The organism is Rhizobium sp. 05L419 (assembly GCF_056397845.1).
Genome location: NZ_JBFTOF010000023.1, coordinates 1 through 57,671 on the forward strand (window position 1 = coordinate 1; position 57,671 = coordinate 57,671).

A 57,671-nucleotide genomic window follows, 5' to 3' on the forward strand; every position below is an offset into this window, starting at 1 on the left:
AGTGAGGTTCAGGCATGGGAGCGTCGTCGAACCGATAGCGGTGCCCAAATCCGATGGATGTTCTCAATCGAGCAAGCGCGCGAAAAGATGGCTAAGTCTTATCCGACACCAGTACTCAACGAGTCAGAATCTCGGTGACGGGACACTAGCGAAAACCATGCAGGCGACCCCGGACAGGATATGGTATCGTCGCGCTATCGCCACAGCCCTTCGGACAAGTCGGGCGCTCCGCAACTTTAAATGGAGCGAATTGATGTAGCAGCTCGCAGACCACAATCTATCAGATTGTTTCTGTGATCATATCCCCGAAACGCGATTGAGACACGCTCGATCGTGATAGGTGTCGGATTTGAATCAATCCCGGCTATCAACTGGACGCCTAGCAAAGGACAGATGCCATGGGAGAGCAGATACGCCCGCTGAAACCGGGGGAATACGCGCCCGCCTTCGCGCTTCCGTCGGCAAATCAAGAAGGAACGGTTTCTCTCGCCAGTCTCCACGGTCACCCGTTTTTGATCGCCTTCTTCCGCGGGCTGCACTGCCCGTTCTGTCGGCGTCAGGTGGGACAGCTCGGTAGTCTGCAGCCCGCACTGCGCGCGGCCGGGGTGGAAACTCTGGCCGTGATCAACACGCCGGTGGAGCGCGCCCGCAGGTATTTCGGTCACCGGCCGACGCCGGCCGTGCTCCTATGCGACCAGGATTGCTCAACGCACCGGGCCTTCGGCGTGCCCCGCGCCGAGTTCCTGCGCGAGGATAGTCCCGAGCAGCCCGAATGGCCGTATCGGGCAAGCATGGCGCAATTTGAGGCAGCTCGCATCAACCCTACCGGCGAATTGCCGGAAGCGCTGCATCCAATGGCGGCCAATCCCGTTCTCAACGCCCAGGACGGCTTCGAGCTTGAAGAGGCCGATCATGCGATCTTCGCAAGCCATCCCACACAGCTCGTCGGGCACTTCCTCGTCGACGCGGACGGCATCGTTCGATGGGTGCGAATCGAAGCGCGTGAGGGGCCGAACGCCCTCTCCAGCTTTCCAACCCCGGCGGAGATGCTCGCCGCGGCCGGCAACCTCCGACACTGAAGCGTCTTGCATAGCAGGCAGCTGACATTCTTCGGGCGTGCGTTTTCACGGGCTCGGGCAAAACTCCCGCCCGACGCGATGGTGTCTCAGCCACGCCGCGCCGCTTCGATCGCCCCGACCTCGATCTTTCTCATGGTCATCATCGCATCAAAAGCACGCTTTGCTTGGTCGCCGCCCGCCGCGAGCGCTTCGGTAAGGACGCGCGGTGTGATCTGCCAGGACACGCCCCACTTGTCTTTGCACCAACCACACTCACTTTCCCGGCCGCCGTTGTCGACAATCGCGTTCCAGTAGCGATCGGTTTCTTCCTGATCGTCAGTTGAAATCTGAAATGAAAAGGCTTCGTTGTGTTTGAACAAGGAACCGCCGTTCAGGCCGATACAGGGTATCCCCGCAACCTGGAACTCGACAACCAGCACATCTCCCTGCTGGCCGGCAGGATAGTTTCCAGGTGCCCGAATAACCGCCCCCATTGCACTGTCGGGGAAAGTCTCGACGTAGAAGCGGGCGGCAGCCTCAGCGTCATTGTCGTACCATAGGCAGATCGTGTTCTTTGCCATTGCTTGGTCCTTTTTCTGTTGGTTTCCCATTTCCACCTGAAACAAGAGGCAAATCGTCGTTCTCCAGCCATAAATCACCGGGTGGGTATCACCCTCGGATTGATCGGCGCCGTCGAACCGCCACGGCAGCGGTGCATCGTTCACCCTTCTCGCGCCCTTGCCCGCGCATCCTGCCCCACGCGTTTGCGACCCGCTTGCCAAGAGCCCAGCACTCCAAGCCTTGCAGCTTGCAAGGCTTGGGTCGTCGTCAGACAGTTCCACTTGCAGAGCGGCAAATCCGAGCCAGCCAGCTTTGCTACTTGTGGATGGGGTCGATCCAGCGGACGTCTTCGGGCTGTTCGACGGGTTCGATGTCGAGATTGACGACCACCGGCTCCTGACCCGAACGCACCAGCACGCACTCCAGTGTTTCATCCCTGCTGGCGTTGATTTCCTGATGCGGCACATAGGGCGGGACGTAGATGAAATCTCCAGGTCCCGCTTCTGCCGTGTATTCCAGGTGGTCGCCCCATCGCATGCGCGCCTTGCCCTTCACCACGTAGATGATGCTTTCCAGATCGCCATGGTGATGCGCGCCGGTCTTGGCATTGGCATGAATTGTGACGGTGCCCGCCCAGATCTTCTCCGCACCGGCACGCGCATTGTTGATCGCCGTGGCGCGGCTCATGCCGGGCGTTTGCGCGGTGTTGGGGTCGAGCGAATTGCCGGGAATGACCTTCACGCCATGCTCCCGCCAGTCAGTTGGCTCCGGGTGGTCGTCGTGGCTGTGATCGCGGGTCAAGGGTCGCCTCCGTCTCGAATACAAGTGCCGGGCCTTGCCGATGCAGCGCAGTCGGCGGGCCGATTGCAGCAAGTCCCAACCGCTCACCCGCCTTGCATGCGGCCAAGGGTGTCGAGTTTGACGCGAAGCCTGCGCTTCACCTCGTCGTCCTGCTGTTCCATGGCCGACAGCATGTCGCGAAGCGTCCCGCGCAGACCATGGATCTGATCGACAAGATCCATGATGAGATCGACGCCGGCCTCGTTGACGCCCATCTCCTGCGTCAGGTCGAGGATCAGCCGTCCGCGCGCCACGTCGGCGTCACGAAACTCGCGGTTGCCGTCATGCGCCTCCGGAAGCAGCCACCCTTGTTCTACCCAGACATCAAGCACCGTCACGTCGATCTTCAGGAAGCGGCGCAATTCAAGATCATTCATGGCTACTCTCCCATGCTCTTTCTCGGATCCTGCGGATTGGCTGGCGTCCAGCTCGCCATGAAGTCGGCGAGCTTTTGATCGGGCGCGTCAGGCAAGACGATCTTCAGCGTCACATAGATATCGCCCGCACCGCCGCCACGTTTCGGCACGCCCTTGCCTTTCAACCGCAGGACCTTGCCGGTGTTGGAATTCGGCGGCAATGTCAGGTTCACAGGCCCGGAAGGCATCGGTGCGCGCACTTTGCCGCCAAGCACCGCCTCGGAAAGCGAAATTGGAAGATCAAAGCGGATGTCGTCACCATCGCGGACGTAGAAGCGATGGGGCCGGACCCGGATCTCGACCAGTGCGTCGCCCGGCGGACCGCCACCGATGCCGGGTTCGCCCTTGCCCTTCAGCCGCAAGCTCTGGCCGTCGCGTGTCCCGGCTGGAATCTGCAGGTCAAGCGCCGGTCCATCGGGTAGTTTTATCTGGGTCTTGGCGCCATTAACGGCATCAAGGAAATCGACTTCCAGCGAGTAGTGACGATCCTGACCGCTGGAGCGAGACTGACCGGTGGAGCGAGACTGACCGGCACGAGTTCTGCCGGAAAAGAAGCTGGAGAAAATGTCGTCGTGATCGCCGAAATCGGCGAAGCCGGCACTGTTGTGATAGGGGTCGCCGGCGCCGGATTGCGATGCATAGTCCCTGTAGTAACTGCGCGGTGCCTGCTCGGCGCCAGTCATGTCGATCTCGCCGCGGTCGAAGCGCTTGCGCTTTTCCTCATCGCTGAGGATCTCGTAGGCGGTGGAAACCTCCTTGAACTGCTCCTCTGCCTTCTTGTCGCCCGGGTTGAGATCGGGATGCAGCTTCTTGGCGAGCTTGCGGAAGGCGCTTTGAATGTCTTTCTGCGTGGCGTCCTTTTTTACGCCTAAAAGCTCGTAAGGATCGCGGCTCATACATGTCTCCGGTTCAGCCAGCTGACAACGCCCGGCTTGTCGCGACGTATATAGGTTGCCGACTGGTGTCCGGCGAGGGGCATGATTGCAGAAGCGCTCGGCTATCCGGAAGACTTCTTTTACGCGGACGATCGCGGAGAACTGAATACCAGGGCCGTCCGTTTTAGACGCCCAACGAAGGCGAGTGCCAGGGAACGTGATGCGGCGAGCGATTTCTGCTGGATCACCTGGGTTGCAGCTCAATGAATGGGTGCCGAAGCGTTTTTCGCGTCCGGCCAACGTTCTGCGCTGGAGCGCCGGTCTCTAGTCTCTGCTCCAGGCCAAAAATGGCCGATAGTGCCGCTGGGCAATAAGGAGAGTTCGATCCGGTTGGATGATATAAATCTCCTCGACCTCTCTCCCCCTCTGATCCGTGAACGTATGGGGGAACGAAGAGCCGATCGGCGACCTCGTCAGCTTCGTGCGAGGCTGGCCCCCGTAGGTAATGCTGCCGGGGATGGGCGCATATCCCTCCGACGAATAGGATCCCGTAACGACTGCGCAGCTTGAAAGAAGCACTGCCGTCACGGCCGCCGCTACTATTTTCTGAATCATCTTCTGGCCTTCCGTCTCGTCAGTCAGATTCCGCGCGGGGTCGCGGTCGCTCAAAGTGTACTCGACTACTTGAGGGCATCGCGTTGATGTCCCGCTCAACAACGCAAGGTAGAACGACGCCAGAACCTCTGCTAGGCACCCGACTGCCACACTGCCCTTTCGGCGACATACAGCATGTGCATTGAGCTTGGGTCGGTCGGCAGCAGGTCAGGGTGAGCAAATTCGCCACCATGGACTTTTTCCATCCCCAACCGCTGCATGACGGATTCGGACCGCTTGTTCGCCAATGCGGTGAATGCGTAGACGCGCGGCGCATCCAGTCTGCCGAATGCATAGTCGAGGGCGGCGCGTGCGGCTTCGGTCGCATAACCGTTACCCCATTGGTCGCGAGAAAACCGCCAGCCCACCTCCAATGCCGGGCCGAAAGGGAAATCGGTCCCGAGGCGGTGCAGGCCGACCGCGCCGAGCAACGCGCCGTCTCCGATACGTTCGGCGGCCCAGAAAAACGGCTCGCCGGCTTCGGAAAGCCGCATCATTTGTTCGACGAAGTCGCTTGTCTCAGAGGCGGTCTTCATGCCGCCGAGGAACTGCATCACCTCCGGATCAGCGTGGATAACGCCCAACAGGGGCTTATCCGCCTCTCGCCAGGCCCTGAGCTTCAACCGGTCTGTCGTAATCATACACTCTCTCCAAGCAGATCGGCTCGCCCTCGCTACCATATTAGCGTTCTGGCTGTGATTGAGTATCGACCTAGCCAAGCCTACCTCGATGCGCCAACGCGCTTCAACTGCAGCGATAACAGATGATCGGTTCAAATTGGAGTCCCTGGTCGCATCCAGAAGCGGAAGACTGCGGTGCTGCAGCTCTTATGCAACTTTGAGGTGAGGGCAAATTCTATTTCATCAGGCTGGTCGCTGAATACCGAGACGTCTTAATTCCCGATAGACAGTTGAGCGACCAAGGCCAAGCTGCTTCGCGGCTTCGGTCGGGGATGTTTTAGCTTCGATGAGTTTGATCGCCGCGTCTATCTTTTTCATGTCGAGGGGCTGGCGGCCTGGGCGCTTGCCCTTGGCTCTCGCCGCGACGATGCCATCCTTGGTCCGTTCCGAAATCAGCCGACGCTCGAAATGAGCAATGGCGCCGAACACATGAAAAATCAACCCACCGGAGAGCCTGCGAGCCAGAGGTGACACTTGCTGGTGGTACCTATATCGACCTTTCCCCAACTGAGGCCTATGTCGATGGCACGATGGTTTCTGCGAAGGGATGGACGGCGCTCGCCGCATTCATCAGAGAATGCCTTAAGGTATTGGGCACTCAGATCAGTCATAGCGACGACGTAGCCAAAGCCGCTTGAAGCGTTCAGCGGCTCGGCAGAGCCGGTGCACTATCATCGATCGCAGCTAGGCGAGCCCCACGTCGAAGCGGGCCGAACGTTGAAGTCGCTCATTGCCGAAACTGCCGCCGCGTCGAAGATCGATGAAACGATCGATGACGCGGTTTCGGGCTTGCGGAATGAGCACACCCTTAGGCCGGCTTCGCCCCGAGGGGGCAGTTGTCATTGATCCCGTCCTCAATCTCCTGAATTTCGCTTTCGGCAACGAAAGGGCCGCAAGGGGCATCCGATTGCGATTGTTGATATCCGTTCGAAAGTCAATGATAAGGCTTGCCTATAGTGCTCACACACCTGCGATCTTGCGCAGGTCGTCAATTGCGCCCGGCGCGGCGGCAAGAACGGGCGAACCCTTCGTCAATCGTTCGCCTTCTGTCGGGAAGGGATGGCACCAGCCGCCCGCCTCCTTGACCAGGCAATAACCGGCAAGGCAGTCCCAGGCGTGCATGTAGGGCTCGTAGTAGCCGACAAGGCGACCGGCTGCGACGTAGGCAAGCATGAGCGCGCCGGAGCCGTTTCGAATGAAATTGCCACCGGCGCTGAGAAGATCCTCGACCATCTTGGCGACAAAGGCCGGTGTGACGTAGTTGTTCGCGCCAATGCCGGTGACGGCATTTCTGATATTGCGAGCCGGATCGAGCTTCAGCACCCTGCCGTTCAGCGTAGCGCCCATGCCGAGTGCCGCGGCATAAAGCTCGTCATGGCAAGGTGCCGAGATAACGCCGACGACCGGTTCATTGCCATGAAGGAGGCCGATCGAGACGCACCAGTTCGGCATGCCGTTGACGAAGGGGCTTGTGCCGTCGATCGGGTCGATTACCCAGGTGAAGCCTGAGGTTCCGCTCGCCAGCCCATACTCCTCGCCCAAAATGCCATCGGTCGGATAGGCTTCGCGGAACCGGGCACGGATCAGGTTTTCGACGTCGCGATCTGCGATCGATACAACGTCCTGTGGGTCCCTCTTGGTCTCGATAACAAGCGTTTCACGACGCTTGAAATAGTCAAGGGCGAGTTCTCCCGCTTCGCGCGCAACCGCCTCGGCAAGCGCCAAGCGCGTTTCAAGTCCTGATATGACATGCGATGTCATTGTAACATTTCCTTTGTAAAACAGTTCATTGCGCTCATCCGCTGATAATTGCGATACCACGATCCTTAAAGCCGATCGAGACTTCGGTCAGAGGCTCGAGCGCCACCTCCACAGCCGGATCGACGACGAACAGAGTTCCATTGCTGGTCTTGACTTCATACTCGACGTGATCGCCAAGATAGGCTGCATGGGTGATCTGGCCGTTGAAGGAACTGCCGACCAAGCGTGGCGAAAGGGTGATGGCGTTGGGGCGGATCGCAAGCTGCGCCGGTCCCGTCTTCACGTTGCGGCTCACGACGCGGTGCTGCAGACCCTCGATGCTGATCGTTGCATTGTTCCCGTCGACACCAACGACATCGCAGGCCATGACATTTGCCTCGCCCATGAAGTCGGCGATGAAGGCGGAGGTCGGCGTTTCGTATAGTTCACGAGGCGCACCTTGCTGTGCGATGTGCCCGTCTTTCATGATGATGATCCGGTCCGAGACTGCAAGAGCCTCTTCCTGATCGTGGGTTACGTAGACGGCCGTAAACCCCAGTCTCTGCTGCAGTTCGCGGATTTCCGTGCGCACGCGCCGGCGAAGCCGCGCGTCGAGATTGGAGAGCGGCTCGTCAAGAAGGAGAACCTGCGGCTCCAGGACAAGCGCGCGGGCAACGGCGACACGCTGTTGCTGGCCACCCGACAATTCGGCAGGCAGACGCTTGCCCATTCCTGCAAGCCCCACCAATTGCAGACCTTCTTCTGCGCGCTCGCGCGCTTCCTGACGCCTGATGCCGGAGGATTCGAGCCCATAGGCGACGTTGTCCAGCGCCGTCATGTGCGGAAAAAGCGCATAGCTCTGAAACACCATCGACACGTCACGCTCGTTGGCGGGCAGCATCGTCACGTCCTTGCCGCCGATGAGGATCCGGCCAGACGACGGATGTTCCAGCCCGGCCAGCATCCGCAACGTGGTGGTCTTGCCGCAGCCGGAGGGCCCGAGCAGGGTGACAAGCGTACCCGGCTCGATCGTCAGGGAAAGGTCGGGTATCGCAGTGAATGCGCCGAAGGTCTTGCGAACATTCTCGAAGACGACGGAACCTTGAGATTTCAGGCTCATGCAGTTTTCTCCTGACCGATGGGTGCGGACGTTCTTTGCGTTATGTTGCCCACGCGGTTCTCCCTGCGCAGTCTGCGTTCTCCGACGAGAAGCTGGAAGCCTGAAATCACAGTGATCATCACGACGATCAGCACCGAGGAATAGGCGATGGCTACGCCATACTCGCCGTTCTCGACAAGACCGACGATGTAGGCAGTGGACATGTTGTACTCGGCGCTGACCAGGAAGATGACTGCGCTGATCGAGGTGATGGCGCGCACGAAGGAGTAAACCAATGCGGCAGTTATGGCCGGGCGCAGCAGCGGCAGGATCACTTTGCGGATCGTCCGGAAAGTGCCAGCGCGAAGTGTCAGCGAGGCTTCGTCCAGGCTCTTGTCCAACTGGCTCATGGCTGCAACGCCGCCACGCACGCCAACCGGCATGTTGCGGAAGACGAAGCACGCCACGAGGATGAGGGCCGTGCCCGTCATTTCCAGCGGCGGCAGGTTGAAGGCCATGATGTAGCTGATGCCGATGACAGTGCCCGGGATAGCGAAGCTCATCATCAGTGCGAATTCGAAGAGGTTTCGGCCAACGAACTTCTGGCGAACGATCAGATAGGCAGTGAGCAAGCCGACGGCCGCCGTCAGTGGTGCCGAGATCAGGGAGATCTCCATCGTCGTCCAGAACGAGTTCCACGCAACGCCCGTCCAGGCAATCCCGCCGTCATCGCGCCATCCAATCGAGAAGGCTTTGATATAGTGCTCGAATGTCAGCGTGTTGTCCAAGCCCCAGGTGCGCACGAAGCCACCGAAGAGGATCATAACGTAGACGACGACAGTAAAGATCATCCACGGGACGACGAGGGCATGCACGGCGATCGACAGACCGCGGGGTAGGGCAATGTGAACGCCGGCGTCACCCTTGCCGGTGACCGTGGCGAAGCTCTTGCCCGACAGCCAGAAGCGTTGCGCGATGAAGGCCGACATGGTGAAGAACAGTAAGATCATCGCCAGCACCGCGGCGCGCGACGGATCGTTCTGAGATCCGACGACTGCGAAGAAAATCTCTGTGGAGAGAACGCCGTGGCTGCCCCCGAGAACCATGGGGTTGCCGAAGTCCGCCATGCTTTCGATGAAGCCGATCAGAAAGGCGTTTGCCAGGCCCGGCTTCATCAAAGGCAGCGATACACGCCAAAACGTCCTCCAGCGGTCAGCACGCAACGTTTGCGAGGCTTCCTCCATGGACGGACTGACACCTTCAACGACGCCGATCAGGACGAGAAAGGAGATCGGCGTGAAGGACAGGACTTGCGCGATCCAGATGCCGGTCAAGCCATAGAGCCAGCGTCCGGGCTCCATGCCAAAGATAGAAGCGGCAGTTTGCGTGATCACACCGGCCCGGCCGAATAGCAGCGTCAAGGCCAAGCCGACCACGAACGGCGGCGTAATAATCGGCAGGATGGTGAGCAGTCGCAGCCCCTTCTTGAACGGAAAGCGCGTGCGCGTGGCGACGAGTGCAAAGCACAGACCGAGCAGCGTCGCGCCGCCGGCCGTCATGATCGCCAGAAAGAGTGTGCGCCAGGCGACGCCGCAGCGATCCCCACCCGTCAGGCAGCTCAGGCTCCAGATGGAGGGGTCCTGGATGTTGCCGATGAAACCATCCGGATTGAACGAACCGTCGAAGGCCTGGAAAGCCCCGATGAACATGCTGCCGACCGGGTAGAACACGAAGATCGCAACCAGAAAAACCAGCATCGTGATCGCGCTCACCACGAAGACATCGCCCTTCATGGCGCCGCGTTCTGCAAGGCCAAAGGACAAGAGGAGAACGAAAACGATGCCCGTGACGATCGCTCCTGCCCCCATGGAAGGCTGGCCGTCGGCAAGCGGGCCGAACAATGTGTCGCTGATCGTCCAGCTCCAACCGGAGAAATTGATCGCCAACCCCTGGAGCGTCAAAAAGAAGACGCCAAGTCCGCCGGCCCATGCAAGCAAAGCCCCGCGACGTGATGGAGCGGAGACGAAGCGTGCAATCCCTGCCATCAAGAGAAACGCCGCCGCAATAGCAAGCCACGGGCGGCCGTAGCGCATGATCTCGAGCACGCCGGGTGCCGTGGATGGCTCACTCCCAAAGCCCGAGACCCAGCCGAGCCCGAAGAAACCGCCCTCTAACCGGTACCATGGCAGAAGCACCAAAGCGGCCACGCCAAAGAACAGGGTGATATCCAGCCTACGATTGCTATTGGTCATGATTGGATCTGCATCCCAATGAGTTGTCTCGGACTAAATGCGGCCGGAAGTTAACCCCGGCCGCGCCGGTTATGGTCTCAGTTCGCCTTCGCGCCGATTTCCTTGTCCCAGCGGCCAAGTAACGCTTTGCGAACAGTCGGATCGCCGAATTTCTTGAAGTCGTAGTCGATCAGCTTGATGTCTTCGAACTTCGGGGCTTCCTTGGGGATTTCGGCCGACTTGTTCGAAGGGAGCTGGAAGGATTTGGCATCCTTCATGTGCGATTGCGCCTCAGCGCTCAGCGCCCAATCATACCACTTCTTGGCATTGTCCAGGTTTTTCGCACCTTTGACGATCGACATTGAACCAATTTCGTAGCCGGTGCCCTCACACGGTGCGACGGCCTTGATTGGGAAGCCCTCGACCGTCTGCGCGACGGCGTCATGCATGAACACAATGCCGATCGTGGATTCGCCGCGGGCGGCCGCCTTGACTGGCGCGGAGCCCGACTTGGTGTATTGCGAAACGTTGGCGTTGAGCTTCGACAAATAGTCGAAGGCCTGGTCCTCGCCCATGATCTGTACGAGCGTCGCAAGCGTGTTGTAGGACGTTCCGGACGAATTCGGGTTGGCGATCTGGATCTCGCCCTTGTAGGACGCATCGAGGAGATCGGCCCAGCACTTCGGTTCCTTGAGGCCCTTCTTCTGGAGGATTTCCGTATTGTAGCCCCAACCGAGCGCGCCGGCATAGACGCCGACTGTCCGAAAGCCAGAGCTTTCAGCCTGCTTCTTTGCCCAGTCCTGCAGTTGGTCGAAAAGTGGTGATTTGTACTCCTGCGTCAACCCTTCCGTGGCGGCCTGCAGGTGAGGGTCGCCGGTGCCGGCCCACCAGATGTCTGTCTTCGGGTTGCGGGCTTCGGCGCGAATCTTCGCGTAGGTCTCGCCGGCGGACAGCCGGACCATGTTCACCTTGATGTCGGACTGCTTCTCGAAAAGCTCCTTCATCAGATCGCAAACCACGGGGTCAGCCGAACAAATGAGATTGAGGTCGCCGGCCGCATGCGCTGAATAGGCAGCAAAGGACACACCCGCGGCAAGCACTGCCGCGGCCAATTTAATCGATCGCATATTTTCCTCCTGGTGATAGCGGCGCCTCCACGCCGATCGCTTTGCAAGCGTGTGCAAACGGTGCACATCAGCGAAGCCGATGTCAACATCATTTTCACAAAAACTTCACAAAGAAGGCACTCAGTGCCATTGCACACAAGTGCAATATCGTGCAAAACTACGTGCAATGGGAGGGCGTTGATGTCGTCGAAACTATTTGTCAGTGCGCAGGAAGTCGCCGAAAGGGCCGGAGTTTCCCGCTCGGCGGTCTCGCGAACCTTTACGCCCGGGGCCAGCGTCTCGGCCGACACGCGCAGGCGCGTCCTCGAGGCTGCCGAAGCGCTCGGCTATCATGTGAACCAGCTCGCCCGAGGCCTCATGCGCAATGAGAGCGGTATTGTGTGCCTCATTGTTTCCGATGTTGCAACGCCTTACCGATCCGCCCTGTTGCGCGAGCTGACACTGCAGCTTCAGAACGCTGGCAAGGTCGCGATGCTGATCAATACCGATCGCTCCGATGGCAGTGTCGACAGGGCATTGCGTCAGGCAATTCGCTATCGCGCCGATGCGTCGGTTATTCTGTCCGGTCTTCCTGACAAGTCCATCACGCAGCTTTGCCTTCGCAATGGCCAGCGCCTTGTGCTGATCAATCGCGATGACGATCAGCCGGGGCCGCTCAAGATCAATCTGGATGACTACGAGTCGGGCGGCCGGATCGCCACCGCATTCGTTCGCGCGGGGTGCCGCACGCTTGCCTTTGCCAACTCCGAGGCGGGAACTCCGAGCCTGATGGGGCGCGAGCGTGGCTTCCTTGCTGCAGCCGCAAAGCTCGGTCTGGACGTGATCGTCGAGCGCTACGGATGGACGGGGTATGAGGCTGGAAAGGTGCTGGCGCAGCGTATGTTAACCCGCACCGAACGGCCGGATGCCGTCTTCTGCGCGACGGATCTTCTTGCCTGCGGCTTCATGGACGCCGCGCGCCATCAGTTCGGCATTTCGGTCCCGGATCAGCTGTGCATCGCGGGCTTCGACGACATCGAGCAGGCGTCGTGGTCTTCCTACAATCTGACGACGTTTGCACAACCGGTGTCGACGATTGCGACCCATGCCGTCGAATGGCTTTGCAGGGCCGACGAGGACGCCGGCGAGGAGCATTCCGTTCGCCTGACGGCGGAGCTGCTCTGGCGCGGTTCGATCCGAGGCGGCTAGCCACCCTGTCATCGGCGCGATCATTCCCAACATGCCTTGAGTGCCGGCTCTGCGATCTGGCGACAGCAGCTTGCCATTCGTGATCGTGTGCGCTAAACTTGAGTAATAAGCGAAGGTATAGTGCTTTTCCAGCCCATGACATTTCAACCGCGCTGCAGAACAAGATCGAAGGCTTTTCCGTTGTCGGAGGGCTTCATCGCCGATCCTGGAACGGTATCGTTGCCGATGTGTGGGACGCGGAATGCGCGCCCTCTGCCGGCGGCTACTATGTCGCGAACGATCGGCGCCTTTTCATCCTGCTCGACCTTCAAGGCCCTCGCTGCCGCAGCAATGGCTCTGGCGCAGGATGCGACGGAACTGTGCCTGTCATTTTCCAGGGCGGGGCGCCGGTAATTCGACAGCCGGCGCGGCCGACGCAACCGGCACAGATCGGCCCTGGACCGGACGGCTGTCACCTGGCGACAGGACCGCGACTTATCGACTTCCTGCCCTATAGGCTCCCGCGCGCCGTGACAGCCGGGGGTGCTGGAGCAATGCTCGTCGTTGCGGGGCACGTCATGCAGCCTGACCGGCAACCCGATAGCAAGCCCTGAAGTGCTGGGCGTCAGTGCAGGCGGTGGAGCAGGCTTGACCATCGCATTGTTCCTGTTTGCTTTTCCTTCATCGGCAGTGATCGTGATCGCCATGTCTCTTGGAGCGCTGGCCGCCTTGCTCGCTATGATGATTATTTCGGCACGTGCCCATTTTGCGCCCGAACGCATGCTTCTCGCAGGCATTTCGATCGGTGCATTTTCGATGGCTGTTGTGACTATGGTGCTCGCGCAAGGCGATATGCGCGGATACATCCTGCTCAACTGGCTTTCGGGTTCGACGAACAGGGCAGGTGCGTTCGAGGCATGGATTGCCGTTGTCTCGCTCGTCGCATGTGCAGCACCTTTCGTGCTGCTCGGTCGCTGGCTCGAGATCCTGCCTCTCGAGAAGGTGTCCGCCGGATCGGGCTTCCAGTGGCAAGAAGCCGACTGTTGCTCGCAACGATAGCCGCGGTCATGACTGCCATTGCATCGTGCCTCGTCGGTCCTGACCCTGACGGGGTTGATCGCGCCGCATCTGGCGAGGCTGCTCGGCTTCCGCCAGCAACGCCATCAGATGTTCGCCTGCATGATGATCGGCGCGTCGATTCTGATGGCGGCGGATTGGCTGTCCCGGATCGTAATCTATCCCTATCAGGTGCCAGTCGGCCTCTTCGCGACGCTCATCGGCGAGCCGTATCTCGCCTGGGTTCTGACACGGAAAAACGCCGCTGCGTGACAGGCCAGGCATACTCTGCTGAGCGGCAGCGGTTTGCCTTTATTGCGGCAACCGCCTCGAGATCTGCCGATGTCAATTCGGCTAGCTCGAGGAGGCCTTGCGTTGGCTGCGGCCGAGAATCCCGGCACGGATCTGATGGGCTCTCGTTGCATCAGGTGGCGCCTGGACGGGTAGCGGCGGAGGGGAAGGGAGCTCGGACGCGCTGTTCTTCAACTTCGAGACGGCGAGCTGCGCTGCGCTCCGGTCTTCGTCGGAAACCGGAGCGCTTGGATTGCCGTCAATGCCATGCCGAAATGCATTGGGCTGTGCGCAGGCGAAAAGATATCGTTTGGAATGCGTGTAGGCAGATGTCGCACGGCGCAGTGAAGTGACCGGCGTATCCGGCTTCAGGAGCCGGCGAATATCGTTCCAGACCCCGATCGCGAAGGGTTTGATCGGATCGCCGGAGGTCTGTGGCAAAAGGCCGATCGGTCGCACCAGCAACGCCGCGATGGCCTTCGCCTTCTCGATGTCGGCAGCGCCAGCGGCAATGGCGCCTTTGCTTTCGGCCCCGGATTTGATCATCGCATCGCTCTCCTTGATGCCTACGGATAATCAGGAAAACATGCAATTTTCATGACAGGTCGGGGACTGTCGGCGGCGAACGGCGCTTTTGTGCTGTTTCTCTCCATTGATTGGGATCATCTATGGATCTTCATCAAATCTTGACGATCTGCGGACGATAGTGATGCCGCGCGTCACAGGTATTGCGTTCGCGCACCCTTCGGGTTGGCAGCGTGGCGACAACCGCCCCCCAGTGTGGGCCTCATCGGCCGTAAACCTGTTTTTTTCTCCGGGATCGGGTGTTCGGGCTTCGATAGTCCGACGTAAGGCGGTATGACCCACCTTCAGTTTCGACTCGAAGGACCACAGCCATGGAAACCGTAACCATCGACAATCGCGCTGACTTCGCTCAATGGGCGGTCGAGCGCGCGCGTGAAATTGTCTCCCAGGAAGGAACCGCGCTGGCGATGGCGGCACGCGACATGGACGAGAAGGCGATAGGCGAGGCCGGCAATGCGCTGGGGCAAGCGATTGCCGACGCGATGATTGAGGTATTTGACGGGCTGATGGCAGGCGTCGGGAGCGAGTGACCGACAGGGCGCCTGGCGTTTCCAAAACGGCGTCCCGAACTCAGGCAAGCGATCTGGCCTGCCGGACATCATTTTGATGCCCGGCCGGTACTCGCATGGCCTTACCTCTAAACAAACGCGTGGTTGCTTTCGGTCGCCGAGTTCGCAAACGTGTTTGAATCGCCCTCATCCGGCAAAAGCATGTCGTTGTGCGCTCTGCCCGCCCGGATCATCGGCAGACAATTCTCGAGTTTGGCGACTCGGCAATCGAAGATCACCGGCCGGTTGACACTGATCATTTCAAGGATCGCGCCGTCGAGTTCGACGGGCTTTTCACAACGAATGCCATGCGCCCCATATGCTTCAGCAAGCTTCACAAAATCTGGCACCGTATCGCCATAATCCAATACACGGTTGGCATGTAAAATCTGCTGCAGCTGCCGAACCATCCCCATGTGCTCGTTGTTGAGAATGAAAATCTTGATTGGCGCGTTGTGTTGTATGGCTGCCGACATCTCCTTCATCGTCATCTGTACGGAGGCGTCACCCGCAATATCGATGACCAGGCTGTGTGGATTGGCAATCTGGACGCCAAGGGCAGCGGGCAATCCATATCCCATGGTTCCTGACCCACCCGAAGTCATCCATCGATTTGGCTCCTCGATGCCGAAATGCTGAGCTGCCCACATCTGATGTTGACCGACCTCGGTGGTGATATACGTGTCTCGATCCTTGGTGAGTTCATAGAGACGCTGCAGTGCGTACTGCGGCATGATGATCTCGTCGCTGATGGCGTACGAGAACGATTTCCGCGCTCGCCACTGGTCGATGCTTGTCCACCACTCTTCGAGCCTAGTCTTGTCGGGCAACCGCGGCTGAGCAGCCCACAGACGGATAAGGTCGGCGAGCACGCAGCCTGCATCTCCTCGGATGGCGAGATCGACGCGGACGTTCTTGTTGAGAGAGGAAGCATCAATGTCGATGTGTATTTTTCGCGAATTCGGAGAGAAGAGATCAACACGCGCGGTCACCCGGTCATCGAACCGTGCACCGATGCAGAGCATGACGTCACAATCATGCATGGCCATATTCGCTTCGTAGGATCCGTGGAGTCCAGCCATTTTCAACCAGTTCGGGCCGGAAGCCGGGTATGCACCCAGTCCCATGAGCGTCGACGTTATCGGAAAGTCCGTGAGGTGGACCAGTTCCCGAAGCAGTTTTGACGCCTCCGGGCCGGAATTGATTATGCCACCGCCTGTGTAGATGATCGGTCTGCGGGCCGATGCCATCAGTGCTATGGCCGCTTCGATTTGCTTTGCATCGCCTTGATACGGCGGCCGACCATTCTCGCCGGGGCCGGCGTCCTTCGGAGCGATGTAACTTCCTATTGCAACGAGGACGTCTTTGGGAATGTCGATCAAAACAGGTCCCGGACGTCCCGATTTGGATATCCGAAACGCGTCATGGATGGTGGTCGCAAGCTGATTGACGTCGGTTACGAGCCAATTGTGTTTCGTGCATGATCTCGTAATTCCAACCGTATCGCATTCCTGGAACGCATCGGATCCGATCAAGCTTGTCGATACCTGGCCAGAAAAACAGACCAGTGGGATTGAATCCATCAAAGCATCCTGAAGTGCCGTGACCGAATTGGTGACACCGGGTCCGGAGGTGACCAGCATCACCCCGACCTTGCCCGTCGAGCGGGCATATCCTTCGGCGGCGTGACCGGCACCCTGTTCGTGCCGAACCAGAATATGTTTGATATCGTCCTGCTGGAAGATCTCGTCGTAGATCGGCAGGACAGCTGCGCCGGGAATTCCAAAAATATGCTCGACGCCGTTGTCCTTGAGTGCCTGCATAAGGATTTGAGCCCCTGTTATCTGCGGGCACGGGTTTTCAATGGAAGAAGTCATGGTTCTATCCGTCTTCAGTGTGATTGGTGGACGAGAATCAGACGGGGGGTGCGCGCCCCAGGATTCAGGGCATAAAAAAAGGCCCCGTCTGGAGCCTGCTTACCGCGCATGGGAGCTTTCGCCGGATGGCTACACCATCCTGCCCATGCGCCATATCACTACCACGGAGACCATAGAGAAATTCATATTGTCGCTGATACGCCCAAATGCAAATGTCGTCAATGCCAGAGACGGCCAACAGCATTTCGCCGGTTGCATAGCTTGGATTGGGGTGGCCAGCGCTTTCGGACCCGTTATCGCCGCGCTCCACGACACGTGCGAAGCATCTGCGCATCGGTAGGGACAAGCCGAATCGATGCCTGCGATAAAGGGAAGCATCGTGGGGCGGGATTGGCACAAAGTGTCGGCGACACCATGGTACAATGGACACGCGTCGACTATTCCTCAAATCTCTACGTCACCCTGAAACTGGGCCTTCGGACAGATAGCAAAGTCGAGGGAAAACCGGGACCCCACGGGAGATTGAGATGGAGGATCACGCTGTGCGGCTGGCGCTGGAGCGCCATTGGGAAGCTTCGGACGCGGGCGACTTCAAGGCCGAACATGAAATCTATCGCGATGATGCAATCCTAGACTATCCACAATCGGGCGAGCGGATTTGTGGCCGCAAAAACATTCAAGAGAGCCGGTTCCTTCAGCCAAACAAGAAACGCTTCACCCTCCGGCGAATTGTCGGCAGCAGTGACCTTTGGGTCAGTGAATTCGTCCTCACCTACGACGGCAAGCCATCATACGTCGTGAGCATCATGGAATTGCGCGAAGGTCTCGTGGCCAACGAAACGCAGTATTTCTCGGATCGGTTTGACCCCGCGCCCTCGCGCGCGCACCTTGTTCAGCGAGTGAGCGAAAACACGTCATTTTAAATGCCTGCCCGGGCACGCTGCGGCTGGGGACAAGGACCGTCTTGGGAACGCACTGCGTCGTGGTCCTCGGCGGAGCATCTGGGATAGACCTGCAGCGAGGCTCGGCAAGACCATCCGGCCGGAACTGCTACCGCGATGAAACCACCGATCTCAACTCGCAATAGTGTTCCGTCAATCTTGCCAGGTCGAATGCCCTATTGAGCCCGCTTGGATTTGGAAGCACCCAAACTGAAGCACCTGCAAACTGGTCCGTTTGCCTCCCCCATTCGACGTGCGCGCGACGACTGATCGCGGCAAACGCCGCCTTTCCCAGAAAGGCCAAATTGGCTGGTGCATACTTTTCTATCTTGCTTTCCAATTCGGGGGCTGCGCTAACGTAATCGTGCTTCCTAAGCTCATTGGCACCTTTCGTGGGACGTGAGACCGCCGATGTCAGGCCCAAACCATATCTCAGTATCTCGCGTTCTTCATCCGCCCGCAGCAGGCGGGGCGTCAAACCGGCGAGATGCAACACCCGCCAAAAGCGGTTGCTTCGGTTCGAGAAGTTATGGCCGTCTCGAACAGCGGACAGGGCCGGATTCAACCCGCAGAAAACCACGGAAAGGCATGGCGCAAGGATTTCCGACAGCCCGCCCGCCGGCGCCGCAGTGTCTACTGGACCATGCATGTCGTCTCCGGCTGTCGTACTTTCTTGCATATCGAACTCCGCTACGGGAACGAGGCGAGGGGCAACGCGGTGAGTTTGACTGCTTTCCACGTCTGCCATTCGGCTTTCGATCGGCCCGGATCTGCCCTTGGTACTGTTCTACGACAGTCGCCTGGCAAGCGGAACAATGCCGTAGATCATCGCCGTCACCATCGGCGGCACGACGATCGCGGTGGCTCCCGCCTGTCCCAAACCCTCTGTAACTCGAAAAAGAAGTAAGTTCAGCAAGTTAACAAGAATATACCCTCCTGCAATCGCTATGATCAAAAATCGGGCTTCGAGAAAAAATGGTGACGAGCAAAAGCCTCTCATCACGACCTCCATTTGATGGGACGATTCAATGCCTTTCGATATAAACGAGCCGTATCGTTGCGTCAACGTGGCGATAGCTGCGAACCTTCAAGGCGCGCAGACGAGGGGTCCGTCCAATCAGGATGCGTCGCGGCTCGAGCCCGCGATTTGCGCCATGACGGACTCCATCGCATCCTCTTGATGTAGCTCATCGATCAGGAGCCGAAACCAGCTATATCCAACCCAGAGCGAGACCTTGTCATCGACGTCTTCGGCGCGGACCTCTCCGCGGCTCGCAGCGGTCGTCAGCATTCGCCTTACGTCGGCGGTCCGCTCGGGAAGAAACCTGTCGCGCAATGCTCCCAGTGCCTCTTTCGTGCCTTGCGCCTCGGCAATCAAGCCTCGCAATGCGGCTCCAGCAGGATGGGATCGCCAAAATCGCCACAGGCTGGTTGTGTATTGCACCAGATCCTCGACCACGTTCCCTGTATCGGGAAGCGGCACGAATGTCGTTCGCTCGGTCGTATAGATCGCGATGAACAGGTCTGCTTTCGTGGGGTACCATCGGTAGATCGTCGTTTTACCCGCTCCGGCTCGGCGAGCGACCTCATCGACAGAAAATCCGGCGTAGCCCTTTTCCCCGATGAGTTCCTTTGCCGCCGCAAGCACGGCAGCCTCGGCTTCCGGGTTACGGCGCGAACCAATGGACGTTCGTTTTTTCACGGGGAGGGGCTTCGGCTTCGTGCTCATGCATCAGGCCTAGCTCAACTTCATGTCTCCGATCAACAAAGAAACGATAGGACTGGGCACAGGCCGTGTTGCGCTGACGCTTCAGCAGGCGTCCGCCAACGCGGCTTTCGAAGATCGCGGGAGGCACGTTGGAACCGCCGACACAGGCGCCGGGTTACCGAAAAAGTCGAGGCGTTTACTAAAGGTCCTGTTGCAGCCAGGCGAGAAATTCGGCGATGGCTTTCTCATTGCGCGTGTAGAAGACCCATTGGCCCACGCGCCGCGTGGCGACGAGTCCGACGCGGTGAAGGGTCCCGAGATGGGAGGAGACGGTAGATTGCGACAGGCCGCACCGATCGAACTGGCTGGCACTGACGCCCATCTCAAGGGGGTGTTCCTGCGCCGGGAAATGCTCTTCCGGCGCTTTCAGCCAAGCCAGGATTTCTAGCCGCACGGGGTGCGACAAGGCCTTCAAAATCTGAATTCTATCCATGGTGAACGAGGAATCCGCCGTGAGGAACCGGCAGTCCGCTCGCTTCCCTGACCTTCGCCCGCAGGAGAATTTGTTTCGCTGCATCGTCGAGAACCGCCTTGGCGCCTGCGCGGGGATGCCCCACGACGATTTCATGCGGGTCGCAGATTGGTACCTTTTCCATTTCGTTTCCTAAGGTTTTGCGATAACGAACGGGCTGATCTCCGGCGATTGTGCCCGGCATATTCCGGCGGCAGTTGCTGCATCCGATTGCGTTACGTTGTCAGAGGATGCGACGGTGACCGGGTCATCATCGCAACCACAAGCAGCCCAACAATTGCGGCCAGAAACGCAACCCAAAAGCCATCAATGTATGCTTGGACATTCGCCTCTCGTTGCACCATGCCCGCCAGGATGCCGATGCCCCGTTTCACAGCGTCCGCTGGCAAGCCGCCTTCGCGCGATCCCGAGCCCAATGCGGCCAACATGGAATTTGAGACCGGCGTCGCGCCAGTGACATGCAATCCGATGAGATAGGAATGCAACTGTTCGCGCTGCCGTATCCATGTCGCCATCGTCGTCCCGACGATCTCCGAACACATCAGCCGAAGGACCTGGACGTAAGCAGTGAGGGCTATGGCGCGAGCCGGGTTTATGTTGCTGAACAAGGTTGCGACAGCGGCCAGGAAGGTAATTTCCTCGCCGAATGTCTGCAGGAGGACGGTCAGCCTGAACTCCGGCACCGACCACAGACTGGTTAACCGCGTCCCAAGCCATGCGGACAAGGCAAAGCAGGTGAACCCTATGATCAGGGCGACCCGCAGTCCGACCGTTCGCACGAGCATGACTGCGGTGACCGTCGCGCAGACGAGCAGCAGGACGGCATAGGATGCGGAGAAGTCACCGATTTGCTCCGGACGCAGATGTGCAACCGAAATCAGGAAATTCGGCTCTAGAAACGAGCTTCCGAGGCTAGCGACCATGAAACACGAGATGGCCGCAAAACCCAACGCGATGTTTCTCGAAAACAGTGTCGAAAGGTGCGCCCAGGGTTCTTTGACGAGTGACTCGTGCCACAGAAAGACGCACGCAAGAAATGCAGCCGCCCCAAGCATCGACACGACGAAGCCAGACCGAAACCAATCCAGCCGGTTGCCCTGGTCCAAGGCGAAGTAGAGGGTCATCAACGCCGCACCGAAGATCGCCATCCCGCCCCAGTCAGCGCGCTTGAGGAGTTCCCGATCGATGTCCATCGGTTTCGCGCCGAACCAAAAGAGCAGGCCGATCACGGGGGCGACGATGGCGCCCTGCCAGTACAGCCATTGCCACCCTATCGTCTGAGCGTAGCTGCCGGCAGTGTATAGGCCCAAATTCTGGGTGAAAGGGATTCTCACGACGTAAAATGCAAGCGCCAAGATCCAGTACTTTCGGTCGAGATTCCGAAATGCTGTCATCAGCGTGGCACCGACAAAAATTCCCAACATGACTGCCCTGACGGCGTGGAGCGCGACCAAGGTATCGAAGCTCTGGGTAAATGGGATGATGAGGGATGTGGCAGAATAGACAATAGTCGGGCCGATCATCACCCTTTTGACGCCTAAAACCGCAATCAGCCACGCGACGGATGGAGCGACGAGAATCTGGGGCGCCGTAGCGAAGGTGCCAAGCCACGAACCCTCATCAAAACTCAACCCGAAAACGCCACGCAGGTCGGCTAGCCCGACGCTTACCGTGCGCACGTCGAAAGCGGCCAGGATCGACGCCATCACCACGGCGATGGCGACAAGACCCTGCCGGGAAAGGTCGACTCGAGACGAAACACTCCTAGCCATGACGAATCTCTCCATCTCGCGTGGCAATGCGCGTTACGACCGACATGCCGGGACGAAGGCGGTCGAAATTCGGTTGGTTCGGGTCGAGTTCGATGCGGACGCTCAGGCGTTGGGCGACCTTGGTAAAGTTCCCGGTTGCGTTGTCAGCGGGAAGGAGCGCGAAGGTCGACCCACTCGCTGGGGCGATCTTGGCAACCGTTCCTCGAAGAATTTCACCGGGCAACATGTCAACGGAAATGTCGACAGGTTGTCCTTCCCGCACCCATGCCAGCTGATTTTCCTTGTAATTCGCCAGGACGTACACTCGCGGCAGCGGTACGATCGAGATCATGCCGGTCCCGGCAGCCACATACGTGCCGAGCTGAACATTCCGTCTTGCGACGACTCCGTCCACCGGCGCACGTACATCCGTATAACTGAGCTCGAGCTCGTGCGCGGCGACTTCTGCAGTGGCGGTGTCAACGTTCGCGCTCAGGGCGTCCCGCTGCTTTGCAAGTACATCAAGCTGCGCCCGCTGGGCAGCGACCGTCGCTTCACTCATTTTCGAATTGGCTAACGCCCGCTCGTGAGCCGCCGTTGCCTTTTCGAGGTTCTGGATCGGGCTCGCGCGCCCGTCGCTTGCCAGTCTGCGCTGGCGCCCCAGTTCCTTGTTCGTCTCGACCTCGTCGGCCGCAGACGCCTGCTGTTGGGCGACCGCCACATCGATCTGGGCAAGCTGGAACGTGCGCTGGCTGTCATTGTTCCGCAGCTGGGCACGCGTTGATTCCAGCTTCGCCTTCGAGCCTCGAACGGCCACTTCGTAGGGTGCGCGATCGATCGAGAACAGAAGCTCCCCAGCTTTGACGCTGGAATAATCTCTGACCGAGATCGCTTCGACCGTACCGTTGACGCGGGCGCTTATCGCCGACACGTCCGCGTAGACTGCCGCATCGTCGGTCGACTGGATGGCTCGGCTTGCGATCCAGGAGTCCCAGTTCGCCCCCGCTCCAACGACAGCCGCAATTGCAATTAGGATTGCAGACGCAGGAACGATCAACGACTTCGCGGCTACGGGAGCGGCTATGGTTTCCCGGGCGTCCTGCACCAAGGCCGTCACGTTTGTCAGATTTGTGGAATGCTCACTGAGCTGCTTCTTGTTTCTCAACCAGGCCATCTTGTCATCCATCCATCGGACCTGCGGTCCGCTGTTCTATTTATCGTTCGGCGTTGGGTCAGCATTGCTCTTGATATGCTGGCGGCCTCAATTCGCGACCTGCTTGTCGGACCGAGCCCGGAACAAGTGCCAAGAGCGAAACTCCACCCGAACGGCCTTGTATCAAGCATAGCCGAGGTGGCAGTGACTATATAAACGAGCCGTATCGTTTCATCAAGGGACAAGCTGAAAAAGAAAGGGATTCGACCGATTGATCGGACAGATCATCGCCCGCCGCCCTTTGACATTGATGAACAGGGGAAAGCTTTACGCAGGCAATGCACAGCCTCGATCTACACACCGTCCTCAGCCTCTTGCGAACAGGTTCCGGATTGGAACTGTAATTCCGCAGCATCGGCAACGAATTTCACGGCATCCCCGTCGTTTGTCTTGAGGGCCGCGTCACCAGGAATTTCTGGCCCTCTCGATGAGCGCGAAGGCAGCCGACGCAAAGGTCTCGGCGACACTATTGTATAATAGATCGGAGACGCCTTCTGTCGTTCTGTTGCTCAACGAAATGAACCGACACAGGGGTAAATGGAAGTCGAAAGACCACGCAGATAGCGGGAGTGCTCAGGGCGCCCGCACAAACTGCTGCAACGCTGCCGCGAACGGAGCCATATTACGCGCCAGATACCTTTCGACGCGGCGAGCGCTTCGCATCGTCGATAGCGACATCAGTAGAGCCCAGACGGCCGACAAGGCGGTGAAGACGACGATCTGTCGGTTCGGCACCGATCGATGCGCAGGTCAACAATGCCGGGATCGTCTTCGACCGACTTCCAATTGCGGTGACCACCGCCGGAGATGCAATGTCATGGTACGCCTGCTTTCGGTCAATGTTGGCCTTCCGCGCGACATCATGTGGCAGTGCAAGACCGTCAATACCGCCATCTGGAAGGCGCCGGTGGATGGCCCGCGCATGGTGCGCCGGCTGAACATCGACGGCGACAAGCAGGCCGACCTGGCTGGCCACGGCGGTGAACGCCGCGCCGTGTTTGTCTACCAGATTGAGTCCTATCGGTATTGGGAAAAGCATCTGGGCCGGAGCGACTTCATCCACGGTCAGTTCGGAGAGAATTTTACCGTCGACGGTTTGCCGGACGCAGAGGTTTGTATCGGCGACCGTTACCGCATCGGCGGCGCTTTGTTCGAGGTGACCCAGCCACGGGTTACCTGCTACCGGCTTGGAATACGAATGGACGTGCCGGAGATGGCTGCGCTTCTCGTCAAGCATGGAAGACCTGGCTTCTATTTCCGTGTCTTGGAGGAAGGGGAAGTTCAGGCGGGCGACGAAGTCCTGCAGGTGTCGTCGGGGCCTCAAGGCATGACCGTGTTCGAGATCAATTCGTTGCTMTACAAGCCTGGTCATCCCCGCGATCGGCTGGAACGCGCTCTGCTGATACCTGCTCTGAGCGCTGGCTGGCGCAATTCATTTGAGGCGCTGCTGGCACAGGCAGGAAAGGACGGTGCGACGACAGGAAACGCCGGGCTGACGGGACCGTCCGGTCCACCGCTGGCATGGCGCGGTTTCCGCCCGCTTCGAGTTGCGCGCAAGGTGCGCGAGAGTGGCAATGTGGTCTCCCTGATGCTCGAGCCGACGGATGGGCAACCTGTTGCAGCTTTTCTCCCTGGCCAGTTTGTGGTTCTACGGCTCGAGCGTCCATCTGCACCACCACTGCTTCGCAGCTATTCACTGTCGGGGGAGCCCAGCGCCACCTGCTACCGGGTGAGCGTCAAGCGAGAGGACCAAGGTGTTGCCAGCGGCTACATCGACGCCAAGATACAAGTTGACGACGTGGTGCAGGCAAGCGCGGCACGCGGCAGTTTTACCTTGCTGCCGGGCGACACACCAGTTGTCCTAGTGAGTGCCGGTATCGGCGTGACGCCGGTACTTGCGATGCTTCACGCATTGGCGGCTGAAGCATCGACCAGGGAGATCTGGTGGCTATACGGAACCCGCAACGGTCGAGAACATCCGTTCGCAGAGGAGGCGCGCGGACTGCTGAGGGCGCTTGCCGGAGCTCGCAGCCACATCTGCTACAGCTCGCCCGATCCCAAGGATCGGCAGAGCATTGATTTCGACGCTCCCGGTCGTCTGGATGTGCAGATGCTCAAGGAGCTCAACTTGCCACGCAACGGCGATTTCTATGTTTGCGGGCCGGCAGCCTTCATGAATGACCTGACTGTCGGCCTTGCAAGCGTCGGCGCCAAGCCAAACCGGATCCACACCGAAATGTTTGGCGCGGGCCCATCCATCACCCCGGGTGTCGCGGCATCACCGCGCCGCCTGCCGCACGTGCCGCCGGTGCCTGGTTCGGGAGCGCTGGTTTCGTTTGCCCGCAGCGGTCTCACCGTACGCTGGAATCCCACGTTCCGCACCCTGCTCGAATTGGCGGAAGCATGTGACGTGCCTGTGCGCTGGTCCTGCAGAACGGGAGTGTGCCACACCTGCGAAACGGGACTTGTTTCGGGGGCCGCTACCTACCAGCCTGACCCAGTCGAAGCGGCTGCGGACGGCAATTTGCTGCTCTGCTGCTCGCAGCCTGCAGGCGACATCGTGGTTGATTTGTAACGTCTTGACATCCGGCCAGAAAATCGCGCCGGAAAATGGAGGACTTGAAATGAGATCTGACATCGTACCGGGAGCTGTGTTCCCAGACGATGAGCTGAGCGACCACACCGCGACGCATCGGAAACTCTCCGAGCTGCAGGGCCGCCGGCCGATGGTGCTGGTCCTTAGCCGCGGCAGCTTCTGTCCCAAGGACCGCCGTCAGGCAGAGGGCCTGCTGCAACTTCATCGCGAGATGGAGGTGGGGTACTGCAGACTGGTTACGATCAGCACCGACAACATCACACAGACGTATGAATTTCGCAGCGGAGTAGGGGCGCATTGGCCCTTCCTTTCCGATCCGAGGCGCATCGTCCAGAAGGATCTGGACATTGCCGAATATACCGATCCGATAAACAATCCCATGATCCCACATGTGATCGTGCTGGAGCCCGGCCTGGTCATCCACAAGATCTACAACGGATATTGGTTCTTCGGCCGACCCACGGTGGAAGATCTCCGCCAGGATCTGCGCGCTGTCTGCATGAAATGCCTGCCAGACTGGGACATTACCCGACCCGACCTCAGAACTGCGTGGCAGCAGGGTCGCAAGGAGCTTTTCTTTCCTTATGGCAAATCCTTCGTCCAAGCGCTCGGCGACCAAGGTTAAGGACAGGTCATGAGCCCGACTGCATTTGCTTGAGAATGAACTCCCGGATCACACTCAATCAGCCGATCTCCAGGAGAATATAAAGTGCCTGACGCCGTGCCCCGCCAACGTTGGGCTTCAGCTACGATTGGACTACCTCGCAAATGACCCTATCTTCAAAGTTCCTTCTTAACTTTCTGGAAAGCTCACCGATCGATCCGCCAACTAGCACGGGGACACATCCATGACCAAAGGCTCTGATCTCCTCGTAGCCGCACTTGAGAACGAAGGCGTCGACCGCATCTTCGGTATTCCCGGAGAGGAGAACCTCGACGTCGTCGAGTCCATCCGCAATTCGTCAATCCAGTTGATACTCACCCGGCACGAGCAGGCGGCCGCATTCATGGCCGCTACCTACGGCCGCCTAACAGGCAGGCCGGGCGTGTGCCTGACGACGCTTGGACCGGGTGCACTGAACCTTTCGACCGGTGCGGCATATGCGCTGCTCGGTGCGATGCCGATGGTGATGATCACGGGTCAGAAAGGTGTTCTCTCGTCTCGCCAGGCGCGATTTCAGGTGGTCGACGTCGTGGCGTCGATGAAACCGCTCACGAAGCTGGCGAGGCAGATCGTCTCGCCGCTGATGATCCCGACAATGGTCAGGGAAGCGTTCCGGATCGCGCAAGAAGAGAGACCGGGTCCAGTTCATCTCGAGCTTCCGGAAGACATTGCAGCCGAAAAATGCCAGGAAGTATCTCTGATTGCGCCGCATCAACTCGAGCTGCCGACTGCAAACGATGCGGCACTCGACCGTGCAGCCGCGCTCATCTCGGCGGCAAGGCGCCCGCTCCTGATGTTCGGGGCCGCCGCCTCGCGTCCCCGTTCGACATCCGATATCGCCCAGTTCGTGATACGCACGCGCATCCCATTTTTCACCACGCAGATGGGGAAGGGGACCGTTCCGGGCGGCACGGAGCTTTACATGGGCACTGCGGCGCTTTCGGAACGGGATTATGTACACGAGGCCATCGAACAGGCGGACCTTATCGTCACCATCGGCCATGACACCATCGAGAAACCGCCATTCATCATGGGCAAGGGTGGTCCGAATGTCGTTCACGTAGGCTATCAGCCGGCGACGGTCGAGCAGGTCTATTTCCCGCAAACCGAGGTAATCGGCGACATCGGACCGTCGCTCAGGGCGCTGGCGGACCGTCTCGAGGGCAGGTTGCCGAATGCATCGGCCCTTCTTCACTTGCGGGAACGAATTCTCCAGCGCATCGCCGCGCGGGCGGCCGAGGATCGCTTTACGCCCCAGCGCCTGGTCCACGATATTCGGGATGTGATGCCGCACGATGGCATCCTCGCGCTTGACAATGGCATGTACAAGATCTGGTTCGCTCGCAACTATCGGACGCAAATGGCGAACACGCTGCTTCTCGACAACGCTCTTGCAACAATGGGGGCAGGGCTACCATCGGCGATGGTTGCCTCGATGCTCTATCCGGAGCGACGCGTCATGGCGATCTGTGGCGACGGCGGCTTCATGATGAACTCCCAGGAGATCGAGACCGCCGTCCGGTTGAAACTCAATCTCGTCATTCTCGTGATCGAGGACAAGGCCTACGGCATGATCCGCTGGAAGCAGGCCGTGGACGAGTTCCCAGATTTCGGCATGACGTTCGGCAACCCAGACTTCGTGCGATATGCCGAATCCTATGGCGCCAAGGGAACCAGGGTCGACGAGATCGGCCAGTTCAAACAGGTTCTCGAAGAGGCATTCTCCGGAGGAGGCGTCCATCTGGTGAACGTCCCGGTCGACTACTCGGAAAATGAACGCGTGCTTGTGAAGGAGCTGCGTGAACGGCTTCCTGGGATATTGGAGGTCTGAGATGCCGCCCACCTTGAAGGTCTACCAAGCGTTCGATCGCGAGCTCATCGCCGAAGTTCCGGCGGACGATGCTTCTGCTCTCGATCACAAGCTTGGCATCGCGGCAGACGCGTTCTCCGAGCGAGATGCCTGGCTGCCAGCGTATCAACGGCTGGCTATCTTGAGAAGGGCGTCGGAACTTCTGCAAGAGAACCGCGACCGCTTTGCAATGATAATCTCTCGAGAGGGCGGCAAGCCCCTGACGGATGCTATCATCGAAGTTACGCGCGGGATCGACGGCCTGGTCAATGCAGCAGATGAACTTCGCAATTTTGGCGGCAAGGAAATTCCTATGGGCCTGACTGCTGCAAGCGCGAACCGCTGGGCCTTCACCACCAAGGAGCCGATAGGCGTGGTGGCGGCGATATCGGCGTTCAACCATCCGCTCAATCTCATCATTCATCAGATCGCTCCGGCAATTGCCGTCGGTTGCCCGGTGATTGTCAAGCCAGCGGCGACGACCCCAATCTCTTGTCTCGAGATCGTCAAGCTATTCTGGGAGGCCGGCCTGGAGGAGCGCTGGTGCCAGACCTTTATCACTGAGGACAACGCGCTTGCCGAGACACTTGCTACGGATCAGCGCGTGGCGTTTCTGAGCTTTATCGGCTCTGCGAAGGTCGGGTGGCACCTCAAGAGCAAGTTGCCACCTGGTACGAGATGCGCGCTGGAGCACGGCGGAGCGGCGCCCGTCATCGTCGATCGCAGCGCGAGCGTTGAGGCGATCGTCGGCACCATTGTCAAAGGCGGGTACTATCATGCCGGGCAGGTCTGCGTATCGGTCCAGCGCATCTTCGTGCACGAGGACATTCTGACCGCGTTCACGGACGCGCTCGCCGCCAAGGTTGCCAGTCTTCGTGTCGGTGATCCCACACTGAAAGAAACGGAGGTGGGGCCTCTAATCCTGCCACGCGAAACCGAACGCGTTGCGATCTGGATGAAGGAAGCGACCGACGGAGGAGCCAAACAGTTCGGCGGAGGGCGCATGTCGGAGACCATCCTTCTACCCTCGGTCCTGCTCAACCCTCGCGCCGACGCCAGGGTATCGAGGCTTGAGGTATTCGGACCATTGACCTGTGTCTACGGCTACAGCGAACTTGAGGAAGCAATCCGCATTGCCAACTCACTGCCGTATGCGTTCCAGGCAAGCGTCTTTTCTACCGACATATCAGTCGCTCTCAGAGCGTCGAAGCATCTGAATGCGTCCGCTGTTCTTGTGAACGACCACACCGCGTTCCGGACCGATTGGATGCCGTTCGCGGGACGCCGGCAGTCGGGCTATGGCGTTGGCGGCATCCCGTGGACGATGCAGGAGATGGCCGACGACAAGATGGTGGTGTTCAATGGTGTCGTCTAGGACCGGCGGGAAGCGGAAGTTGCCCAACCTGTGCCGTGAGTCAGAACGCTCCAGATCGAATCTCGCTTACTAGCCGATTGTTTGCAGTCCTTGTCGAGCGTGTGAAGTGCGCGAGAACGTCTTGGTCGTTGTACTCTTTCCTACCGAGCATCGCCTTAACAAGCGGCACCTCCCAGCGCCTGTAACGAGGCCCGAGGACGCATCCTGATCGCGCTGATCGACCAATGACGGCATGCCAAAGGTGGGGCAGCTTCGCACAAGCATCGAGCTTCCAAACCCGCGAGATTTCTTAAAATATACAGGTCAAATTCTTTAGTTAATAAGAAATTATCAATCTGATGCGACATTTTGCACTGACCTCGAGCCGGTTACCCCAAAAGCGTTTGACTGGAGACCCGCATGAAACGCCCAAGCATTAAGCAGGCCTTGATCCTAAAGCTGTCGATCATCAGTATATTCATGGTAGGCCTGTCATATGTCTCGCTGAGCACGATTTCGGCGCTTAGCGCGAATGCCGAGCAGATCGGCGGCTTCTGGATGCAGCGGCTTGTGACGGCTCGCGAGATCAAGGACAACTTCCTCGATCTAAAACTGGCCTATTCCCACTATCTCATCGAAGACACAGCGGAGGAGCAGGAAACCGCAAAGCAAGCGATCGACGCTTCTGCCGCGGCGCTCGAGAAGGTTGTTACCGAATATGAAAAGGGCGTCCGCACGGAGCGTGGGCGCGAACTGATCAATCAGATCAAGCCGGAACTGAGCAAGTATCGCGGGCTGGCGGAGCAAATGATTGCGCTCGACAATATCGGCAAGACGCCCGAAGCAGTCCGTTTCTTCAAGGAGAGTATGGAACCGCAAGCCCAGCTGGTGAACAACGGGGTGGCGGAGCTGGTTGCTTTCATTCTCAGCCAAGCACGAGGCTTCGTTGCGGCGAGCGGTGCTTCCGCGAAGTCCGCTTTCGCGTTGACGGCCGCGATCGCGGTGCTCGCGGTGCTCGTCGCCGTGGCTGGAATTGTATTTGCGATATCAGGCATCGCCAACCCGATCCGAAGCATCGCATCTGCCATGAACCGGTTGTCTGATGGGGACCTCGACAGCGTAGTTCCCTATGCGGGTCGTACCGACGAAGTTGGCGAAATGGCCGGTGCGGTCGAGGTCTTCCGTCAAAATGCGCTCAATGTCGTCAGGCTCGAGAAGGAAGCCACTGCATCCCGCAACGAGAGCGAGGCGGCCCGCGCCGCAGCCCAGGAGCGCTCCGAACGCGAGGCCGAACAGTTGCGCTTGGCGACCACGACATTGGGTGAAGGTCTCCGGCGGCTTGCGGCAGGCGACATATCCTTTCAGCTTTCGGATCAGTTTGCAGCAGAATACGAGGCATTGCGCGAAGATTTCAACGCTTCGCTTCGGCAATTGGGAGCTACGATCGGCGCAGTGCTCCAGACGGTGCACAGTATAGACAATGGCACCGGTGAAATTGCATCCGGTGCTCAGGATCTCTCCAAGCGCACTGAACAACAGGCGGCCTCTCTCGAGGAGACGGCTGCCGCCTTGGATGAGATCACGTCAAACGTTGCAATGGCGACCAAACGAACGGACGAAGCGCGAAATGTGGCCGTGGAAGCCAATATCAGCGCCCAGCGGTCGGCAACTGTCGTGTCGGAAGCGGAACAGGCCATGCGACGCATCGATGACAGTTCGCAGCAGATCTCGAATATCATTGGTGTGATCGATGAAATCGCCTTTCAGACGAACCTTCTGGCGCTGAACGCGGGCGTTGAGGCTGCTCGTGCGGGCGACGCGGGAAAAGGGTTTGCAGTGGTCGCACAGGAAGTCCGCGAACTTGCCCAGCGTGCCGCGCACGCGGCCAAGGAGATCAAAGGGCTTGTTCAAAAGTCGTCGGTGGAAGTCGAAAAAGGCGTGAAACTGGTTCTCGAAACAGGAACGTCGCTCAAGTCGATCGGTGAGTACGTTGCACAGATCAACCAGGTCATGGATGCGATTGCCACCTCGGCGCGGGAGCAGTCGACCGGACTTGCGGAAATCAATACGGCTGTCAATCAGATGGACCAAGCGACCCAGCAAAATGCAGCGATGGTAGAGCAGTCAACGGCCGCCGCCGCTTCGTTGTCCTCCGAGGCTAGTCGCCTGCGGGAGCTGGTCAATCAGTTTCACTTGGGCGGCGACAAGGGCATGGCGGATAGGCAGCAAAATAAGCGGTGGTCGCTCCACGCCGCTTGATGCAAAAATGAACTGCGGCAGGCATTAATCCAATGAATGCCATGAAATGCCGCCCTCACGATCGCTGAAGACGGGGATCGTCGACCGGCAACCGCACCTGTCGCTGAACCGATTGCTACCGCCACCCAAATATGAAGCCGTCTCGGGAGGCCAGCCCTTAGACCGGTGCTCTAGTTGCGGCGCCGACTGATGGTTGGTTGGAGTTTTGGGGTGCCTGTGCGGGAGACGCCAATTGGACTATTTGTCCGGTTGGACAGGAGTGTGTTGTGGTGGATGATGGGTATGCGCAGGCTTGGGCCTATTCGCTTAGTGCCGTCTGAATGGGCGGTGAGCCTTCCCGTTGGTTTGCGGTGTGTAGGCTAGGATCTCCAGATCGAGGAGAGCTTCCTGATTCAGAGCCTTTGCCGTTTGCGCTGAATATCAGCATTCGCACTCAGTTGCAGCACCCACTTTGCACCGCAATCGAATCAATCCTCGATCTGGATGCAAGTGGGTAAATGCCGCCGAGCACAGCCCCATTGACGTCACTTGACCGCGATAACGACCTTCCCCTTTGCACGCCCCGTCTCGACATAACTCAGCGCCTCGTTCGTCTCCTTGAACGGGAAGACCTGATCCACTACCGGTCGCAAAACACCTGCCTCGATCAGCGAAGTGATCTTTCCGAGTTGCCCGCCATTCGCAGTCATGAACAGAAACGAATAGCTGATGCCCAGCCGTTTCGATTTTCTCCTAATGCCAGAGCTTAGCAGGCGCATGACCTGTTGAAGCAGCCAGCCGGAGCCATTCTGCCTCGCGAAGTCCGGATCGGGAGGACCTGAAATCGAAATCAGCTTCCCGCCCGGCTTCAGCACTGCAAGGGACTTTTCCAGCGTGTCCTTCCCGAGGCTGTTCAGCACAACATCATACCCTTGCAGCACTTTTTCGAAATCGTCCTTCTTGTAGTCGACCGCAACGTCAGCCCCGAGGCTTTTTACAAGAGCAGTATTTGCTGTGCTCGTCGTTGTAGCGACATATGCCCCGAGATGCTTGGCAAGTTGGATCGCTATCGTACCCACGCCGCCCGAGCCGGCATGGATCAGGAGCTTCTGTCCCTTCTGTAGCTTGGCCCGCTCGACAAGCACCTGCCATGCCGTCAGGGCGACAAGCGGGATTGATGCGGCCTCTTCCATGGTCAGATTGTTCGGCTTCATCGCTACATCGGCCTCGTCGATGGCGATGTACTCTGCAAATGTCCCGATGCGATCCTGGGCCGGACGTGCATAGACCTCGTCACCGGGCTTGAATTGCCGGACATTGGCTCCGACCCGGACCACGACGCCCGCTACATCGTTGCCCAGCACCAGCGGAAGGCGGTATGGCAGGATGAGCTTGAACTCTCCGTCCCTGATCTTGCTGTCCAGGAGATTCACGCCGGCGGCATGAATCTCGACCATGACGTCGTTTAAACGCAACTCCGGCTCGGGACTTTCGCCGAGCCGCAGAGCGCCGCCTTTCTTATACCGATCGATCAGGTATGATTTCATCAGACTAACTTTCGTTTCTGTGGTCAGCCGGCGGTACCGGCAATGCGGCGACGCAAGCTCAATCGGGAAGTCTGCTGAATTTGCGAAGGTTCTTGTCGACGAAGGACTCGGGCAGGAAGCGGCGGATGAATCGGACCTGTCCTGCTGCCCTTCCGGCAGTGTAGCGTCGTTTGGGCGATGGCGCATTGGCGGCCCTGACGATGGCTCCAGCGACCACCTCGGGTGCATCACCATTTGCGACGATCTCGCGCATCAGTTTCTCCGCGTCTGCGCGAACAGCATCGTAGATGGCAAGCGGACGGTCCGGCCGCGTGATGTTCTCTTCGAAGGACGTGCGGGTTACGCCGGGCTCGACAAGCACGATGCGGATACCCTGCGTTCGTACTTCGTGGTCAAGAGATTCCGAATAGCCTTCGATGGCATGCTTGGTCGATGCGTAGAGTGCATTGTAGGGGGCGGGGATCAGCCCGAGTATGGAACTGAGGTTGACGATCCGGCCGCGACGCTGCCGCCTCATCACGGGCAGGACCGCATTTGTCATGCGCATGATGCCGAAAACGTTGACGTCGAATACGGCCTTCGCCTGTTCTGTCGTGGATTCCTCGGCGCCGCCCAGCAGTCCGATCCCGGCATTGTTGACGAGAAGATCGATGCGCCCCGCGCGGCTCAGAACCTCGTCGACGGCGCTCTGCACGGATGCATCGTCGATCACGTCGCAGATCAGCATCGTGATGCCATCTGCGGTGTCGGACATCGGTTTTCGGCTGGTGCCGAAGACACGGTAACCATCTCGCCGCAACGCTTGTGCCGTCACCAGCCCGATGCCGGAGGAAGCACCCGTAATGAGGGCAATGCCGCGTTCTGTCTTGCTCATCGGCTTCCGCTTTCATTTTGTCATGGAACAACGATGAGCAATGAGTTACTATCAAATCAATATCAAGTCACTACTAAAAAGATACTAACATGAAAAATCTTTCGGACCAACCATGCCTGATCGCCCGGAGCCTGGCGCTTGTGGGGGACGCATGGAGCATGCTGATCATGCGGGACGCCCATGCGGGGCTGACCCGCTTCGATGATTTCCGCAAGAGCCTTGGTATCGCGCCGACGATGTTGACGGCGCGGCTTTCATCGTTGACGGAGGAGGGGCTGCTGGAGAAACGTCGCTACTCCGACCGCCCGCCACGGGACGAATATGTGCTGACCGAAGCTGGCCGGGACTTTTTGCCGGTGCTGTTTGCGATCGGCGCGTGGGGACGCAAGCACCGCGGCGGGGGCGATGTAACGCGGTTCTTCGACGCCGAGACCGGAACGGAGATCGATCCCGTCACCATTGACCGCGAGACAGGCGCTCCAGTCGGAACACGTCCCATTCGCGTCGCCCCACCCGAATAAGCCGCCCACGGCAGTTCCCTTTCGCGGATCTCCACCGACCAAAATCCTTCCCAGCTTCATCTGAGCGGCCAGATTGTGTTGATTTTCACTAGGAACTGACCCAGCGGGTCAGTTCCTAGTGGTCAGGCGGCGGTTATGTCTTCCATCAGAGTTCCAACCATTGCAGCGGCGGGATTTTCAAGCAACGATCCGAACTGAAATCCGGTAACATTTCAGTCAACAGCCGGGTGACCTATAATAATCGCCTGTCTCGCGGAGTTTCGCCAAATGAGCCAAGGTTGCAATTTCATCTTCTTCGACATGCTGGCTATACTGCGCGTCTCTGCCGCGAAGATGGTGGTGAGCCTTCTAGCCATATCGTCCCGGGTATCGAAACACAGGCAATATACAATTCACAAAGAATGTCAGCCCCGGCAATATTGGTTAGGGCAGCGCGTGCTCGAAACGAGCGGTGGTTCTATTCGGGGAGTCAGCCGCATCGAAGTAGCGCGATTTCTATCAGGAAGCTCCCGTGTTACAATTCTGTATTGGCGTGGTCCGCCGTGGCTAGAGCGAAGAGACCTGCATAATGAGCGAACTGGGCGTCCTTTTTGCCAGCCTACGACAGGCGGCTGACCCGCAGACCGTGGATTGCATCGAGAACGCAGTCATGCGTGGCTCCGATCGCGATCTCAACCGCATAAATGCCCTTGCCTTCGCCGAAACGCATCATCTCGATGAAGAGCAAACGATTGCGGCGTTCCTCCATGCGGCCCGCATAGGCGCGTTCGAGATKACATGGAATGTCCTTTGTCCAGGATGCGGCGGCGTCCTGGACAGTGGCGCAACACTGAAAGGCGTTGTGCAGGACACGTACCATTGCGCGCTCTGCGCGGCCGGGTACGAGCCAACTCTCGACGAAATGGTCGAGGTAACGTTCACGGTCAGTCCGAGAGTCCGCCGGATTGCTGCCCACGAGCCCGATCGACTACCTCCACTTGAGTATTACCGCCAAATCTTCTTCAGTTCCGGGGTCGACTTGCCAGAGAATTTTGAAGCGAGGTTCGCACGCATCGTATTGGAGATGATTGAGTTGGATCCGGGCGAGAAGGCTTTCGTCTCTCTGCAACTGCCGGCGCAATTCGTCATCATCTTTGACGCGGTGACGCATTCGGCGCAGTTCATCGATGTGACGGGTGAGCCCACCGACGAACGTCAGAGCCTCTCAATGGTCATCAGTCACGGGCATGCACTGAACGAGACGGTCACCCTCCGCCCTGGCTCGCTACGGCTCACACTTGAGAACCACACCGATCGCAGAGTGGTACCGAACGTCTGCATCGCAGGAGACGACCTGCATGAGCTACTGGGCCGCAGGCGCCCTTTTCTGACAGCCAAGCGCCTACTGACGAACCAGAGCTTCCGGGACATCTATCGGACCGACACAATTGACGTTGACCAACGCCTCAAGATTACAAGCCTGACCTTCCTCTTCACCGACTTGAGGGGCTCGACCGCTCTCTACGAGCGCGTCGGAGATCTCGCCGCTTTCGATCTGGTGCGAGCGCATTTCAGGGTTCTTCACGAGATCGTCGCCACAGAAGCCGGAGCGATCGTCAAGACCATCGGCGATGCCGTGATGGCGACCTTTCCGAGCCCTGATCGCGCGGTGGCGGCCGCGCTACGAATGCGGGAGGCGATGCTTCGGTTAAATGCCGAACACGGCAGCGATGATCTTCTCCTGAAGATCGGCATCCATGAGGGACCATGCCTTGCTGTCAACCTGAACGACCGGCAGGACTACTTCGGCCAGACTGTCAATATCGCCTCCCGCGTACAGGGCCTTGCTGATCCTAATGTGATCCTGACGACGGAGGCGATTGTGGGGGATGCCCAAGTTTCAGAGATCCTACGAGATAACGGCATCACGTCGGTCTCTCGCATGGAAGAACTTCACGGCATCGGGCGCGAGGTCAGAATATTCGCCCTGTCTTGAGCTGCGTTGACTTTGGACGTCGTGGGGACGTCGAGGTGTTGCGTTCCTTCATGGCATGGCGCGCGAGCTTCTGCGAAAATCAGCCGGCGCGAGTTCGGCGTCAGCGCCAAATTTCCTTTCGTTGGCGCGCGTCGCATTGGCTCAAGCTACGCCTCCCGAACATCCAACTCCGACGGCTGGAGCGGTTTGAGCAGCAATAATGCCATTGGCGTCCAGACGCCGCAGTGGATCAGCACCTCCCTGGTCGGCAAAGGCTCGATGGCCTCGTCGAGCCGAGTCCTCAAGTGCTGCCTTTGAGACGCACGACGGCGCGCTAGTACGGATGCTGTCGGCAAAGGTCAACAGGAGGTGTCGGACCTCTCAATCGGCCTCACGGCTATTTCCGGCTCTCGTGGCAGACACCGAATCGGAGGCGGGAAATGTTTCCTCGAGGCCTTCTTCGAGATTGTCATCGGCCGCTTGTTTCGCTTGTTCGGCATGTTCCCTCTCGAGGGATTCGACAGCGGGCGACTTAGGGGCTTCAGCCGGCATTTTTCACTCCTTCAAGTTTCCGCGCCTTGCCAATACGCGTGCATGTGCATCAAGCGGAGGGCGGCACGATCCGGTCGGATTCTCGGGAAGGCTTCAAAGAGCTGATCAATTGCATTGGCGAACTGGTGGTCTTGATTGAGGACCGCCACAAAGCGTGATCCTGGTTGGGAAGACTCGACCATATCAGCCGAGGGCCTGTGCCACTCCCCAAACCTTAGTTTGGATTACGGGCGCTTTGCGGCCTCTGTAAAGTCTTCGAAGCCGCTACCAAAGAGGTGCTCGAAAGCCGCTTCGTTCGAAATGAACGGTTCGAGCCCTCAGTCCATCATCGTTTGCAGAGCCATCGGAATGGATGGGTGACGGGCAAGTGTCGATGCAACACAGGAGTACGTCATGTCCCTACAGACAAATGTTCCGGCGGACAACAGCTTCCATCCGGGAAAGCCGGGTACCAGCGAATTGGTTCCTTCTCGCTATGCGCTGAAGATCGGTGAAATCGACGTGATGGTGGTCAGCGACGGAGTCCTGCCGCTTCCAACCGATATGTTGGGACACAACGCCGACCCCGATGTTCGTGCTAGCTGGATGGCAAACCAGTTCCTGCCGTCCGACGCATTCGACTGGCCGCTGAACGCGGTCGTCGTACGCAGCGGCGAGCAGATCATTCTCCTCGATGCCGGATTGGGTCTGGATCCGAATCTGAACCTACCGCGGGCCGGACAATTGATCAAACGGTTGGAGGCGGCCGACATCGACCTGACATCGGTGACCGATCTGGTGCTCACCCATTTGCACATGGACCACATCGGCGGGCTTCTCGTTGAAGGAGTCAAGGAAAAGCTACGTCCGGACCTGCGGATTCACGTGGCGGCGGCCGAGGTCAAGTTCTGGGAAGCGCCGGATTTCACTCACACGAAAATGCCGGAGGGATTCCCGGATGCACTGCGGGCAACAGCGAAGCGGTTCTTGAGCGAGTACCGCGGCCACCTGCGTCTGTTCGATGATGAACAGCAGGTTGCTCCGGGCGTGGTTGCCCGTCGCACTGGGGGGCATACCCCAGGTCACTGTGTGATCCGAATTGCTTCCGGCAGCGACGCGCTGACATTTGCCGGCGACGCCGTATTTGCCGTAGGTTTCGATCAGCCCGATTGGCACAACGGTTTCGAGCACGATCCCGAAAAGGCGGCTCGCGTCCGAATTGATCTTTTGCGAGAGCTGTCGGCGAGCGGCGAATTGCTTGTGGCAACCCATCTGCCGTTTCCCTCGGTCGGCCGTGTGGCCATCGCCGGCGATGCATTTCGCTGGGTGCCGGTCTTCTGGGACTACTGATCACTGATGGGCCAGGCGCAAATTTGCCTCTGCCTGTGCAACCACTGACGCTTTTCATCGATGTGCGCGGTGATACGGCGCACATGGCGAAAACGTGGCAGCCGATCCTGCCATATCAATGGTTCCTGTACGAGGTCCGGCAATAGCTTTGACCTGTTACTAACCTGCCATGTGGCTTGTGTTTGGCGACGCGAGCGCTCGTATATAAGCGAGCCGTTTCAGGTAGATGCCACATCCTCCTACGGAATGAATGTGGCCTCTACGATCCTGCAAGAACTGCCGACGCCGGTTGTGTTTATGCCTATCACATCAAGGTCAGGGGGATGCTTTTCAGTGCAGTGTCCCTGAACTTAATCTTGTTCGCTCCCAGGGGGGCGTCGCTTCGCATGATTACGGCGGTTTCAATACAGTTGATTGGCTTCTTTCGGACACTCCCGTCGAGATCTCCCGCTTTTATCTCTGCGGTCCCAAACCGTTCGTGCGGGCACTCGTTCCGGCCTTGGCTCAAGCAGCGGGCTCGCCGCGGAATCCAAGCTTTTTTTGGACCGGCGGACGAACTCGATGTCGCGTGACCTTTCAGTGCAACCCGGTTGGGCGGGGGACGTGATTTGGTGTCACCACATGAACCGAAAAGGTCTCAGCCCAGTCCGCCACAGTCGCTGCCCAGACCGGGCGTCAGGTGAGGGTTAGCCAATCATGTGCGGGCTCTACCTCAAGCGCTTCATTTTCGGCGAGATCTCATGCGAACAAACGGCGAGGACTAGCCGTCTTAGCATAGCCAACCCGAATGTGTGATTGTCGATCAGGAAGTTTCGGACCTTGTAGTGAAGCGGAGCCTTGCCTAGTTGAGGAGAACGCGCCGATCAATGCCACCCCCAGAGTTCATAATGATCCTAACGCTGTCCGGCGTCAAAAAGTCCTATGCGACCGCCGAAGGACCAATCGAGATACTGAAGGGCATAGATCTAGACGTCGCAGCTGGCGAAAGTGTTGCCCTGACAGGAGAGTCCGGCAGTGGCAAGAGTACGCTGTTGCATCTGGCTGGAGGACTAGACCACGCGGACAGTGGCGCCGTCTTGATGAACGGACGCGATCTGAGGCAATTCGGTGAAAACGAACGCGCACGCTACCGCAGAACCCAGGTCGGCCTGGTATTTCAGCAGTTCAATCTTATTCCGTCGCTGACGGTCGCGGCCAATATCTCATTCCACGCCAAGCTCGCGAACCGGTACGACCGCGCTTGGGAAACGGAGTTGATCGATAAATTGGGGCTGCGCGATTGTACCGCCCGCTATCCAGAGCAGTTATCCGGCGGACAACAACAGCGCGTTGCAATTGGACGAACCTTGGCAGCTAGGCCGCCACTCATTCTTGCGGATGAGCCAACGGGAAACCTGGATGAGCAGACCGGTGATGTCGTCCTTGACCTAATGGTCAGCCTGGCGCGGACCGCGGGATCGGCTCTGCTTCTTGTCACTCACTCCGCGAGGCTTGCAGAGCGTCTGGACCGAACCGTGGTCCTCCGTGGCGGAAAGATCGCCGAATGAAGTTCGTTGCGCTCGCCGCCCTGCTGTCACACTGGCGCCGGAGACCCCTTCAACTGCTCACCCTGGTTATGGGAATTGCGCTCGCGACTGCTCTTTGGTCCGGCGTCCAGGCCATAAACGCCGAGGCCAGGGCAAGCTACGCACGGGCGTCATCCGTTCTGGAGCAAGGCAGCCTTCGACAGATCGTCGCCAAGAACGGTGGCGGTATCGCCACCGACATGTATGGAAGCCTGCGTCGGGCAGGGTTGAATGTCTCGCCGGTCATTGAGGGGAACTATCGTCTTGGATCCACACGGATCAGGTTGGTTGGCATCGAACCTTTGACGATGCCAAGGGACGCCCCGGGCGTCACAATCGCCAGCGGTACGGATCTGTCTGGCTTCTTTTCCTCCAACGGACTGCTTTTGGTATCGAGCGCGACTGCCGAACGGCTGCGCGGCAGCACGGACATGCGTGTCAAAGTCGACAACAATGTCCCCGACGGCGCTGCCTTCGTGGATATATCCATCGCCGACAGGTTGCTCGAAAAGCATGGGAGGATCGACCGCCTGGTGATTGCTTCCGATCAAGAGGTAGAAACGCAAGCTCTCGACCGGATTGTGCCTGGACTGACCATTCGCGAACCAGCGGACCAACCAGACGTCGCTCGCCTTACGGATAGCTTCCATCTCAACCTGACTGCTTTCGGTTTTCTCTCGTTCGTCGTCGGGCTTTTCATCGTTTACTCGGCCACAGGCCTGACCTTCGAACAGCGTCGTGGCACCTTTCGAACGATGCGGTCCCTTGGTGTCTCTCTTCGGGCGCTGTCCATCATGCTAATGGTCGAACTCTCGGTGCTGGCGCTGGTATCGGCCTTGATCGGCGTCATCCTTGGGTACGTGATCGCTTCGCTGCTAATGCCGGGTGTGGCTGCCACACTCAGGGGCTTGTATGGGGCAAATGTATCGGGTTCGCTTTCCATTCGGACGGAGTGGTGGCTGGCGGGGCTGGCGATTGCTCTTGGCGGAACCGCTGTCTCCTCAGCGCAGAGCCTTTGGCGGGTTTGGAAGCTGCCGATATTGGCTGCCGCTCAACCACGGGCGTGGGCAAGAGAGTCCGCCAGATCACTCGCCTATCAGGCTGGAGCTGGCGGGTTTTTGCTCGTCCTGGCCGTCGTCCTTACGATAACCGCATACGGCCTCGTGGCGGGCTTTGCGGTGCTCGGCTGCCTGCTTCTCGGAACAGCTCTTATGCTACCTGGACTTCTTGCCGTCATCCTGGCCGCAGCTCATCAATTGGCAAGGAGCGCCCTAATGGAATGGTTCTGGGCAGACACCCGCATACAGCTCCCTGGCCTGTCGCTGGCTTTGATGGCTCTGCTACTCGCACTGTCGGCGAACATTGGCGTCGGCACGATGGTTTCCAGTTTCCGATTGACGTTCATTGGATGGCTGGATCAACGCCTGGCCGCAGAGCTTTACGTGACCGCCAAGGATGAGGATGAAGCTACGCGGCTGCGGGGCTGGCTTCCGCAGCACGCGACAGCAGTCCTTCCGATCTGGAGCGTCGACGGTGAGGTCCTTGGTGAACAGATCCAGATTTTCGGCGTTGCGGATGATCCAACCTATCGTGAGCATTGGCCCTTGATCGCTTCCGACAACGAGGTCTGGGAAAAGATCGCCGCGGGGCAGGGCGCTCTCATCAACGAGCAGATGTGGCGTCGCGGTGAAGCTAAGATCGGCCAGCCATTGGTGATGCCTGGAGGCTGGAGCGCGGCCGTGGTCGGCGTGTACTCGGACTATGGCAACCCGAATGGGCAAGTGATCGTCGGGATCAATACCCTGGTCGATCATTATCCCGATGTACCGAAACTTCGTTACGGTGTCCGAGTGCCTCCCGAGCGTGCCCAGGAGCTCAAGCGTCAACTGGTAGACGAGTTGGGTCTGCCGGATACGGCGATCGTTGACCAGGCTTCGCTCAAGCGACAATCGAGAGCCATCTTCGACCAGACATTCAAAGTGACGGGTGCGTTGAACGTCCTCACCCTTGCTGTGGCAGGATTTGCCATGTTCTCAAGTCTCCTGACGCTGTCTGGTATTCGGCTTCCTCAGCTCGCGCCGGTGTGGGCAATGGGTGTGCGGCGGCGAGATTTGGCGCTCTATGAAGTTGCGCGAACACTTGCGCTCTGGCTCGCAACATTTGTGGCGGCGATCCCGGTTGGTCTTGCCTTGGCGTGGGTCCTGCTGGCGATCGTGAACGTGGAGGCCTTCGGCTGGCGGTTGCCAATGATGGTGTTTCCCATGGATTGGCTTTGGCTGGGAGCAATCGCTCTTCTGGCGGCATTGCTGTCGGTACTGGTGCCGGTTCGGCGTCTGGCCTCGATCAATCCCGCGGACCTGCTTAGGATCTTCGCCAATGAACGTTAGAAACCTTGCATCTGTCTTGGTAGCGGCGGCTATGATCTTTGTTAGCGGACAGGCGTCCGGGCAGGGATTTGCTGGATTGGGGTCGGATGCGCAGGGTTTTGCAATCCCGGAGCGTGGTCGCGCTATCGCATTTCCCGCCGATCATGGCGCTCATCCTAGTTATCGGATTGAGTGGTGGTATGTCACCGCCAACCTGATGGGTGAGGATGGCAAACACTATGGGGCGCAGTGGACGCTATTTCGATCCGCACTGGCTCCGGGAGAGAAGGCAGGCTTCGCAGATCCCCAGGTTTGGATCGGGCATGCAGCCATTACCACCCAGTCCCACCAGTTTGTCGCGGAGCGCTTGGGCCGGGGAGGCGTCGGACAGGCAGGCGTTGAGGTCACGCCATTTCGGAGTTGGATAGACGACTGGCAGATGGTCGGTTCCGCTCAAGGCGCCTTGGACCTTGGCAACCTTTTGGTATCTGCAGGGGGAACGGATTTCAGCTTTGGCTTGAACCTTAAGGCCGACGGCCCGCTCGTTCTGCAGGGTGACAACGGCTTTTCAGTGAAGTCGGCGCACGGGCAGGCGAGCTACTATTACTCCCAGCCCTTCTATCAGGTCTCAGGCGATATCACGGTTTCCGGGTTGTCGGTGAAGGTCACCGGAAAAGCATGGTTGGATCGAGAGTGGTCGTCGCAGCCACTTGCTGCCGAACAGACCGGCTGGGACTGGTTCTCATTGCATTTGGATTCCGGCGAGAAACTGATGGCTTTTCGGCTTCGTGATGACAAAGACGGGTTCATCTCGGCGAACTGGATATCTGCGGACGGGCGAACGACACCCCTGTCGAAAGACGACGTTCAACTGGAGCCAACCCGTAAGGCAGTGGTCGATGGGCGTCAAATGCCGGTAGAGTGGCGTATACGGGTTCCGGGAAAGTCGCTCGATATCACGACCAAACCGTTGAACGACCAGTCCTGGATGGCGACTTCAACGCCTTATTGGGAGGGACCAATAACGTTCAAGGGTACCATGTCGGGCGTTGGGTACCTTGAGATGACGGGGTATTAGGCTCCGCTTTCTTAGGGAGGTAGCATCTCCGTCCTGTAGGAAGGTGCGAGTTCGCCAGCCTTTTTCCCGCGCTGTCTTTTGTCGTCGCCGCTAAATTCCGGCGCTGGAGCTGTTGCACTATTCACCCTGTCGCCAATTTTCAGGGAGAATTCTTCCTGACCAGGAGGGTACACATGCAAAGGAGTCTCGCAGGTTTCCCTGATTTGTTCTTGAATGAGTGTGGCGCGTTGGGGATATTTATCGTCGTCCCAGCGCCCGCGGTCTGGGCTACGCCTCGAAACGTGAATTCGAGTTCGCCGTCCAGGATTGTAAACATTTCCTCGAAATCGTGTCGATGCGGCGGTGGCCCGCCACCATGGGGCACGCGCATGTCGATCAGGCAATATCCGCCGCCAGTCTCCTCTCCGGACAGCAAGACGGTCTAAGTGCCACCCGCCACGGACACGTGGCGACCTTTGGCATGGTCCGGACTCACCACCGTTAGTTGCGAGTAAGATCATCTGCAGGAATCGTCTGGTGACTGCTTTCCATCGTAGCCCTCTCAGAAGCCATATCTGCGCTAAGATGGTCCAATGATGGCGCAGTGCGAGCGGTAATCAAGGTAACAGGGGTCGCTCTGCTTATCCGCCGGGGAGCCAGTTCTTATGGCGACCGGTTAGCGATCAAACCGACAAGCCTCCAGGATTGGGATCGTAGCCTACCGAGTGGCCTTCGTCGCTAAGCAAAGCGCCAGCTGCCTGTGAAGACGTGTCAACGCTTCGTGTTTTTTTTGAGCGCTTCGGTGATTTCCGCTCTCGCGACGCCGATCAAAGTTTCCATTGCCTTTCTTGCCGCGACAGGATCGCGAACGCGTATGGCTTCCAGAACGTCCTGATGCTTTCGAATAGCTTGTTCATGTGACTGACTGGCGCGATTGGTAAGACGGAAACTTGCAAGCAGAGCGGCTCGAATAGCGCTCGCGAACTGCCTGTAGACCCAGTTGCCACTCGCATTGATAATAGCTGTATGGAATTCGAGATCGGCCCGGCTCCACTCTTCGTTGTCGCGAGCGTTCGCGTCGACCATATCTTCGAATGCCTGAGCAATACGCGCCAGCTGTTTGGCGGTCGCGTTCTTCGCGGCGTGCTCGGCCGCGGCCGGTTCCAGCAACTGACGCGCATCAATGAGCGATGCGTAGAAAGACTCGTCCCCACCGAGTGAGAGCATCACGTCAAGCAGGAGGGGATCGAGATAGCTCCAATTCTCTCGCGGAAGAACCGTCGTCCCGGCCCTGGTCCGCGACCGGATCATTCCAATTGCCGACAGATACTGCATGGCCTCTCGCAGACTGGTTCTGCTGACACCGAACTGATCGGTAAGGTCCGCCTCGTTGGGCAAGGTCGAGCCCTCCGGCAGCTCACCCGAAACAATCTTCTCGACCATTGTTGACAGAAGAGCTTCACGCACCGACCGCTTACCGCGCGATGCAATTTCATTTCCGCCGTCGGTAAGCTTCCACTCGCTACGTGCGATTGCCACTAGCTGCCTCCCATGCCGCTTTTGCCGCGGGTTATCCAAAATTCGCGCCGAGCAGAAGCCCCGCCAAGGCATCATATCCACAATTCCGCTCTCAACTTGTAGCAAGGATTTCAGTTGCCTGCCACATCTTTAAAAAAATAAATCGTATTTATATTGACAATAATACGACCGATATTAATGTTTGCTCGTCGGTTGGCTCCGTCTTGGAGCCCGTCGTTGGAGATAACGGGAGGGAGCAATGAAGCTCATCGTACGCGCCGCAATCCTGGCGCTCACCACAATTGCTGGGTCACATGCCACAACGGTTTTTGCGCAGGACAAGGACCTGAAGGTCGGCGCCATCTACATGGACGCTCAGGGCTTCTACGCCGGCGTTCGCAAAGGCATTCAGACTGGCGCAAGCGATGCTGGCCGCAAACTGGATGTCGTTGAAACAAACGCGCAAGGCGATGCGAGCAAGGAATCCTCGTTCATCGATACCCTGATTTCGTCAGGTGTCCAGGCGATCATCGTTTCGCCGGTGTCGGCCGACGGCTCCTCGCGAGCAATCCGCCGAGCCCATGACGCTGGAATTCCGGTAGTATGCTACAACACATGCCTCAACGATGCTGACATGAAAGAGTACATCTCGGCTTATGCAGTCGGCGACCCATATGATTTTGGCCACAAGTTGGGCGATGCAGCCGCAGAGTACTTCATAGCTGAAAAGATAGACGCCCCGAAAATCGGCGTCTTGAACTGCGAATTTGTCGAAGTCTGTGTCACACGCCGCAAAGGCTTCGAAGAAGCGCTTAAAGCTAAGGTAGCAGGCGCCCAAATTGTTGCTAACCAGGAAGGTGCAACCCTCGACAAGGCCGTTTCGGTCGCAGCAACCATGTTGACTTCCAACCCTGAGATTAACGCATTTTTTGGCGAAGCCGGAGGTGCAACGCTTGGTGCCGCCCGTGCCGTGAAGAGCCAGGATAAGACCGGCAAAGTCGTCGTCTTCGGCGGCGACATGACCACCGAAATCGCTCAGGAGCTGGCCGACTTTACGGTTATCAAGGCTGTGGTCGATATTTCGGGGCAAGGTCTTGGAAAGCTCGCGTTAGCCCAGGCCATCAAGTCGATCGACGGCCAGCCGCCGGAAGGTATCAAGGTGGCCTATGACATCGATCTCTACAAGTCGTCCGAAGACGGTAAGGCCTGGTTGAAGGCTCACGCTGACGGCGTTCCGTGAGATCACCTCCCAAGTGACGAAAGCCGAGGCCGCCGGGAGACCGGCGGCATCTTTTCGAAGGTGGAAATTAAATGACACAGACATCGCGGACGGCAGAACTTGCTTCGCGCCCGATCGCTTCGATCGAGGGTTGCACACGTCAATATCCCGGCGTCCTTGCTCTCGACAACGCGACATTCGCAGTGGCGGCAGGAGAGGTCAGGGCACTGCTTGGAAAGAACGGCGCGGGCAAATCCACGCTTATCAGGCTTCTGACGGGCGCTGAGATCCCCGATAGCGGTACCGTGAGAGTCGACGGCGAAGAGTTGCGGCACTCGGGATCCAGCCGCGCACAAGATGCCTTCGTAAAGGGAGTGCGTGTGGTGTACCAGGAACTCAGCCTGGTTCCGGGTATGACGCTCGCTGAAAACCTATTTTTGGGGCGATGGCCGCGAAAAGGCGGCGTCATCCAGTCCGCGGACATGGAAGCGGAAGCATCGGAGGCCATAGGACGGCTTGACCTTGACCGGCCGCCGAACACGCTCGTCGCCAGCCTTAGCCCGGCCGAGCGCCAGCTTCTGGAGATCGCCCGCGTCCTGCTCGGAAAGCCGAAATTGGTTATCCTCGACGAGCCGACAAGTTCGCTCGCCGCCGCCGAAGCCGAGAAGGTTATGGCGGCCGTCACCCGCATTGCCGCTGAAGATATCGCAGTTATTTATGTGAGCCATCGCATGAACGAGATCCGCCAGATAGCGCATTCAGCGACGATCATGCGGGATGGACGCATCATCGACACCGTCGACGTCAAGGGTGCCGACACCCGCGAGATTGTTCGCCTGATGCTCGGCGCCGAGGCAGCAAAGGCGGCAGCCCTCGACAATCGAAGCCAGGAAAAGACTGTCCTGGAAGTTCGCGACATTGCGCTCGCGCCCAAACTCAATTCCGTTTCCTTTCAGCTCAAAGCGGGGGAAGTGCTTGGCATTGCAGGCTTGCTCGGGTCGGGGCGCACAGAGCTTCTGCAGGCCATCATGGGCGTTCGCGCTCAGGATCGGGGCGACGTGCTCGTTGACGGCGTTACAGTCGACCCTGGCCGATACACACAAATGATCTCGAAGGGTTTTGGCTACACCCCGGAAAGCCGCAAGGAGGAGGGGATCGTTCCACTTCTGGGGGTCGACGAGAATACCTTGTCGACCAACTTTGCGGGCGTCAGTAAGCATGGGATCCTATCTGCCAAGATGATGGCAGACGCAACGCGCCGGGTTATCCAGCGCCTGCATATCAAAACCGCTCAGACCGACACCCCAATTGGCACCCTCTCAGGGGGCAATCAGCAAAAGGTTGTCATTGGCCGCTGGGTCTACGCCAACAGCCGCGTGTTGCTCCTAGATGAGCCCACGAGAGGCGTTGACGTTGAAGCCAAGGCTCAGATCTACGCGATCATTCGCCAGTTGGCCGCAGAAGGCCGTAGCGTGATCTTTGTCTCCAGCGAGATTGAAGAGCTGCCGCTCGTTTGCGATCGGGTGCTCGTCCTGAGGGATGGTACCCTTCAAGAAGAATTCAAATCACCAAATATCGATCAGGACGCCTTGATGGCAGCCTGCATCGCTGGACATTGAGGGAGACACGAGATGTCACTCGACCTGACTGCCAAATCAGCATCGACACCAAGAGCCAAATCTCGGTTCACGTTCTCGCAGCACATGAACGAACTGAGTTTGTTTGTTGCAATCGCTGTGCTTTATGTCGTCTTCACATCGACGGCGAACGGGTTTCTCTCGTTCAACAATCAGATTAACATTCTCAGAGATGCAGCCACGATCGGTATAGCCGCTTGGGCCGCGACCCTCATCATCATCGCTGGCGAAATCGATGTCAGCGTCGGCCCGATGGTCGCCTTCATTTCAGTCGTGCTCGCATTCCTGCTGCAGTGGGGTGTTCCGACGCCGATCGCATTCGCATTAGCGATCGTGGTCGGCGCCTTGCTCGGGTCCATTGCCGGAGCGTTGCGGGCATACTTCGATGTTCCGTCTTTTGTCGGCACACTCGGTCTCTGGAGCGCTCTTCGCGGTACCGCCCTGTTCGTAACGGATGCACTGCCCGTCTCGATTGGTCGCAACGACACCCTGGACGCTCTGGATCGCTCTTTCCTGGGTATCCCTCCCGCTGCAATCATCATGTTGGTTCTGTTTGCGGTCTTCACGTTCATCAGTCGGAAAACCGCTTTCGGCCGTTCGGTCTTTGCGATCGGTGGCAACGCCCATGCAGCATTCCTCAGCGGCATCAGCGTCTCGAAAATCCGTGTTGCGCTGTTTGCAATCGCAGGCGCCATGGCAGCGATCTCCGGCATCCTCCTTGTGGCGCGTCTCGGCTCCGGTAACGCGACCGCGGCCACGGGCCTCGAATTCGATGTGATCGCGGCGGTCGTCGTCGGCGGAACATCGCTGTCCGGCGGTCGCGGATCGATGCTTGGAACGCTTCTTGGCGTTCTCGTCATTACGTTGATTGGCAACGGCCTTGTTTTGCTTGGGATCAATCCCTTCTTCCAGCAGGTCGTGCGTGGTCTGATCATCGTGATTGCGGTGCTTGCCAACATCCAGGCAATCAAGCGCAGCATCTCCCGTAGCAAGGGCTGATACGATGACGATCGTCGATCTTGAAGCTGGTCCATTGTCTGTTCGCGTGGCAACCAAAGGTGGGCTCTTGCTTGGCTTTTGGCGCGATGTCGGAGCGGGGAAGTTGGCGCTGCTGCGCCCCAGCATATCTGACGACGCCGATGCCCTTGGCTCGGCGTGCTATCCATTGGTGCCGTTTGGCAATCGGGTCAGGGACAACCGGTTTTCGTTTGAAGGAAACGATTACCGATTCAGCCCAAATACCGAGTGGGACGAGCACTACCTGCACGGCGAGGGCTGGCAAGCCGACTGGGCGATCGCTCGACAAGCTCCGACGTCAGTGGAAATGAGTTTCGCCCATAGTCGTGGCAATACGCCGTACACGTATCAGGCGTGCCAGCGCTTCGCGGTCGACGAAGCCGGACTGACCATGACACTGACGGTCGAGAACCGAGGCGAACGCGCAATGCCGTTCGGGCTTGGATGGCACCCCTATTTTCCGATGACGCCTAAGACGACGCTGCTGGCGCCAGCCCGCACGTTCTGGACGGAAGTCGAGGGTTGGCTGCCGGGTGAACCGACCGCGAAACCGGAAGACCTGGATTTCAGTTCACCAGCGCCACTACCGCACCGATGGGTCAACAATGGCTTCGAGGACTGGAGCGGAGAAGCATTCATCACCTGGCCTGAACGGGATACCTCGCTTCATCTCACGGCCGAAGCCATCTTCAAGCATGCCTTCGTATTCGTTTCCGATACGACGTTCGACCCGAGCTTTAAGCGCGACTACTTCTGCTTCGAGCCAATGAGCCACCTGGCGAACGGGCACAATATGCCTGAGCTGGGCGGCCTAAAAGTACTTGGACCTGGCGAGAGCATTTCTGGAAGCATCCACCTGCGCCCCTCTAGCATTTGACATTGAATTCCGGAGTTCCTGATGCCTGTGAATGACCGTTACGACTACATCATCGTCGGTGGGGGAAGCTCCGCCTGTGTGGTCGCGGAGAAACTGGTAGGTGACGGCAAGGCGCGAGTGCTGCTGCTCGAGCGTGGACCTGCAAAGGCCAACCCAATTATGAGCTTCCCAGCCGGGTACATGAAGTTCCTAGCAAAGGACACCTACCTGGCCATGCATCAGACCAAGCCGCAGCCGCAGCTGAACGGCCGTGGCCCCATTGTTCCGCAAGGCAAGGTGCTGGGCGGCGGGAGCACCGTCAATGCGATGGTCTACATGCGTGGACAGGCAGCAGATTTTGACCAGTGGAATGAACTTGTCACGCCCGATGGATCCAATGACAGCGCTTGGTCCTACGGCGATCTGCTTCCGTATTTCAAGCAGCAGGAAGACAACGACCATCTTGCGGGCGAATTCCACGGCGTCGGCGGGCCGCTGAAGATTTCGCACCTTGGCCATACCAGCCCGATGACTCGCACTTATGTGAAAACTTTGCAGGGCATGGGCATACCTTACAATCCCGATTTCAACGGCGCAGGCCAGTTCGGCGTCGGCTTCATGCAGCACACAATAGACTGGAAGACGAAACGGCGGTCGAGTGCCGTCGATGCGTTTCTTGCTCCGGTCATGAAGGATCCGCTGCTCACCATTCAAACGGAGGCGACCGTCACCTCGATAAAGATGGATGGTAATCGTGCCAGGGGTGTCGATTATGTCCAGAATGGTAGCCGGAAGTCCGCGAGCGCGGGAGAAGTCATTCTCGCCGCCGGAGCCTATCAGACACCAAAGTTGCTGATGATCTCCGGTATTGGACCCGATGACGAGCTTTCCAAACACAACATCCAGAAAAAGGTCGTACTATCCGGCGTCGGCAAGAACCTGCAAGACCATTACGAGTGCCCGGTCGTCGCGACCACCAAGGGCTCCTTCGGCTACTATGGCGCCGATCGCGGCTGGCCAATGATCAAGGCGGGCCTTCAGTACCTCATGTTCAAATCTGGCCCGGTGTCGACGACGGGCGTAGAGACCTGCGCCTTCTACGACCCGGATGGCAATAACGATCGTCCCACCATTCAGATGTTCTGCGTGCCGACGGTCTATTTGGACCGTGACGTCATGGGAACGGAACCTGGTGACGGCGTGACGATCAACTCGCTCTTGCTGCGTCCGAAGGCGAGGGGATCTGTCACCTTGGCCTCGTCCGATCCATACGAGAATCCGATCGTCGACACGCAAATCTTCGGGCATCCAGACGACTTGCGGCTGACAATGGCTGGCTTCCGATTTGCACGCACGGTATTAGACGCATCGCCGATGCGCGAGCTGATCGACAAGGAGATCTTTCCGGGAGCGGACGTCACCAGTGACGAGGCCGTCGCCGCGCACTGCAAACGAACCGTGAAAACGGGCTACCATCCTGTCGGGACCTGCAAGATGGGCCAGGACAACGATCCGGAAGCGGTGTTGGATACGAACCTCAGGGTCCGGGGCACACGCGGTTTGCGTGTCGTGGACGCGTCTCTGATGCCCACGATCGTCAGCGGCAACACGAACGCCGCCGTCATGGCCGCCGCAGGCAAAGCTGCCAACCTTATTCTGGCATAGATTGGGCACATTTCATGAAGATCACGAAACTCACGACCTACATCGTACCCCCGCGCTGGTTACTCCTGAAGATAGAGACGGACGAGGGTATAGTAGGCTGGGGCGAGCCGGTCGTTGAAGGGAGGGCGCTGGCGGTGGAGGCTGCCGTCCATGAGCTGTCCGACTATCTGGTCGGCAAAGATCCTTTCCTGATCGAGGATCATTGGCAGGTGATGTATCGTGGCGGCTTCTATCGCGGCGGGGCCATCCACATGAGCGCGATTTCAGGCATCGACCAGGCCCTCTGGGATATCAAGGGTAAGGCGCTCGGACAGCCGATTCATTCGCTGCTCGGCGGCCAGGTGCGCGATAGGATCAAGGTTTATTCCTGGATCGGCGGTGATAGGCCGTCCGACGTCGCCAAGAACGCCCAAGAAGTCGTTGCCCGTGGCTTCAAAGCCATCAAGATGAATGGCGCCGAAGAGCTTCAGATCGTCGATACGCACGACAAGATTGATGCGATCATAGCGAATATCGCGGCAGTCAGAAATGCGGTCGGCCCCCAAATCGGGATCGGTGCCGACTTTCACGGGCGTGTTCATCGGCCCATGGCCAAGGTTCTGGCGAAGGAACTCGAGCCCTACAAGCTGCTGTTCATCGAGGAACCCGTTTTGTCGGAAAACTATGAAGCGTTGAAGGAAATCGCCAACCACACGTCAACACCCATCGCTTTAGGAGAGCGGTTGTTTTCCCGGTGGGATTTTAAACGTGTCCTGTCAGAGGGTTATGTCGATATACTGCAACCGGACTTGAGCCACGCAGGGGGCATTACTGAGTGTCGCAAGATCGCCACCATGGCGGAGGCCTATGACGTTGCGCTGGCCCCGCATTGCCCGCTCGGGCCGATCGCCCTTGCCGCCTGCCTGCAGGTCGACGCCGTGAGCTACAATGCTTTCATTCAAGAGCAGAGCCTSGGCATCCAYTACAACAAGGGCAACGACATCYTGGACTAYATCTCCAACAAGGAWGTYTTCCASTAYGCCGAYGGTTTCGTATCCATTCCTCAGGGCCCWGGSCTCGGCATCGAGGTGAACGAAGCCTATGTGATTGAGCGGGCGAAGGAGGGCCATCGGTGGMGCAACCCGCTTTGGCGTCATGAAGATGGCAGCGTCGCTGAGTGGTAGAGGAGATCGGAATGGCCAAGCGTCTCAAAGGCAAGCGGATGCTGATCACGGGCGCTGCTCAGGGTATCGGCCTCGCCATAGCAAAAGCCGTCCTACGGGCGAATGCCACCGCCTACCTGATAGACCGCGATGAAGACCTTCTTCGACAGGAGGCTGAAAAGCTTAAAGGCGAAGGGTACCCCCTTGGCTTCAAGGCCGCCGATATCACCGATGCCAAGTCCATCGCAACGGTCGTCGACGAAGCCAATGCTGAAATCGGCCAGATCAATGCCCTCATAAACAATGCGGGTGTCAACGTCTTCGCCGAGCCGCTCGAGACGACGGACGAGGAGTGGAACCGGTGTTTCGACATCAATCTCAAGGGCGCATGGAACTGCTGCAAGGCGGTGCTGCCGGGCCTGATCGAACAGGGCGGCGGCGTCATTCTCAATATCGCCTCCACTCATGCCTTTACCATCATCCCGCATACCTTTCCCTATCCGCTCGCCAAACACGCGTTGCTCGGCATGACCAAGTCTCTGGGGTTGGAATATGCGTCCAAGAATGTCCGGGTGAATGCACTTGCACCTGGCTATGTCGCGACACAGAAGGTCATCGACTACTGGAACGGTTTTCCCGATCCGGAAGCCGCCAAGGCCGAAACCATGAAGCTGCATCCCGGCGGGCGGATCGCCACGCCGGAGGAAATCGCCATGGCTGCGGTCTTCATGATCTCGGACGAGTGCCCGTTCATGAACGCCACCTGCCTGACCGTCGATGGCGGGTTGAGCGTGCAACAGCATCCGGCCTGATCAGTCTGGGCGGAAGGACGTTTCCGGAACTGCAGAATAGCTCCCGCGAAAGGCACCTCCCGCAGCCAAGCACCTTGCTAAACCAAAGATCCGCTCCATAAAGCGGTCGCCACAGCAAAATGACTTGAAAAAGCTCGCCAATTGCCAATCGAGCAATGCGTCTCATTCGACGATTGGGCTTTCCCAAATCCTTTCGATCACTAGCGCAATTGGTGGTCGCCGAGAAACCAGCAAGTTGGAGCAACTCCTGAGAACCGACATCGCCTCTCGCCTCCGCAAGCCAGCTTCGCGGCCGAAATCAATACGTGCTGGCATCGAAGAGCTTCGATCGCGGATCCAGGGTGACCTTCGAGCTAAACCTGAGCGCTCGGGCGAGTAGGGGTCAGAACAAGAGCAGTTCGAAATCGTACGCTAAGGCCGAACGAAACAGAAACCATGCCGTAGATCGGATGCGCAACATCCGATCTCTGTGGATTGCTATCGACATGCGCCAATTTTGATTTCTCTGTCCGGCCCGACTCGACAACGCTCGACGCAGATTGGTCATGAATGGAGTCGGGCGATGGCAAAGCGCAAGCTTCTCAAAGATCAAGATCGACGGAAGCTTGTCGACATACCAGTCGACGAGGACAGCCTAATCCGACACTATTCATTGTCATTGGCGGATCGCCTGGAGATCGAACTGCGAAGACGTGCGCATAACCGGCTCGGCTTTGCCATCCAGCTATGTCTGATGCGGTACCCAGGTCGAGTATTGGGGGCAGAAGAAACTCCGCCTCGCGCCATGCTGAAGTTTGTTGCTGATCAGATCGGCATCGCCCCAGAAGCATTTGTCCTCTATGCACGCCGTGAAGAGACCCGTCGCGATCACACAGGGCGCCTAATGGCATATCTGGATACAAGAAGCGCCGCGGTGCAAGATCGCCGAGCCGCGCTGTTGGCCGCAATCCAGACGGCGACGACATCCGACGACGGTGCTGCGATAGCCGGTTCGATTGTCGCAACGTTTCGCGAACGTGGAGCTCTTCTGCCGGCGATCGACACAATCGAACGGATCGGCCTTGCCGGCCGTGCCATAGCCCGGCGCCGGGCAGAAAGAATTCTGATTGAAGACATCCCACTCGAAAGGCTTCAATCACTGGATCGGCTGTTAGAGGTTGACCTGTCGATCGGCCAGACGCGCTTGCATTGGCTGCGCTCGGCGCCAGAAGCGCCGGCTGCGTCGAACCTCGTCGGGCTGACCGAGCGGATAGCTTTTCTGCGGCGGCTGGAGATCGATCCGGAACTGCAGGCGCGCGTATCATCCGGACGGTGGGACCAGATGATCCGGGAGGGCAACGCAACGCCGGCCTGGCTTGCCAACGACTTCAACGCCAGCCGCCGCCACGCTCTGATTGTGGCTCAAGTCATCAAGCTTTGCCAGAAGCTCACGGACGACGCGGTGACGATGTTCATCAAGCTGATGGGCAAGTTGTTCTCGCAAGCCAACAATCGAAAGAAGCAGCGACAGATGGACTGCAGAGCGAATACCGCCAAAGCGCTGCGCATGTTTCTAGATACGATCACCGCACTGCAATCCGCCAACGACTATGGTCGGAACGCATTGGATGTTCTCGACCAAAGGGTCGGCTGGAACCGGCTGCTTCGGATGAAGCCTGAGCTTGAGTCGATGGTCGACGACAACGAGGCGCCGCCGTTGACCGTGGCAGCCGAACAATACGCAACCGTCCACAAATACATTGGTGCATTCCTTCAGGCCTTCACGTTTCGCTCGGCGCATCGCCACGACCCGCTTCTGGCGGCAATTGCGCTGCTGAAACGGCTTTATGCCGAGAAGCGGCGGACACTCCCGGATCGCGTGCCGCTCACCCACCTCAGCCAAGCTGATCGGCGGCTCATCTTCGAACAGGGGAAACCTGATCGCCGTCTCTACGAGATCGCCACGCTCGCGGCTTTGCGAGACCGGCTTAGATCTGCGGACATTTGGGTCGAGGGCAGCCGATCTTTCCGGCCGATTGACGAGCATCTGATGCCGCGGTCGACATTCATCACGATGAAGGAAGACGATCGTCTCGGTTTGGGGGTCCAGTGCGACGGCGCGCAGTGGCTTGCCGAAGCGCGTCAGATGCTCGAGTTCAACCTGCAGCGTCTGGCGCACAGAGCACGATCCGGAAAGCTCGAAGGAGTTCGTCTTGAGGCCGGAACATTGATCGTCACACCAACCGTCGGCGAAGTCCCCGTGGCAGCAGAGGAACTGAATGCCGAGATCAGCGACATGTATCCGTTGGTCGAGGTTCCCGACTTGTTAAGGGAAGTGCATGAATGGACCGGCTTTGCGGATCACTTCACGCATGTTCGCACCGGCGACGTCCCGAAAAATGTCTCTGCCATGCTCGCTGGCGTACTGGCCGATGCGACGAACCTCGGCCCGAAGAGAATGGCGAGCGCATCCAAGGGGATCAGCGCTCACCAGATTGGGTGGATGCGCACATTTCACGCTCGATCGGAGACTTACCGAGCGGCGCAAGCGTGCATCACCGATGCCCACACCGAGCATCCCCACTCCCGCCTTTGGGGCAATGGCACAACGTCATCGTCCGATGGCCAATTCTTCCGTGCGAGCGACCGAGCTGCAAAGCGTGGCGAAATCAACTTGCATTACGGCAGCGAGCCCGGATCGAAATTCTATAGCCATCTGTCAGATCAATACGGCTACTTCAGCATTTTGCCCATCAGTCCGACCGAGAGCGAGGCGGCCTATGTGCTCGATGGGCTCTTTGATCAGGACACGGTCCTCGACATCCATGAACACTTTACCGACACAGGGGGTGCCAGTGATCATATCTTCGGGCTGTTCGCCTTGATCGGAAAGCGGTTCTCACCGCGACTGCGCAATCTTAAAGACCGGAAGTTCCACACGTTCGAAAAGAGCGATGCATATCCGGCGCTGTCGAACCACATCGGGGCGCCGATCAATGCCAGTCTAATCCTCGATCATTGGGACGATCTGCTCCATCTCGCCGCGTCGATCACGACGCGGTCCGTGGTGCCGTCTACGATCCTCAAGAAACTATCCGCATCCTCGAAGCAAAGCCATCTCGCGAGGGCGCTCCGCGAACTCGGTCGTATCGAAAGGTCGCTGTTCATGATCGAATGGTACTCAAGTCCGGCACTACGGCGGAGATGCCAAGCCGGTCTCAACAAGGGCGAGGCCGCCCATAAGCTGAAGCGCGCTGTGTTCTTCCACGAGCGGGGCGAGATCCGCGACCGGTCGTTCGAGAGCCAAGCGTTCCGCGCCTCTGGTCTCAACCTCGTCGTCAGTGCGATCGTCTACTGGAATACGGTCTATCTTGATCGCGCGGTCACACAGCTGAGACGAGTAGGACGAGACATTCCCGATACTCTGTTGAAGCACATCTCGCCGCTCAGTTGGGAGCATATCAACCTTACCGGCATCTACACTTGGGATGCCGAACATCAGATGCCGAACGGATTTCGATCGCTTCGTCTGCCAGCCGGGCCGAGGCGGGCCGCATAAGTTCTCATTCCGTTCGCCCTTAACGTACGATTTCGCACTCCTCTTGTTCCGACCCCACTATGGCTGCGATCTCACGGCGGAACGCTACCTTCTCGACGTTTGAGCGTTGATTGATTGTACGCCGACGGTCGCGTTCTGCCTCATGTTCCCACAGCGTCAAGGGCATCAGCTGGCCGTCGCGTCGCTGGACCGGCCGAAACTGACGGGTTTCCGGGTCGCGGACGTAGACATGACTGATGTCGCGGGGATCGTATCGCACCTCGAGCTTTTCGAGCCGGTCACGCTCGGGAACGAGGATGCCCAGCCACGGCGAATAATAGTGCATGGCGAACATGCTGATCCCTTGCGGCGACAGTCGTCTTTCCGTCCCCGGCAGAAACGACAGCAGCACGCGCTGCGCATCGTCGCCAAAGTCGCGCAGTTCACTGCTGCTGCGTTGCCATTCGGTCAGCGGCACCTTCAGGGTCTTGGAATTTTCCTGAAGATTGTGATCGATGACCGCGAGCGCGATGCAGCGCTCCAGATTGGCAAAGCTCAGGCAAGCACGCCGCTCGGACGGATATTCGTCGCGGTGGGCGACCGAACGCCCCGACGAACCAGGATAGGTAACGAGAACCGCGTTGAGTTTACCCAGCAGCCGCTCAACGACCCCGCCTTGATGAACGCGGCCGCGATCACGATAGCGGATCCGGATCCCGTAGTCGTCACAGCCGCGCTGGAAGGCGTTTCCCTTGAACTCCATCGCCGAGTCCGTGACCAGCAGCCGCGGCCGACCGAACATCGGCCAGGCATGATTGAGATTGCGGGCGGCAAGCCAGGCATCTTTCGGGCAGATGGCGTGGGCGAGACAA

The 57,671-nt window shown here is 58.6% G+C and carries 51 protein-coding genes and 3 pseudogenes (1 of these 54 running past the window's edge); 27 read left to right on the forward strand and 27 right to left on the reverse strand.

All coding sequences use genetic code 11. The annotated features are described in order from the left end of the window. Positions 1–398 precede the first annotated feature (398 nt). A complete protein-coding gene (locus AC1DMK_RS23515; RefSeq protein ID WP_477862434.1) occupies positions 399–1,079 on the forward strand; it encodes a redoxin domain-containing protein in 681 nt (226 codons plus the stop codon). Between the two features lie 86 nt (positions 1,080–1,165). Here AC1DMK_RS23515 and AC1DMK_RS23520 read toward each other — a convergent pair whose 3' ends face one another. The 4 genes from AC1DMK_RS23520 to AC1DMK_RS23535 all read right to left on the reverse strand — a co-directional run bounded on the left by AC1DMK_RS23520 (position 1,166) and on the right by AC1DMK_RS23535 (position 3,771). Further along, positions 1,166–1,639, reverse strand: a complete 474-nt coding sequence (locus AC1DMK_RS23520) for a VOC family protein (RefSeq protein ID WP_477862584.1) — start codon at positions 1,637–1,639, stop codon at positions 1,166–1,168. A gap of 295 nt (positions 1,640–1,934) precedes the next feature. Continuing rightward, the gene (locus tag AC1DMK_RS23525; protein ID WP_477862436.1) at positions 1,935–2,420 is read right to left on the reverse strand and encodes a cupin domain-containing protein; all 486 of its coding nucleotides are present in this window, start codon (positions 2,418–2,420) and stop codon (positions 1,935–1,937) included. 83 nt (positions 2,421–2,503) lie between these two features. Further along, a complete protein-coding gene (locus tag AC1DMK_RS23530) occupies positions 2,504–2,836 on the reverse strand; it encodes a chaperone modulator CbpM (RefSeq protein ID WP_477862438.1) in 333 nt (110 codons plus the stop codon). 2 nt (positions 2,837–2,838) lie between these two features. Beyond that, entirely contained in the window at positions 2,839–3,771 is a 933-nt protein-coding gene (locus AC1DMK_RS23535; protein WP_477862440.1) for a DnaJ C-terminal domain-containing protein, read from the reverse strand. An 81-nt stretch (positions 3,772–3,852) separates the two neighbouring features. Between AC1DMK_RS23535 and AC1DMK_RS23540 the strand changes: the two genes are divergently transcribed. Continuing rightward, positions 3,853–4,017 carry a hypothetical protein gene (locus AC1DMK_RS23540; RefSeq protein ID WP_477862442.1) on the forward strand — a complete coding sequence of 55 codons (165 nt, stop codon included), beginning with the start codon at positions 3,853–3,855 and terminating at the stop codon, positions 4,015–4,017. 57 nt (positions 4,018–4,074) lie between these two features. Here AC1DMK_RS23540 and AC1DMK_RS23545 read toward each other — a convergent pair whose 3' ends face one another. The 3 genes from AC1DMK_RS23545 to AC1DMK_RS23555 all read right to left on the reverse strand — a co-directional run bounded on the left by AC1DMK_RS23545 (position 4,075) and on the right by AC1DMK_RS23555 (position 5,525). Then, positions 4,075–4,365 carry a hypothetical protein gene (locus AC1DMK_RS23545; protein ID WP_477862444.1) on the reverse strand — a complete coding sequence of 97 codons (291 nt, stop codon included), beginning with the start codon at positions 4,363–4,365 and terminating at the stop codon, positions 4,075–4,077. A 131-nt stretch (positions 4,366–4,496) separates the two neighbouring features. Beyond that, positions 4,497–5,027, reverse strand: a complete 531-nt coding sequence (locus tag AC1DMK_RS23550; protein ID WP_477862446.1) for a GNAT family N-acetyltransferase — start codon at positions 5,025–5,027, stop codon at positions 4,497–4,499. A gap of 240 nt (positions 5,028–5,267) precedes the next feature. Continuing rightward, entirely contained in the window at positions 5,268–5,525 is a 258-nt protein-coding gene (locus AC1DMK_RS23555; RefSeq protein WP_477862447.1) for a recombinase family protein, read from the reverse strand. Positions 5,526–5,536: 11 nt separating this feature from the next. On the opposite strand from AC1DMK_RS23555, the pseudogene AC1DMK_RS23560 reads away from it, so the two are divergent. Then, a pseudogene (locus tag AC1DMK_RS23560) lies at positions 5,537–5,722 on the forward strand (protease); the annotation flags it as partial. Between the two features lie 46 nt (positions 5,723–5,768). On the opposite strand, the gene AC1DMK_RS23565 reads toward AC1DMK_RS23560, so the two are convergent. The 5 genes from AC1DMK_RS23565 to AC1DMK_RS23585 form a co-directional block, all read right to left on the reverse strand. Continuing rightward, entirely contained in the window at positions 5,769–5,927 is a 159-nt protein-coding gene (locus tag AC1DMK_RS23565; protein ID WP_477862448.1) for a hypothetical protein, read from the reverse strand. Positions 5,928–6,044: 117 nt separating this feature from the next. Then, positions 6,045–6,845: an inositol monophosphatase family protein gene (locus AC1DMK_RS23570; protein WP_477862450.1), complete on the reverse strand. Its 801-nt coding sequence runs from the start codon at positions 6,843–6,845 to the stop codon at positions 6,045–6,047. Between the two features lie 34 nt (positions 6,846–6,879). After that, on the reverse strand, positions 6,880–7,944 hold the full coding sequence (locus tag AC1DMK_RS23575; protein ID WP_477862452.1) for an ABC transporter ATP-binding protein: 1,065 nt from the start codon (positions 7,942–7,944) through the stop codon (positions 6,880–6,882). Then, positions 7,941–10,175 (reverse strand): ABC transporter permease, encoded by a 2,235-nt coding sequence (locus AC1DMK_RS23580; protein ID WP_477862454.1) that lies wholly within the window; start codon positions 10,173–10,175, stop codon positions 7,941–7,943. Before AC1DMK_RS23580 ends, AC1DMK_RS23575 begins: the two co-directional genes overlap by 4 nt. A 77-nt stretch (positions 10,176–10,252) precedes the next feature. After that, the gene (locus tag AC1DMK_RS23585) at positions 10,253–11,281 is read right to left on the reverse strand and encodes an ABC transporter substrate-binding protein (protein WP_477862456.1); all 1,029 of its coding nucleotides are present in this window, start codon (positions 11,279–11,281) and stop codon (positions 10,253–10,255) included. A gap of 180 nt (positions 11,282–11,461) precedes the next feature. Between AC1DMK_RS23585 and AC1DMK_RS23590 the strand changes: the two genes are divergently transcribed. From AC1DMK_RS23590 to AC1DMK_RS23600, 3 genes and pseudogenes are all read left to right on the forward strand, one after another. Then, positions 11,462–12,469, forward strand: a complete 1,008-nt coding sequence (locus AC1DMK_RS23590) for a LacI family DNA-binding transcriptional regulator (RefSeq protein WP_477862458.1) — start codon at positions 11,462–11,464, stop codon at positions 12,467–12,469. A gap of 135 nt (positions 12,470–12,604) precedes the next feature. Then, positions 12,605–12,813 (forward strand): annotated as a pseudogene (locus tag AC1DMK_RS23595) (AraC family transcriptional regulator); the annotation flags it as partial. A gap of 250 nt (positions 12,814–13,063) precedes the next feature. Then, positions 13,064–13,777: pseudogene (locus AC1DMK_RS23600) on the forward strand (iron chelate uptake ABC transporter family permease subunit). 81 nt (positions 13,778–13,858) lie between these two features. On the opposite strand, the gene AC1DMK_RS23605 reads toward AC1DMK_RS23600, so the two are convergent. Next, entirely contained in the window at positions 13,859–14,341 is a 483-nt protein-coding gene (locus AC1DMK_RS23605) for a ProQ/FINO family protein (RefSeq protein WP_477862460.1), read from the reverse strand. A gap of 350 nt (positions 14,342–14,691) precedes the next feature. Between AC1DMK_RS23605 and AC1DMK_RS23610 the strand changes: the two genes are divergently transcribed. Continuing rightward, positions 14,692–14,910, forward strand: a complete 219-nt coding sequence (locus tag AC1DMK_RS23610) for a hypothetical protein (RefSeq protein WP_477862462.1) — start codon at positions 14,692–14,694, stop codon at positions 14,908–14,910. Between the two features lie 107 nt (positions 14,911–15,017). Here the strand turns inward: AC1DMK_RS23610 and AC1DMK_RS23615 are convergent, their stop codons facing one another. Further along, entirely contained in the window at positions 15,018–16,805 is a 1,788-nt protein-coding gene (locus AC1DMK_RS23615) for an acetolactate synthase 3 large subunit (RefSeq protein WP_477862464.1), read from the reverse strand. A 527-nt stretch (positions 16,806–17,332) separates the two neighbouring features. On the opposite strand from AC1DMK_RS23615, the gene AC1DMK_RS23620 reads away from it, so the two are divergent. Next, positions 17,333–17,728, forward strand: a complete 396-nt coding sequence (locus AC1DMK_RS23620) for a nuclear transport factor 2 family protein (protein WP_477862466.1) — start codon at positions 17,333–17,335, stop codon at positions 17,726–17,728. 127 nt (positions 17,729–17,855) lie between these two features. Here AC1DMK_RS23620 and mug read toward each other — a convergent pair whose 3' ends face one another. The 7 genes from mug to AC1DMK_RS23655 form a co-directional block, all read right to left on the reverse strand. Further along, complete coding sequence (mug, locus tag AC1DMK_RS23625; protein WP_477862586.1) at positions 17,856–18,395, reverse strand: G/U mismatch-specific DNA glycosylase; 540 nt, start codon at positions 18,393–18,395, stop codon at positions 17,856–17,858. A 138-nt stretch (positions 18,396–18,533) separates the two neighbouring features. Beyond that, positions 18,534–18,746, reverse strand: a complete 213-nt coding sequence (locus AC1DMK_RS23630; protein WP_477862468.1) for a hypothetical protein — start codon at positions 18,744–18,746, stop codon at positions 18,534–18,536. Between the two features lie 117 nt (positions 18,747–18,863). Beyond that, positions 18,864–19,475 carry a TetR/AcrR family transcriptional regulator gene (locus tag AC1DMK_RS23635; protein ID WP_037067511.1) on the reverse strand — a complete coding sequence of 204 codons (612 nt, stop codon included), beginning with the start codon at positions 19,473–19,475 and terminating at the stop codon, positions 18,864–18,866. A 178-nt stretch (positions 19,476–19,653) separates the two neighbouring features. Continuing rightward, on the reverse strand, positions 19,654–19,947 hold the full coding sequence (locus AC1DMK_RS23640) for an ArsR/SmtB family transcription factor (RefSeq protein ID WP_477862471.1): 294 nt from the start codon (positions 19,945–19,947) through the stop codon (positions 19,654–19,656). Beyond that, positions 19,940–20,110 carry a hypothetical protein gene (locus tag AC1DMK_RS23645; RefSeq protein ID WP_158447658.1) on the reverse strand — a complete coding sequence of 57 codons (171 nt, stop codon included), beginning with the start codon at positions 20,108–20,110 and terminating at the stop codon, positions 19,940–19,942. Before AC1DMK_RS23645 ends, AC1DMK_RS23640 begins: the two co-directional genes overlap by 8 nt. A 91-nt stretch (positions 20,111–20,201) precedes the next feature. Next, entirely contained in the window at positions 20,202–21,758 is a 1,557-nt protein-coding gene (locus AC1DMK_RS23650; protein WP_477862474.1) for an MFS transporter, read from the reverse strand. Then, entirely contained in the window at positions 21,751–22,911 is a 1,161-nt protein-coding gene (locus tag AC1DMK_RS23655) for an HlyD family secretion protein (RefSeq protein WP_477862476.1), read from the reverse strand. Before AC1DMK_RS23655 ends, AC1DMK_RS23650 begins: the two co-directional genes overlap by 8 nt. Positions 22,912–23,767: 856 nt before the next feature. On the opposite strand from AC1DMK_RS23655, the gene AC1DMK_RS23660 reads away from it, so the two are divergent. The 5 genes from AC1DMK_RS23660 to AC1DMK_RS23680 all read left to right on the forward strand — a co-directional run bounded on the left by AC1DMK_RS23660 (position 23,768) and on the right by AC1DMK_RS23680 (position 31,672). Further along, positions 23,768–25,525 (forward strand): MOSC domain-containing protein, encoded by a 1,758-nt coding sequence (locus tag AC1DMK_RS23660; protein WP_477862478.1) that lies wholly within the window; start codon positions 23,768–23,770, stop codon positions 25,523–25,525. Positions 25,526–25,574: 49 nt separating this feature from the next. After that, entirely contained in the window at positions 25,575–26,171 is a 597-nt protein-coding gene (locus AC1DMK_RS23665) for a redoxin domain-containing protein (protein ID WP_477862479.1), read from the forward strand. A 223-nt stretch (positions 26,172–26,394) separates the two neighbouring features. Further along, on the forward strand, positions 26,395–28,041 hold the full coding sequence (locus tag AC1DMK_RS23670) for an acetolactate synthase large subunit (protein ID WP_477862481.1): 1,647 nt from the start codon (positions 26,395–26,397) through the stop codon (positions 28,039–28,041). 1 nt (position 28,042) lies between these two features. Continuing rightward, the gene (locus AC1DMK_RS23675; protein WP_477862483.1) at positions 28,043–29,434 is read left to right on the forward strand and encodes an aldehyde dehydrogenase family protein; all 1,392 of its coding nucleotides are present in this window, start codon (positions 28,043–28,045) and stop codon (positions 29,432–29,434) included. A gap of 399 nt (positions 29,435–29,833) precedes the next feature. Then, positions 29,834–31,672, forward strand: a complete 1,839-nt coding sequence (locus AC1DMK_RS23680; RefSeq protein WP_477862485.1) for a HAMP domain-containing methyl-accepting chemotaxis protein — start codon at positions 29,834–29,836, stop codon at positions 31,670–31,672. Between the two features lie 524 nt (positions 31,673–32,196). Here the strand turns inward: AC1DMK_RS23680 and AC1DMK_RS23685 are convergent. Both AC1DMK_RS23685 and AC1DMK_RS23690 read right to left on the reverse strand, forming a co-directional pair. Next, entirely contained in the window at positions 32,197–33,198 is a 1,002-nt protein-coding gene (locus AC1DMK_RS23685; protein ID WP_477862487.1) for an NADP-dependent oxidoreductase, read from the reverse strand. A gap of 58 nt (positions 33,199–33,256) precedes the next feature. Then, positions 33,257–34,072 carry an oxidoreductase gene (locus AC1DMK_RS23690; protein ID WP_477862489.1) on the reverse strand — a complete coding sequence of 272 codons (816 nt, stop codon included), beginning with the start codon at positions 34,070–34,072 and terminating at the stop codon, positions 33,257–33,259. An 89-nt stretch (positions 34,073–34,161) separates the two neighbouring features. Between AC1DMK_RS23690 and AC1DMK_RS23695 the strand changes: the two genes are divergently transcribed. Next, positions 34,162–34,593 (forward strand): winged helix-turn-helix transcriptional regulator, encoded by a 432-nt coding sequence (locus AC1DMK_RS23695; RefSeq protein ID WP_037067479.1) that lies wholly within the window; start codon positions 34,162–34,164, stop codon positions 34,591–34,593. 568 nt (positions 34,594–35,161) lie between these two features. Then, positions 35,162–36,568: a DUF5939 domain-containing protein gene (locus AC1DMK_RS23700; RefSeq protein WP_477862492.1), complete on the forward strand. Its 1,407-nt coding sequence runs from the start codon at positions 35,162–35,164 to the stop codon at positions 36,566–36,568. 360 nt (positions 36,569–36,928) lie between these two features. On the opposite strand, the gene AC1DMK_RS23705 is transcribed toward AC1DMK_RS23700, so the two are convergent. Further along, positions 36,929–37,099, reverse strand: coding sequence for a hypothetical protein (locus tag AC1DMK_RS23705; RefSeq protein WP_477862494.1), 171 nt, complete (start codon positions 37,097–37,099; stop codon positions 36,929–36,931). A gap of 393 nt (positions 37,100–37,492) precedes the next feature. Between AC1DMK_RS23705 and AC1DMK_RS23710 the strand changes: the two genes are divergently transcribed. The 4 genes from AC1DMK_RS23710 to AC1DMK_RS23725 all read left to right on the forward strand — a co-directional run bounded on the left by AC1DMK_RS23710 (position 37,493) and on the right by AC1DMK_RS23725 (position 43,437). Next, positions 37,493–38,428, forward strand: a complete 936-nt coding sequence (locus AC1DMK_RS23710; RefSeq protein ID WP_477862496.1) for an MBL fold metallo-hydrolase — start codon at positions 37,493–37,495, stop codon at positions 38,426–38,428. Between the two features lie 887 nt (positions 38,429–39,315). Then, positions 39,316–39,975 carry an ABC transporter ATP-binding protein gene (locus AC1DMK_RS23715; RefSeq protein WP_477862498.1) on the forward strand — a complete coding sequence of 220 codons (660 nt, stop codon included), beginning with the start codon at positions 39,316–39,318 and terminating at the stop codon, positions 39,973–39,975. Further along, positions 39,972–42,380 carry an ABC transporter permease gene (locus AC1DMK_RS23720; RefSeq protein WP_477862500.1) on the forward strand — a complete coding sequence of 803 codons (2,409 nt, stop codon included), beginning with the start codon at positions 39,972–39,974 and terminating at the stop codon, positions 42,378–42,380. Before AC1DMK_RS23715 ends, AC1DMK_RS23720 begins: the two co-directional genes overlap by 4 nt. Beyond that, positions 42,370–43,437, forward strand: a complete 1,068-nt coding sequence (locus AC1DMK_RS23725) for a lipocalin-like domain-containing protein (RefSeq protein WP_477862502.1) — start codon at positions 42,370–42,372, stop codon at positions 43,435–43,437. Before AC1DMK_RS23720 ends, AC1DMK_RS23725 begins: the two co-directional genes overlap by 11 nt. Positions 43,438–43,576: 139 nt before the next feature. On the opposite strand, the gene AC1DMK_RS23730 is transcribed toward AC1DMK_RS23725, so the two are convergent. Then, positions 43,577–43,807 (reverse strand): cupin domain-containing protein, encoded by a 231-nt coding sequence (locus AC1DMK_RS23730; RefSeq protein ID WP_477862588.1) that lies wholly within the window; start codon positions 43,805–43,807, stop codon positions 43,577–43,579. 380 nt (positions 43,808–44,187) lie between these two features. Further along, positions 44,188–44,955 (reverse strand): FadR/GntR family transcriptional regulator, encoded by a 768-nt coding sequence (locus tag AC1DMK_RS23735; RefSeq protein WP_477862504.1) that lies wholly within the window; start codon positions 44,953–44,955, stop codon positions 44,188–44,190. Positions 44,956–45,193: 238 nt separating this feature from the next. Between AC1DMK_RS23735 and AC1DMK_RS23740 the strand changes: the two genes are divergently transcribed. From AC1DMK_RS23740 to AC1DMK_RS23775, 8 genes are all read left to right on the forward strand, one after another. Then, a complete protein-coding gene (locus tag AC1DMK_RS23740) occupies positions 45,194–46,174 on the forward strand; it encodes a substrate-binding domain-containing protein (RefSeq protein ID WP_477862506.1) in 981 nt (326 codons plus the stop codon). A 71-nt stretch (positions 46,175–46,245) separates the two neighbouring features. Continuing rightward, positions 46,246–47,772, forward strand: a complete 1,527-nt coding sequence (locus tag AC1DMK_RS23745; protein ID WP_477862508.1) for a sugar ABC transporter ATP-binding protein — start codon at positions 46,246–46,248, stop codon at positions 47,770–47,772. A 12-nt stretch (positions 47,773–47,784) separates the two neighbouring features. Further along, a complete protein-coding gene (locus AC1DMK_RS23750; RefSeq protein ID WP_477862510.1) occupies positions 47,785–48,789 on the forward strand; it encodes an ABC transporter permease in 1,005 nt (334 codons plus the stop codon). A 4-nt stretch (positions 48,790–48,793) separates the two neighbouring features. After that, positions 48,794–49,684 carry an aldose 1-epimerase gene (locus tag AC1DMK_RS23755; RefSeq protein WP_477862511.1) on the forward strand — a complete coding sequence of 297 codons (891 nt, stop codon included), beginning with the start codon at positions 48,794–48,796 and terminating at the stop codon, positions 49,682–49,684. A gap of 21 nt (positions 49,685–49,705) precedes the next feature. Then, complete coding sequence (locus AC1DMK_RS23760) at positions 49,706–51,328, forward strand: GMC family oxidoreductase (protein ID WP_477862513.1); 1,623 nt, start codon at positions 49,706–49,708, stop codon at positions 51,326–51,328. Between the two features lie 14 nt (positions 51,329–51,342). Further along, positions 51,343–52,491 carry a galactonate dehydratase gene (gene dgoD / locus AC1DMK_RS23765; RefSeq protein WP_477862515.1) on the forward strand — a complete coding sequence of 383 codons (1,149 nt, stop codon included), beginning with the start codon at positions 51,343–51,345 and terminating at the stop codon, positions 52,489–52,491. Between the two features lie 11 nt (positions 52,492–52,502). Beyond that, a complete protein-coding gene (locus AC1DMK_RS23770) occupies positions 52,503–53,282 on the forward strand; it encodes an SDR family oxidoreductase (RefSeq protein ID WP_477862517.1) in 780 nt (259 codons plus the stop codon). A 562-nt stretch (positions 53,283–53,844) separates the two neighbouring features. Then, entirely contained in the window at positions 53,845–56,820 is a 2,976-nt protein-coding gene (locus AC1DMK_RS23775) for a Tn3 family transposase (protein ID WP_477862519.1), read from the forward strand. A gap of 19 nt (positions 56,821–56,839) precedes the next feature. On the opposite strand, the gene AC1DMK_RS23780 is transcribed toward AC1DMK_RS23775, so the two are convergent. After that, a protein-coding gene (locus AC1DMK_RS23780; protein ID WP_477862521.1) for a transposase crosses the window boundary here: on the reverse strand, positions 56,840–57,671 show its 3' portion. 632 nt of this gene lie beyond the right edge of the window; the window shows 832 of its 1,464 coding nt (coding positions 633–1,464); the start codon falls outside the window, past its right edge; its stop codon occupies positions 56,840–56,842.

Coding starts and splice junctions, on each gene's coding strand:
- AC1DMK_RS23675 (WP_477862483.1), top strand. CDS start 28,043: ATGCCGCCCACCTTGAAGGTCTACCAAGCGTTCGATCGCGAGCTCATC.
- AC1DMK_RS23690 (WP_477862489.1), bottom strand. CDS start 34,072: ATGAGCAAGACAGAACGCGGCATTGCCCTCATTACGGGTGCTTCCTCC.
- AC1DMK_RS23775 (WP_477862519.1), top strand. CDS start 53,845: ATGGCAAAGCGCAAGCTTCTCAAAGATCAAGATCGACGGAAGCTTGTC.
- AC1DMK_RS23745 (WP_477862508.1), top strand. CDS start 46,246: ATGACACAGACATCGCGGACGGCAGAACTTGCTTCGCGCCCGATCGCT.
- AC1DMK_RS23635 (WP_037067511.1), bottom strand. CDS start 19,475: ATGAGCACGAAGCCGAAGCCCCTCCCCGTGAAAAAACGAACGTCCATT.
- AC1DMK_RS23725 (WP_477862502.1), top strand. CDS start 42,370: ATGAACGTTAGAAACCTTGCATCTGTCTTGGTAGCGGCGGCTATGATC.
- AC1DMK_RS23770 (WP_477862517.1), top strand. CDS start 52,503: ATGGCCAAGCGTCTCAAAGGCAAGCGGATGCTGATCACGGGCGCTGCT.
- AC1DMK_RS23760 (WP_477862513.1), top strand. CDS start 49,706: ATGCCTGTGAATGACCGTTACGACTACATCATCGTCGGTGGGGGAAGC.
- AC1DMK_RS23645 (WP_158447658.1), bottom strand. CDS start 20,110: ATGGAAAAGGTACCAATCTGCGACCCGCATGAAATCGTCGTGGGGCAT.
- AC1DMK_RS23750 (WP_477862510.1), top strand. CDS start 47,785: ATGTCACTCGACCTGACTGCCAAATCAGCATCGACACCAAGAGCCAAA.
- AC1DMK_RS23605 (WP_477862460.1), bottom strand. CDS start 14,341: ATGATCAAATCCGGGGCCGAAAGCAAAGGCGCCATTGCCGCTGGCGCT.
- AC1DMK_RS23575 (WP_477862452.1), bottom strand. CDS start 7,944: ATGAGCCTGAAATCTCAAGGTTCCGTCGTCTTCGAGAATGTTCGCAAG.
- AC1DMK_RS23650 (WP_477862474.1), bottom strand. CDS start 21,758: ATGGCTAGGAGTGTTTCGTCTCGAGTCGACCTTTCCCGGCAGGGTCTT.
- AC1DMK_RS23680 (WP_477862485.1), top strand. CDS start 29,834: ATGAAACGCCCAAGCATTAAGCAGGCCTTGATCCTAAAGCTGTCGATC.
- AC1DMK_RS23630 (WP_477862468.1), bottom strand. CDS start 18,746: ATGAGAGGCTTTTGCTCGTCACCATTTTTTCTCGAAGCCCGATTTTTG.
- AC1DMK_RS23585 (WP_477862456.1), bottom strand. CDS start 11,281: ATGCGATCGATTAAATTGGCCGCGGCAGTGCTTGCCGCGGGTGTGTCC.
- AC1DMK_RS23710 (WP_477862496.1), top strand. CDS start 37,493: ATGTCCCTACAGACAAATGTTCCGGCGGACAACAGCTTCCATCCGGGA.
- AC1DMK_RS23755 (WP_477862511.1), top strand. CDS start 48,794: ATGACGATCGTCGATCTTGAAGCTGGTCCATTGTCTGTTCGCGTGGCA.
- AC1DMK_RS23720 (WP_477862500.1), top strand. CDS start 39,972: ATGAAGTTCGTTGCGCTCGCCGCCCTGCTGTCACACTGGCGCCGGAGA.
- AC1DMK_RS23565 (WP_477862448.1), bottom strand. CDS start 5,927: ATGACAACTGCCCCCTCGGGGCGAAGCCGGCCTAAGGGTGTGCTCATT.
- AC1DMK_RS23695 (WP_037067479.1), top strand. CDS start 34,162: ATGAAAAATCTTTCGGACCAACCATGCCTGATCGCCCGGAGCCTGGCG.
- AC1DMK_RS23730 (WP_477862588.1), bottom strand. CDS start 43,807: ATGCGCGTGCCCCATGGTGGCGGGCCACCGCCGCATCGACACGATTTC.
- AC1DMK_RS23715 (WP_477862498.1), top strand. CDS start 39,316: ATGATCCTAACGCTGTCCGGCGTCAAAAAGTCCTATGCGACCGCCGAA.
- AC1DMK_RS23570 (WP_477862450.1), bottom strand. CDS start 6,845: ATGACATCGCATGTCATATCAGGACTTGAAACGCGCTTGGCGCTTGCC.
- AC1DMK_RS23665 (WP_477862479.1), top strand. CDS start 25,575: ATGAGATCTGACATCGTACCGGGAGCTGTGTTCCCAGACGATGAGCTG.
- AC1DMK_RS23615 (WP_477862464.1), bottom strand. CDS start 16,805: ATGACTTCTTCCATTGAAAACCCGTGCCCGCAGATAACAGGGGCTCAA.
- AC1DMK_RS23535 (WP_477862440.1), bottom strand. CDS start 3,771: ATGAGCCGCGATCCTTACGAGCTTTTAGGCGTAAAAAAGGACGCCACG.
- mug (WP_477862586.1), bottom strand. CDS start 18,395: ATGCATGGTCCAGTAGACACTGCGGCGCCGGCGGGCGGGCTGTCGGAA.
- AC1DMK_RS23580 (WP_477862454.1), bottom strand. CDS start 10,175: ATGACCAATAGCAATCGTAGGCTGGATATCACCCTGTTCTTTGGCGTG.
- AC1DMK_RS23705 (WP_477862494.1), bottom strand. CDS start 37,099: ATGCCGGCTGAAGCCCCTAAGTCGCCCGCTGTCGAATCCCTCGAGAGG.
- AC1DMK_RS23620 (WP_477862466.1), top strand. CDS start 17,333: ATGGAGGATCACGCTGTGCGGCTGGCGCTGGAGCGCCATTGGGAAGCT.
- AC1DMK_RS23670 (WP_477862481.1), top strand. CDS start 26,395: ATGACCAAAGGCTCTGATCTCCTCGTAGCCGCACTTGAGAACGAAGGC.
- AC1DMK_RS23685 (WP_477862487.1), bottom strand. CDS start 33,198: ATGAAATCATACCTGATCGATCGGTATAAGAAAGGCGGCGCTCTGCGG.
- AC1DMK_RS23740 (WP_477862506.1), top strand. CDS start 45,194: ATGAAGCTCATCGTACGCGCCGCAATCCTGGCGCTCACCACAATTGCT.
- AC1DMK_RS23515 (WP_477862434.1), top strand. CDS start 399: ATGGGAGAGCAGATACGCCCGCTGAAACCGGGGGAATACGCGCCCGCC.
- AC1DMK_RS23590 (WP_477862458.1), top strand. CDS start 11,462: ATGTCGTCGAAACTATTTGTCAGTGCGCAGGAAGTCGCCGAAAGGGCC.
- AC1DMK_RS23520 (WP_477862584.1), bottom strand. CDS start 1,639: ATGGCAAAGAACACGATCTGCCTATGGTACGACAATGACGCTGAGGCT.
- AC1DMK_RS23540 (WP_477862442.1), top strand. CDS start 3,853: ATGATTGCAGAAGCGCTCGGCTATCCGGAAGACTTCTTTTACGCGGAC.
- AC1DMK_RS23655 (WP_477862476.1), bottom strand. CDS start 22,911: ATGGCCTGGTTGAGAAACAAGAAGCAGCTCAGTGAGCATTCCACAAAT.
- AC1DMK_RS23640 (WP_477862471.1), bottom strand. CDS start 19,947: ATGGATAGAATTCAGATTTTGAAGGCCTTGTCGCACCCCGTGCGGCTA.
- AC1DMK_RS23610 (WP_477862462.1), top strand. CDS start 14,692: ATGGAAACCGTAACCATCGACAATCGCGCTGACTTCGCTCAATGGGCG.
- AC1DMK_RS23545 (WP_477862444.1), bottom strand. CDS start 4,365: ATGATTCAGAAAATAGTAGCGGCGGCCGTGACGGCAGTGCTTCTTTCA.
- AC1DMK_RS23530 (WP_477862438.1), bottom strand. CDS start 2,836: ATGAATGATCTTGAATTGCGCCGCTTCCTGAAGATCGACGTGACGGTG.